This window comes from Bordetella genomosp. 13 (assembly GCF_007679965.1).
Taxonomy (GTDB): Bacteria; Pseudomonadota; Gammaproteobacteria; order Burkholderiales; family Burkholderiaceae_B; genus Bordetella.
In genome coordinates, this window is sequence record NZ_VEHL01000010.1 from 1 (window position 1) to 55,813 (window position 55,813).

The window sequence follows — 55,813 nt, forward strand, 5'->3', positions numbered from 1 at the left end:
TCGCGCGCGCGCAGCATCGCGGGAATCTCCGTCTCCATCGTGGTGTTCGAGCTCGGCACGATCTGGCCGATGCGGTAAGTCTTGGTCATGATGCTCCTCCAGGGATAGCGATCGAAAGAAGAATGGTCAGAGCTTGAAGATGCGCTCGGCGTTGCCGTGGCACACCAGGGCGCGGGTCGCCTCGTCCAGCGGCGCGGTCTCGATGAACTCGGCGGCGATGGCGCTGGATTCATAGGGATAATCCACCGAGAACATCACGGCCTCGGCGCCCATCTCGGCGATGGCCCCGACCAGCGTGGGATGCGAGCACACGCCCGAGGTGGTGATCAGGATGTTGGACCCCAGGTAGGCCGACGGCGCGCGGTCCAGCGTGACGCCATGCGGATACACGGCGAAGCGGCTGTCGAAACGCCAGCGCTGGAACGGCAGCCCTTCCCCCATGTGCCCGAGGATCAATTTCACGCCGGGAAAGCGGTCGAACACGCCGCCGAACAGCAGGCGCAGCGCGTGCGTGCCGGTTTCCACGCCCCAGCCCCAGGTGGCGCGCTCGATGACGGGATGGCCCGCGTAGGCGTGCGGCATCACGTACGCGTCGGCGGGATGCAGGTAGATCGGCACGTCCAGCGCCTGCACGCGCTCCCAGAAGGCGTCGTACTCGCGGCCGTCGTAGTACGTGCCGTTGGTGTGGCCGTTGATCAGCGCGCCCTTGAAGCCGTAGTCGCGCACGGTGCGCTCCAGCTCGTCCGCGGCAACCTTCGGATCGTGCATGGGCACCACGGCGAAGCCGCCGTAGCGCCTGCTGTTGCGGGCCACCCGCTCGGCCAGGAAGTCGTTGTTCTCGCGCGCGCGGCGCAGTGCCACCGCCGGGTCCGGCTCGGCCTGCACGCCTGGGCCCGTCTGCGACAGGATGACGTAGTCGATGCCGTTCTCGTCCATGTCCTGCAGGCGCAGCTGGTCGAAGTCGCTCAGCCGGCGGCCCAGCTCGGCCAGCGATTCGGCGTCGATGTACTGGGCGAAGACCTTGGAGTAGTCCTGGAAGCCCGGTGCGGTGTAGTGCTCCTCGAAAGCGATCTTGCGCATGGTGTTTCTACCTCTTGTATCGTTAATAGTCAGTGTACTGACTAATTGAATCGGACGGACCCCTCGATGCCCCGCCAGGTCCGCCGGTGTGTCCCGGGTTGCCGGCCGCCCTTCCCCGCGGGGAAGAACGGCCCGCGTTCACTTGAAGGGGTTGCTCATGTCCCCGCCGCCGTAGCTGCTGTCGAAGCCCCCTCCCTGCATCTCGATCTTCACGTCCTTGGTGTCGATCTGCTGGACGTCATCCTTGTAGTGCGTCACCAGCCCGGGGAAGAGAAGCACGATCAGCACCAGCAGCAGCTGGATTCCGATGAAAGGGATGGAACCCCAGTAGATCTGTCCGGTGGTCACCTTCGGGATCACGCTGCCCGTGACGCGGTCGCGGTAATCCTCGCGCGGCGCCACGGAACGCAGGTAGAACAGCGCCAGGCCGAACGGCGGATGCATGAACGAGGTCTGCATGTTCAGCGCCAGCAGCACGCCGAACCAGATCAGGTCGATGCCCAGCTTGTCGGCCACCGGCGCCAGCAGCGGCACCACGATGAAGGCCAGCTCGAAGAAGTCCAGGAAGAAGGCCGCGATGAAGACGAAGACCATCACGAACACCAGGAAGCCCGTCTCGCCGCCCGGCACGGAGACCAGCAGGTGCTCCACCCACAGGTCGCCGTTGACCGCGCGGAACGTCAGGCCGAACACGGTCGAGCCGATCAGAATGAACAGCGCGAAGCAGGTCAGGCGCGTGCTGGAATCCATGGCCTGCTTCAGCAGCGGCAGCGTCAGGCGGCGCTTGGCGATCGCCATGATCAGCGCGCCGACCGCGCCCATCGCCCCGCCCTCGGTGGGCGTGGCCAGGCCGATGAAGATGGTGCCCAGCACCAGGAAGATCAGCGCCAGCGGCGGGATCAGCGCGAACGTGACGCGCTCGGCGATCTTCGACAGCAGCCCCAGGCGCAGCACGCGATTGATCGACGCCGCCGCGAAGGCCACCGCGCCCCAGCAGATGATGGACACGACCACGGTTTCGTCCACGGGCGCGCCCGGGTCCAGCACTTCCACCGTCAGGAAATAGGCGATCACGCAGGACAACAGCATCAGCACGATCAGCGAGCGCGTGCCGGACGCCCCGTTGGCCTCCTTGAATTCGCGCGCGCTGGCCGGCATGGCCGGGCCCAGGGCGGGCCGCGCCCAGGTCAGGAACAGCACGTAGACCAGGTACATGACGATCATCAGCAGGCCGGGCAGGATGGCGCCGCGGTAGATGTCGCCCACCGAGCGGCCCAGCTGGTCGGCCAGGATGATCAGCGTCAGCGACGGCGGGATGATCTGCGACAGCGTGCCCGAGGCCGCGATGACGCCGGTGGCCAGCTTCCGGTCGTAGCCGTAGCGCAGCATGATGGGCAGCGAGATCAGGCCCATCGAGATGATGGAGGCCGACACCACGCCCGTGGTGGCCGACAGCACGGCGCCCACGGCCACCACCGCCACGGCCAGGCCGCCGCGCACCGACCCGAACAGCTGGCCCACCGTCTCCAGCAGTTCCTCGGCCATGCCCGAGCGTTCCAGGATCAGCCCCATGAAGGTGAAGAACGGCAGGGCCAGCAGGGTGTCGTTGGAGACCACGCCGAACACGCGCTGCGGCAGTGCCTGGAACAGCGCGGGCGACAAGAGGCCCAGTTCCATGCCGACCAGGCCGAACAGGATGCCGTTGGCCATGAGCGCGAAGGCCACCGGGAATCCCGACAGCAGCAGCACGATCAGGGTGGCGAACATGATCGGCGCCATGTTGTTGATGAAGAATTCCATGTTCAATCCGCCTTCCTGGCCTGTTTGCCGGCAGCCGGCGCCGGGGCGGCCGCGTCCGTGGTTTCGGCGGGTACGCCGCTTTCCTGCAAGCGCGCAGCGATCTCCTCGGCCAGCGCTTTCTCATCCGCGGTGGCCTCGCGCTGCCGCGGGTCGCCGCAGGCGCCGCGCAAGAAGCCGATGCACTTGATCAAATGGGACAGCGCCGCGGCGATCAGCAACGTGAAGCCCACGGGCACCAGCAGCTTGGCCGGCCAGCGGATCAGGCCGCCCGAGTTGGACGACATCTCGCCGCTGGCGTACGACTCCCAGAACATGGGCCAGGCCAGCCACATGATCAGCGTGCAGCCGGGCAGGAGGAAGAACAGGATGCCGAAGATCTCCAGGCGCACCTGCCCGCGCGGCGAGAGCTTCTGGGCGATGATGTCCACGCGCACGTGGTCGTTGCGCACCAGGCAGTAGCCCGAGGCCAGCAGGAACAGCGCGCCGAACATGTACCACTGGATCTCCAGCCAGGCGTTGGAGCCGAAATGGAAGAACTTGCGCCCAAAGGCGTTCGCCGTGCTGATCAGCACCATGGCCAGGATCAACCAGGCCACCACACGTCCCACCAGGACGTTCAGTGCATCGATCATGCGAGATAACCGGAGCAGGGATTGCATTGCAGTCTCAGATCGTAGAAAGGGATGAGGGAAATCTGTGCTTGGCCATGGCGGGTCAATGGTCCGCGCGCCAGGGCATGGAACGGCGCTCGATCCACACCAGCGCCCCGTACAGCAGCAGGCCCAGCGCCGCCAGCACGAACAACGCGGCGAACACCCGCACGGTGTCGAAGGTGCCCTGCGCGCTCATGATCACGTAGCCCAGGCCGCGTTGCGACGAGACGAACTCGCCCACGATGGCGCCGACCAGCGCCAGCGAGATCGCGACCTTCATTCCGGCCACCAGCGACGGCAGCGCGGCGGGCAGCCGGACCTTCAGGAAGAATTGCAGCCACGAGCCGCGCAGCACGCGCCCCAGGTCCTGCACGTCCTGCGGAACCGAGCGCAGGCCATGGACGGCGTCGACGATGATGGCGAACACGGCGATCAGGAAGGCGATGGCGATCTTGGGTTCGGCGCCCGTGCCCATCCAGATCACGAACAGCGGCGCCACCGCGACCTTGGGCACGCTGTTCAGCGCCACGATCAGCGGATAGCCGAAGCGCGCGAAGCCGCGCGAACCGACCATCAGCAGCGCGATGGCCACGCCGCCCACTACCGACAGCACGAAGCCGCACAGCGTGGTGAACAGGGTGTACACGGCGTGGTCCAGGTACCAGTGCCAGTCCTTCGCCAGGTCGGCCAGCACGGCCGAGGGCAGCGGCAGCATGATGGGCCTCAGGTGCAACAGGCGCCCGGCCGCCTCCCACAGCAGCAGCGCCGCCACGATGGACACGGCGCCCGCGCCGATGGCGCCGCCGGACGCCTTGCGGCGGACCGGCCGGTTGGTCACGGCATTCATCGCGCCACCTCCGGCTCCTGGAACAGGCCCATGTCCTGGAACAGCCCGCGCAAGCGCGCCACGTAGGCGCCGAAGGCCGGCGTCTCGCGGATCGACAGCGGCCGCGGGCGAGGCAGGTCGATCTCGATCACTTCCCTGACCGTGCCGGGCCGCGGCGAGAACACCATCACCACGTCGCCCAGGAACACCGCCTCGGCGATGCCGTGCGTGACGAACAGCACGGTATTGCGCGTGCGCAGCCAGATGCGCTGCAGCTCGGCGTTCATCTGGTCGCGCGTCATGGCGTCCAGCGCGCCGAAGGGCTCGTCCATCAGCAACAGGCGCGGGTCGTCCACCAATGCGCGGCAGATCGCGGCGCGCTGCCGCATGCCGCCCGACAGCTCGCGCGGGTAGCTGTCGGCGAAGGCGGACAGGCCCGTCATCTCCAGCAAGGCGTCCGTCTTGGCCAGGTAGTTCTGGCGCCGCTTGCCGGCGAACTCGATGGGCAGCAGGATGTTGTCGCGGATCGAGCGCCATTCCAGCAGCGCGTCGCGCTGGAACACGAAGCCGATGCCCTCGGGCGCGCCGTCCACCGGCTTGCCATAGACGGACAGTTCGCCCTCGCTGATGGGCTCCAGCCCGGCCACGCAGCGCAGGAAGGTGCTCTTGCCGCAGCCGCTGGGCCCCAGCAGGCTGACGAAGCGGCCCGCGGGCACCTGCACATCCACGCCGGCCAGCGCCTGCACTTCGCGTTCGCCGTCGTAGCGCTTGCCCACGCCGCGCGCGGCGATGGTGATGCCCCCCATCGGATGGCCGCCGGTGCTCGATGGAATGCCCCGGTCCGCCTGGCCGCTCATGGGTTGGCCGTTCATTTGCCGGCCCCGTACGGCGCATGCAGCACGATGCGGCCTTCGGCGTAGTAATCGGCGGCGGGCCGCTGCGCCGACACCAGGCCGACAGACGACAGCGTCTGCACGGCCTGCGTCCAGTCCTGGGCCACCGGCGGCCCGACCCGCGTGCCTTCCAGCGGGCCGAAGTAGTCGCGCAGCGCATCGATCTGGCCGCGCAGCACCTTCGCGTCCAGCCGCGCCTGCGGACGCGCAGCCAGGATTGCGGCCACGGCCTCGTCCTGGTGGCCGGCATAGATGTATTCCCACGCGGCGGCGACCACGCCGGCGAAGCGGCCCAGCACTTCGCCGCGCGCGGCCAGCTTGCTCTCGCTGGCGAACAGGCCGAAGCCGGGCATGTGCAGGCCGTAGTCGGCGAAGCGCACGGCGCGCGAGGCGCGCGTCTGCGATACCACCGGCAGGAAGAACGGGATGGTCGAGAACGCCGCGTCGGCGCGGCCCACCGCGTAGGTGCTGGCCTTGCCCGCCGCGTCCACGTTGATCAGCTCCAGCGCGTCGCGCCGCAGATTGCCGTGCGCCAGGAACGCATCGATGAACGGCGCCTCCAGCGACCCGGCGGTATAGGCCACCTTCTTGCCCTTCAGGCCGGCCGGCCCGTCGATGCCCGAATCCGCCGGCACCAGCACGCCGACGTCGCCCTGCCGCGCGAACACCGCCAGCGCCTTGACGGGCAGGCCCTTGTCGCGCGCCACCATCATCGAGGCCAGCGCGGCGTGACCCACGTCGAAGCTGTCGCCGTTGCCGACGATCTGCACCGTGGTCACGGAGCCGTTGCCATCCTCGAGCTGGACGTCCAGCCCGGCCCGCTTGAACCAGCCCTTCTGGGCGGCCAGGTGGAACGGCGCGTGCACGCCCCAGGGCGTCCAGTCCAGGCGCACGCGCACGGTGTCGGCGGCCTGGCCGGCGCCGGCCACGAGCATGCCGGCCAGGGCGGCCAACAGGAGAAACGGCTTGCGTATAAGCGACATGATGCCTCCCAACGAAAACGGGATACCTGAAAAAGCGATAGGAAGAAGCGGTACTGCGGGGGCCGGACTACTGCCTGCGGCGCTGGAACAGTCGCATGATGCGATCCTTCAGCACCCCGAGGAACAGGGCGACGGGGTTGATGGCGGCCACCGGCGCGTCATGGGCCGCGTCGGGGTTCTGCATGCGCCGGGCCACATTGCGGCCGAACTCCGCGATCATGCGGCGCACGAAGTCCTGCACCAGGCCGGACCGCGAGAACTGGGCCAGCGGCCCCTGCAGCGAATAGTCCATGTCGATGAGCACGCGGGTGCCCTGCCCGTCCGCTTCCAGCCGATAGCCGATGTCGCCCTGCGCGCGCGACTGGCTGACCGTGTCCTTGCCGGCGCCGCGCAGGATCGCGGCCTGGGCCGCGTCGTCGCGCTCGAGCTTGGCCGTGCCCTCGAAGGCCGCCTGCATCGGGCCGAACTTGATGCCGATGCGGCCCTGCACTTCCTCGCCCTGCTGCGCGGTGATCTGCGCGCCGGGCAGGCAGCCCGCCACGCGGGGCAGGTCCACCATGAACGCCCAGACCTGGTCCGGCGGAAACGGCACGCCGAACTCGCCGGCGATGTGCTGCCCCTTGCCCTTGCCTTCCTTGGCGACCGTGGCCGGCCGGGCCTGCGGAGCCGGCGCGGCCGCCTCGTCCTCGTCCTGGCGGGGCTCGAAGGCCCGCAACGGCTGGGGTTGCCGGGTGGCGCCGTCAGCGGCGCCCGCCTGCGGGGCGTCCTGCCGCGATCCGGCCAGCGCCAGTCCATCGAGCGGCGCCGCCGCCGGCAACGCGCGCCGCAACGCCTCGACGGCAGGATCGGGCTGCGCCTGCAGCTCGGCCAGTACCGAACGCACGGCGGCCACGATGCCCATGTATCCCGTGCAGCGGCACAGGTTGCCGGACAGCTCGATGCGCACGCGCTTCTCGTCGGCGTCCGGCAGGCGCAGCACGATGTCGCGCGCCGTGGCCAGCATGCCCGGCGTACAGAAGCCGCACTGCAGCGCGTGATGCGCCGTGAAGGCGACGCGCAGGCGGCGCATCACGGGATCCTCGTCGTAGCCTTCCACCGTGACCACCTCGCGCGACTCGCACGCCACGGCGAAGGTGATGCACGAGCGCACCGGCTGCCCGTCGACCAGCACGGTGCAGGCACCGCACACGCCGTGCTCGCAGCCCAGGTGGGTGCCCGTCAGCCGCGCCTGGTCGCGCAGGTAATCGCCCAGGTGCATGCGCGCGGGCACTTCATGGCACACCGCTTCGCCGTTGACCTTCATCGATACCAGACTCATTGCATTGCCTCGTGCGCCGCGCGCGGCGGCATGTGTTCCATCAGGGTGGCGGGCGTGCCCAGCGCCTGGGCCAGGCAGCGCGCCACCGCGGTTTCGTACAGGCGGCGCTCGACCGCATCCTTCTCGGGCAGGGCCTCTTCCACCGCCGCGCGGATCGCCGCCGGAGTCACGGCGGCCGCGCCCTGCGCGGCACAGGCATGCGCCAGCGCCGTCAACGAGCGCGGCGTGGCGTCGACCGCGCCCAGCACGATGCGCGCGGTGCGGCTGGCCGGATCGAACCAGGCCACGCAACTGGCCTCGGCGAACTCGCCCGTCTTGCGGCAGAACTTGTAGTAGCCGAAACGGCTGTCGGCATTGGCCGCCGGCACGTCCACGGCCACGATCAGTTCGCCCTCCTGGATTGAGGTGGTATAGGCGCCGGCCATGAAGCGCTGCACGGTCTCGTGCCGTACCGCGCCCTGCGGGCCCGCGATCTCCAGCCGGGCGCCCAGGCCCGCGCACACCACGACCCAGTCGGCCGCGGGGTCGGCATGGGCCAGGCTGCCGCCCAGCGTGCCGCGGTTGCGCACCGCGCGATAGGCGATGCGGCCGGCCACGCCCTGCATGGGATGGCCGCGCAGCAATGCGTGCACGCCGTCCTCGATCTCGGCATGCGTGACCGCCGCGCCCACGCGCAGGCGCTCGCCGCGGCGCTCGACCTGGCGCAGTTCCTTCACGCCGGACACGTCCACCACGGCGCCCGGCCGCGCCAGGCGCAGGTTCAGCATCGGCCCCAGGGACTGGCTGCCGGCCATGGGCTTGGCCGCGTTGTCGCCGGCCAGCAGCCCCTTCAGGGCGTCGGCCAGGCTGGCGGGACAGGAATAGTCGAAACGGGCGGCCTTCACTGACCCACCTCCATCAGTTCAGCGGCGCGCGCGGCCTGCGGATCGGCGGCGCTGCCCGCCTCGGCCAGAGCATGCATCAGGCGCTTCGGCGTCAAGGGCGTGCGCTGCACCAGCGGCGCGCGCAGGCGGCGCAGCACGTCGTTGACCGCGTTGTAGACGACGGCCGGCGGCGCGATGGCCCCGCCCTCGCCCATGCCCTTGGCGCCGAACTCGGTGTGCGGCGACGGGGTCTCGAAGTGGTCGATGCGGATGCTGGGCACCTCGGTGGCGCCCGGCATGACGTAGTCGGCGAAGGTCGAGGCCAGCGGCTGGCCGTTCTCGTCGTAGGGCGTCTCTTCGTACAGCGCCGTGCCCAGGCCCTGGGCGATGCCGCCGAAGGTCTGGCCCTCGACCACCATGGGGTTGATCATGGTGCCGCAGTCCTCGACCACGACGTAGTCCAGGATCTCGACGGCGCCCGTGCCCGGGTCCACCGCCACCACGGCGGCGTGGCTGGCATAGGTGAACGAACCGGTATCCACCTTGGGCTTGTAGCCCACGGTGGTCTCCAGCCCGCCGATGTCCGCGTCCTTGGGCAGCTTGTGCGGATTGATGTACCAGGCGTTGGCGATCTCGCGCACGCTGACCGAGCGCTCGCCCACCCACACCGCGCCGTCGCGCAGTTCGGCCTGGCCGGCCTGCGCGCCCAGCATGTGCGAGCCGATGTGCAACAGCCGCGGCGCCAGGCGCTTGCACGCCTGCGACACCGCGCCGCCCGACATCACCATGGCGCGCGAGGCGTAGGTGCCGGTGGAGAACGGCGTCTGCCCGGTATCGCCGTGCAGCACCTTGACGCGCGAGATGTCGGTGCCGAGGATCTCGTTGGCGACCTGGGCGAAGGTGGTTTCCATGCCCTGGCCGTGCGAGTGCACGCCCACGCGCACCTCCACGCCGCCATCGGGCGTGATCTTCACGGCGGCCTGGTCATAGCCCGGAATGACCGGCGTACCCCAGGCCGCGAACACCGAGGTGCCGTGCGCCGATTGTTCGGTATAGGTGGCCACGCCCAGTCCGATCAGGCGGCCGTCGGCCTCGGCCTGCGCCTGGCGCCGCCGCACCGCGGGCGCGTCGATCATCTCCAGCGCGCGCCGCAGGCTGGCCGGGTAGTCGCCGCTGTCGAAGTGCTTGTTGGCCACGTTCACGTAGGGCATCTGCTCGGGCTTGACCAGGTTCAGCAGGCGCACCTCCCAGGGCTCCTTGCCGACCTGGTAGGCGATGCTGTCCATCAGCAGTTCGATGGCGAAGCACACGCCCGTGCGCGCCACGCCGCGGTACGGCACGAAGCCGGGCTTGTTGGTGGCCACGCACTGGGTCAGGCAGCGGTAGCGTTGGAAATCGTAGGGACCGGGCAGGTTGCCCGTGGCCTGGCCAGGTTCCAGGCCGATGGTGAACGGCCACACCGAATAGGCGCCGCCGTCGATGACGATGTGCGCGTCCAGCGCCAGCAGCCGCCCTTCGCGGTCGGCATAGGCCGTCAGCTCGTAGTTGTGCTCGCGCGTGTTGGCGCCGGCGATCAGGTGCTCGCGGCGGTCCTCCAGGTAGCGGAACGGCTTCTTGTAGGTCATGGCCAGCCACGCCACGCAAAGCTCTTCCTGCTGCAGCACGCACTTGTAGCCGAAGGCGCCGCCCACGTCCGGGGAGATGACGCGCACCTTGGACTGATCCAGCTCCAGGCACTGCGCCAGCCCGGTGCGGATCATGTGCGGCACCTGGGTCGCGCTGACCACCACCAGTTGGTCCTCGCGATGATCCCAGTAGGCCAACACCGCCTTGCCTTCCATCGGCACCATGCACTGCCGCGCCAGTTCCACGCGGCGCCGCACCACCACGGGCGCGTCCAGCGCCTCGGGCGCGAAATCCTTCTCGGCCTTCAGCGTGACGAACAGGTTGTCCTTCCACTCGTCGTGCACCAGGTTGTCCCGGGCCGCCAGCGCCGCCTCGGCGCTGGCGTAGACCGGCAGCTCGTCGTAGTCGACACCCACCTCTTCGACCAGGTCCTCGGCCTCGGCCCGCGTGGGCGCGATGGCCATGACCACCGGCTCGCCCACGAAGCGCACCTTGCCTCGCGCCAGCGGCGGCTGGGCCGACCGCTGGTACGTGGGCAGGGTCGAGTCGGCGACGATGTCCAGCGCCTGCATGTGCTCGCGCGTGAACACCTTGCCGGCCAGCGCATCCGGGATGCGGATGCCGGCAAGGCGGGCGTGCGCCAGCGGGCTGCGCAGGAACGCGACCTCGCGCAGGCCAGGCATGGACATATCGCCCACGAACTGGCCCTTGCCCATCAGGTGGCGCATGTCCTCCTTGCGGGGAACGCGCGCGCCTACGCCCTGGGGCTTGGCGCCTTGAGCGGCGTGCGGCTTGTCTTGCATGGAATACCTCTAAGGTGAACGGACGGCTGGCGGGCCGTGGCTCAACGACGCGTGACGGCCTGGAACGTGTAATTGTCCAACGCGCTCTCGGCCACGCGGAACCAGCTGGCCTGGTCGCGCTGGAACTCCGACCATTGCGGAAACAGTGCCGCGAAATCCGGGTTGGCGGCGATCTGCTCCTTCCACAGGTCCTGCGAGGCCTTGTAGGCCGCATCCATCACGTCGCGGGGGAAGAACGACAGCTTGGCGCCGCCGGCCAGCAGTGATTTCATGGCGGCGGGATTGCTGGCATCGTACTTGGCCAGCATCTTCATGGTCTGCTCGGAGGCGGCGCATTCGAACGCTGCCTTGAAGCCCTGCGGCAACGCGTTCCAAGCGGCGGCATTCACCATGGTGGTGATGGAGGCGCTGCCCTCGAACCAGCCCGGCGAGTAGTAGTACGGCGCCACCTTGTTCAGGCCCAGCTTCAGGTCGTCGTGCGGACCGATCCATTCGGCCGCGTCGATGGTGCCCTTCTCCAGCGAGGGATAGATGTCGCCCGGCGGGATCTGCTGCGGGATCGCGCCCAGCTTGGACAGCACCATGCCGCCGATGCCGCCGATGCGCATCTTCAGGCCCTTCAGGTCATCGACCGACTTGATCTCGCGGCGGAACCAGCCGCCCATCTGCACGCCGACGTTGCCACAGACGTGGTTGACGATGTTGTACTTCTTGTAGAGCGCGCGCAGCTTCTCCAGCCCGCCGCCGTAGTGGATCCACGCGTTGTGCTGGCGCGCGCTCAGGCCGAACGACAGCCCCGTGTCGAACGCCAGCGCCGTGTTCTTGCCCAGGTGGAAGGTGCTCAGCACGTGGTTGCATTCCACCGTGCCGTTGCTGACGGCGTCCATGTTCTGCGCCGGGGGCACGATCTCGCCCGCGGGGAAGACGCGGATCTCGAACTTGCCGCCCGTCAGTTCCGACACGCGTTTGGCCAGCTCTTCGGCCGAACCGTACATGGCGTCCAGGCTCTTGGGCCAGCTGGTGGACATGCGCCAGCGCACGGTGGCGCCTTCTTGGGCGATTGCGGGCACGGCCGCGATGGCGGCCCCCATACCTGCCGCCTGGGTCAGGAAACGACGACGTTGCATAACTCAATTCCCCTTGTTCGAGTGGCCGACCGGCCCTTGGCTGTCGGTGGTCATCGGTTCCTCATGCAAGGATCGTGCCACCTGGACTGAAACTCAGTGCACCGACTTTTTTTGTCGCGCTTTTATTCAGTATGCTGATTAGTTTGCGCGTTCGTCAATAGGTTAAATCCTCAGCATACGGACAAATTTCGGATCGTTGCGATGCACCACGATCGCACACGCCCGCCCCAGGAGAATGCATGCCTGCACCAGTGTTGTGAGCGGGCCTTCGACCCCGTGTTTTCCCGTAGATCATCGGCGCCACAAATGCTGGAAGATTCGTCGCATCGCTGCTAGACTTTGCTCAGTGTACTGATCAATTAGCGGAATGAAACCATGAACTGGATACGCATCGCCTCCACGGACCAGGTCGACGACGACAGCGCCATCGCGGTCACCGTCGGACAGGCGCAACTGGCGCTGTACAAGTGCGACGGCGAATACTTCCTGTCGGACGGCGTCTGTACCCACGGCCACGCCATGCTGGCGGAGGGCTACGTGGAAGACGGCTGCGTCGAATGCCCCCTGCACCAGGCCCGTTTCAACCTGCGCACCGGCGAGCCGGAATGCGCGCCGGCCACCGTGCCCATCCGCGTGTATCCGGTCCGCGTCGAGGACGGCGCCGTCTTCGCGCAGCTGGAAGGCTGAGCGATGACGGCACCCGGCTCCATCGTGATCGTCGGCGCGGGGCAGACCGGCGCCGTGGCCGCGCGCACGCTGCGCGAACTCGGCTATGCCGGCGCCCTGACGCTGGTGGGCGACGAGACGCACCTGCCCTACGAGCGCCCGCCCCTGTCCAAGGAAGCGCTGGGCGCGGGCGTGGACGGCGGCGTGGGCCGCATGCATTCCCTGCAGTACTACGCGGATCAGGGCATCGAACTGATCGCGGGCGCCACCGCCCGCGCGCTGGACCGCGAGCGGCGGCAGGTCGTGCTGTCCGACGGCCGGTGCCTGGACTACGACGCCTGCCTGCTGGCCACGGGCGGCCGCGCGCGCCGCCTGCCGCTGCTGCCCGAGAGCCTGCCCAACGTGCACGTGCTGCGCACGCTGGACGACGCCATGGCCCTGGGCGCGGCGCTGGCCCCGGGCGTACGCCTGGCCGTCATCGGCGGCGGGTTCCTGGGACTGGAGGCCGCCTGGACCGCCATGCAGCGCGGCGTCGCCGTCACCGTGGTCGAGGGCGCGCCCGCCCTCTTGGGTCGCGTGCTGCCGCCCGAACTGAGCGACTGGCTGCTGCAACGGGCCCGCGGGCTGGGCCTGGACGTGCGCCTGGGCGTTTCCACGACGGGCGCCGTGCCGGCCGCCACCGCGGCCGCGGGCACCACGCTGGCGCTGTCAGCCGGCGGCCAGGTCGAGGCCGACCAGATTCTGGTGGCCATCGGCCTGGTACCGAATACCGAACTGGCCGTGTCGGCAGGCCTGCCCCTGTGCGAGGCCACCGCGGGCGTGCTGGTGGACGCGGACTGCCGCACGGCGGATCCATACGTGTGGGCGGCCGGCGATTGCGCCAGCCAGTGCCGCGCGCCCGACGGCCAGCCGGTGCGCATGGAGTCCTGGCAGAACGCCAACACGCACGGCGCGCTGGCCGCGGCATCCATGCTGCAGGCGGCGCGTCCGGCGGCGCCCTACCCCTGGTTCTGGACCGATCAGCTGGGCTGCAACATCCAGATCCTGGGCGCGCCGCAGCCCGGCCTGGACTACGTCGTGCGCGGCGCGGCGCGGCCCGGCGACGACGCGCCGAAGCTGCTGTGCCTGGGGTTGCGCGACGGCGTGCCGGTGCACGGCGTCGCCATCAACGCTGGCGGCGACCTGCGCGCGCTGCGCGCGCTGTTCGAGCAGGCGGCCGCCATCGACCCCGCGGCGTTCGCCGATCCGGCCACCGCCCTGAAGCCTTTCGTCAAATCCTGCCTGCAGCGTTCCGCCTGAACGCGCGGCTCATCGGAGCTCTTTCATGTATCAATCGCAAACCGTGATCGGCATCACCCCCGCCCGCAAGGACCCGCCGCTGCAGGACTGCGTCTGGCCCGAGGACGCCCTGCACTTCGTGCCCGACTGGGTCTACACCAGCCAGGCCGTCTACGAACAGGAACAGGACCGCATCTTCCGCGGCAAGACCTGGAACTACGTGGCGCTGGAGTGCGAGCTGCCCGAGCCCGGCAGCTACAAGCGCTCGTACGTGGGCGCCGTGCCGGTGGTGGTCTCACGGGCCGAGGACGGCAGCCTGCACGTGTTCGAGAACCGGTGTGCGCACCGCGGCGCCGAGTTCTGCCGCCACGGCCAGGGCAAGGCCAAGGAATTCGTGTGCCCGTACCACCAGTGGTCCTATGACCTGAAAGGCAACCTGCAGGGCGTGCCGTTCAAGCGCGGCGTGAACAAGGCGGGCGGCATGCCGCGCGACTTCCGCAACGAAGAGCACGGCCTGCGCAAGCTGAACGTGACCACGCGCCACGGCGTGATCTTCGCGTCGTATTCCGACGAGGTCGAACCCATCGAGGAATACCTGACGCCCGAGATGCTGGAGGACTTCGACGCGGTGTTCCCGGGACGTCCGCTGAAACTGCTGGGCTACTACCGCAACGAGCTGCCCTGCAACTGGAAGATGTACCACGAGAACCTGAAGGATCCGTACCACGCGACCCTGCTGCACTCGTTCCTGGTGGTGTTCGGCCTGCTGGTGGCCGGCAACAAGTCGGCGATGACGGTGGACACCGTGCACGGCCGCCACGGCACCATGGCCTCGGCCAAGAGCGAAGAGAAATACGCCACCGTCAGCGAAGAGAACAAGAAGGAGATGCGCTCGTTCCACGACGGCCTGCGCCTGCGCGACGACCGCTTCCTGGAATACGTGAAGGAGTTCGACTCGCCCTGGTCGGTCACCATGCAGACCATCTGGCCGAACCTGATCGTGCAGCGCGAGATGAACACGCTGGGCGTGCGGCACATCATCCCGAACGGCCCCAACAGCATGATCATGCAGTGGACCATGTTCGGCTACGAGGACGACACGGAAGAGATGCAGCGTCACCGCCTGCGCCAGGGCAACCTGATGGGCCCGGCCGGCTTCCTGGGGCTGGAGGACAACGAGGCCATGAAGTTCGTGCAGGAAGGCGTGCGGCGCTCCAGCACCGACCTGAACGTGCTGAAGCTGGAAAGCGGCAAGCTCGGCACCTCGGACACGCTGATCTCCGAGGCCGCCATCCGTTCGATGTACCAGTACTACCGCCAGGTCATGGGCTTTTGAAGGAATCCGCCGAGATGAACCAGAGCAATACCTACGTGCCCAGCCGCCTGCCGCTGGACCAGGCCGTGGCCCTGAAGGCCGAGATCGAGCTGTTCCATGCCGAGTACTGCGCCGCGCTGGACGGCGGCGACGTCGAGCGCTGGCCCGACTTCTTCGTCGCGGACGCGGTGTACCGCGTGACCGCGCGCGAGAACGCCGAACTGGACCTGCCGGTCGGCCTGGTCTACGCCGAAGGCCGCGACATGATGCACGACCGCGCGGTGGCGATCTCGCGCACGCAGATGTTCGCGCCGCGCTACCTCCTGCACATCGTCAGCGGCGTGCGCGTGATCGACGCGGACGGCGCCGGCCGGATCACCTCGCACGCCAGCTTCCTGCTGATGCAGACCCTGGTCGAGGGCCCCACCACCGTGCACCTGGCGGGGGTCTACCAGGACGTATTCACGCGCGAGGACGGCACGCTGCGGCTGAAGCGACGCGACGTGATCTACGATACGAACATCCTGGCCAACGATCTGGTCTACCCTGTCTGATTTTATTCAGTACACTGTCCTTTTATCCTCACGGGAAGTCTGCATGGCGTCTCCAAAGAAAACAGCCTCGGTAGCGCGCAAGTCGGCAGTTCCCCAGGCCCGCCTGCCCGTGGATGAAGACGGAGATCCCGCCCGCGAGGTGCTGTGGGAACGCCCGGGTTTCCTGGTGCGGCGCCTGAACCAGATCCACTACGCCATGTTCTTCGAGGAATGCCATTCGCAGAACATCACGCCGGTGCAGTACGGCGTGCTGACCGCGCTGTCGCTGGTGCCGTGGATGGACCAGACCGAGATCGGCATGGACGTGGGCCTGGACCGCACCACCACCGCCGACGTGATCAAGCGGCTGCAGGAGCGCGGCCTGATCGAGCGGCGCATCAATCCCGCGGACAAGCGCTCGCGCCAGGCCAAGCTGACCAAGTCCGGCGGCAAGATCGTGGAAGAGCTGCACGAGGGCATGGCGCGCGCCCAGGCGCGCCTGCTCGAGCCCCTGAACGCCCGCAATCGCGAGGTGTTCATGCGCCTGCTGGGCATATTGGTCGAGTCCAACAACCACTACGGGCGGTCGCTGCTGCGGGCGTTCTGAGAAACCTGGCGGGCGTTGCGCCGCCAGGCAGCAGCCCGCGGGGAGGATGCGGGCGCCGTGCAACGGGCGCCGTGCATACGGGCGCCGTGCAACGAGCGCCGTGCAACGGTCGTTGTAAAAACGGGCGCCGCACGAGCCGGCGCAAGGACAGGGGCCCCGCCCCGCTCATTGCGCCAGCGTGCCCAGCTCCCGCTGCGTCTTGGCTTCCGTGATGTCCATTTCCGGCGCCAGCGCCACGCCGTTCTTCGTGGCCAGCACCTCGGCCATGATGCTGACGGCGATCTCGGCCGGCGTCTTGCTGCCGATGTAAAGCCCGATGGGCCCGCGCAGCCGGGCCAGCGAGGCCTCGGTGGCGTCGAAGTGTTCCATGAAGCGCGCGCGGCGCGCCGCGCTGTTGCGGCGCGATCCGATGGCGCCCACGTAGAAGGCCGGGCTTTCCAGGGCCTCGAGCAGCGCCAGGTCGTCCAGCTTGGGATCGTGGGTCAGCGCCAGGATGCAGGTGCGCGTATCGGGCCGGAAGTCCGTCACCACGTCGTCGGGCATCTCGGTCAGCAGCGGCACGTCGGGCATGGACCAGGTGGCGCGGTGCTCGACGCGCGGATCGCACACCGTCACCCTGAACCCGTTGAAGATCGCCATGGTGGCCAGGTATTGCGCCAGCGCGCCCGCGCCGATCAGCAGCATGCGGTAGCCCGGCCCCAGCGTGTTGGCCAGGCGGGAGCCGTCGAACTGCAGTTCACAGGGCGCATCGGTGGCCAGCAATTGCACGGCGCCGTCGGCGCAGCCGACTTCCCTGCGCACCAGCTCGCCGCCATCCAGGCGCGCCACCAGCGTGTCCAGCGACCGCGCATCGGGATCGAACTCCAGCAGCAGTTCCAGCGTGCCGCCGCACGGCAGCCCGAAACGGTGCGCCTCGTCGGCGCTGACGCCGTAGCGGATCAGCTCGGGCGGGCCCGCCGGGATGGCGCCGCGGCCATAGGCCTGCGTGTAGCGCTCGATCAGGTCGTCCTCGATACAGCCGCCCGACACCGAGCCCACCACGCCCCCGTCCTCGCACAGGGCCATCATCGCGCCCACGGGCCGCGGCGACGAGCCCCAGGTGCGCACCACCGTGGCCAGCACGGCCCGCCGCCCGGCCATGCGCCAGTCCCTCAAGGTGCGCAGCACCAATGTGTCTATCGTGTCCATGTCTTCTTCCCCAGCCAGGCCGCAGCGTCCGGATGGACGCGCACGGCGAAGGCCAGGCCTTTCGTTGCCGGTCTACGGCAATGGTACGCCCGCCGGACCCTTGCGCAATACGCAAGGGTGGACCAGGCATCGCCATATTGTGCCAAATCGTCAGCTCGCTGACGATCTTCACGCGCTGCGAACGGAAAAATACCTCGCGCCTGGGGGTCGGCGCGGGGCTCGGACAAAGCGCTTGCCGCCCGTCCGCCGCGACAGGGTATTCTTGCGCCCTTGCGGGGCGACCGCTCCGCAGGCAACCCCACTGGGCACCGGATTTTTTCATATGGGCATCGACAAGGGCCGCAAGGCGGACGCATTCGGCTGGCTGATCCTCGTTCTGCCGCCCCTGTTCTGGGCCGGCAACTTCATCGTGGGGCGGGCCGTGCGCGCGGACGTGCCGCCGATGATGCTGGCATTCGCCCGGCACGTGATCGCCTTCGCCTGCCTGCTGCCCTTCGGCTGGGCCGCCATCCGGCAGGACTGGCGGCAGTATTGGAGCTTGCGCTGGCTGCTGGTGCGCACCGGGCTGTCCGGCCTGGCAGCGTTCAACGTGCTGGTGTATCTGGGCCTGCACTACACCACGGCGGCCAACGGGCAACTGCTGAATTCGACCATTCCGGTGCTGGTCCTGGCGCTGGCGGCGCTGTTCTTCGGCCAGAAACTCGCGGCGCGGCAGGTCTGCGGGCTGGCGTTGAGCTGCGTCGGCGTGCTGACCATCATCACCCACGGCGACCTGCGCGGCCTGCTGACGCTGTCGTTCTCGCAAGGCGACCTGATCGTGTTCGCGGCCATGGTGTCGTTCGCGCTGTACTCGCTGTGGCTGCGCGCCCTGCCGCCCAGCCTGAGCAGGATCGGCGTGCTGAGCGTGCAGCTGGGCATCGCCGCCGTCGCGCTGCTGCCGATTGCCGCCGCCGAATACCTGGCCGGCGCCCGCGCCACCTGGAACGTGATGACCGTGTCGGCGGTGCTGTACGTCGGCGTGGTGGCCTCGCTGCTGGCCAACCTGCTCTACACGATCGGCGTGGCGCGCGTCGGCCCGGCCAAGGCCTCGCTGTTCATCCACCTGCTGCCGGTGTACGGCTCATTGATGGCGGTGGGATTCCTGGGCGAGTCGCTGCACGCTTACCATGGGATCGGCATCGCGGTGATCATCGCCGGGTTGGCGCTGTCGCGCACCGCGAATGCCGGCGACAAGGCGGCAGCCGGCACGCGCAACCCATAGGTTCGGGCCGCTGCTACAAGCGCCGCCGTCGTTCGAAGGGCGCCGCGTGCAACGCCGCCGCGGCCGGCGCGGCGGGGACAAGCTGCCGCCACGTCCTTCAGTGCCTATTTCTTGTCTTCGCCGTCCATGCGCAGCAGATGCCCGGTGCGGTCGATCTTCGCCCGCAGATAGGCCAGGTTGTGCTGGTTGGCGTGCACGCCCGTCAGGCGGCACTTGGCCACCTCGATGCCCAGCCGTTCCAGCTGCTGCTTCTTGTCGGGGTTGTTGGTGACCAGCTCGATGCGGGTGACCCCCAAGGCCTTGAGCATCTGCGCGGCCGAGGTGTAGTCGCGGTCGTCCAGGCCGTGGCCCAATTCCAGGTTGGCCGCATAGGTGTCTCGCCCCTGTTCCTGCAGGCGGTACGCATCCAGCTTGGAATACAGGCCGATGCCGCGGCCTTCCTGGCGCAGGTAAAGCAGATAACCGCCCTCCTGCTTCAGCACCTTCAGCGCCTCCTGCAACTGCGGGCCGCAGTCGCAGCGCAGCGAGCCGAAGACGTCGCCCGTCAGGCACTCGGAATGCAGCCGCACCACGGGCACCGCGGTCGGCTCGCCGAACCGCAGCGCGAAGTGGTCCTTGCCGTCGCTCAGGCCGTTGAAGCTGTATGCCAGGGCGAGGGCCTCGGAACCATCCGCCAGGCGGATGGGCAATTGAACCGTCGCGCGCAGCGACGCGGCGGGCTGGGAGGCTGTGGAAGAAGGAGATACGGCGTTCAAAACGGAAAACCAACTTGAAAGAATGTCAGGCACCTGGGATGCGGAACGTCCTGCGGGCTCCAGCATAGTGGAATGCCGGCGGCGCTGCCCGATACACCCTGCCCGCGCCAGGGATGGAAATCGATTCCATGGGCCATTTTCGCAGAAGAAAGGGATGGGGATGCCCGCGGGCCGGACAGCCGTCACTGAACGGTGCTCTGGCCACACTGGCCTGGAATCGCCAGACCAGAACCGCGTGGCCCATTGGGCAAGCATCCGCATGGCAAGCGCCGCACCTTCCTGCCCCCCACCGCCGACCTGGCCGCGCCCGGCCTAAACTTGCTGGCGGCCACGCGATTGCCTATGCTGCCGACGGTGCTTATCGGCGTGGCGGCGGCGGGACTGCCGCGGCATTACATGGGATGAGAAGGCGATGTCCACGATCCAGACCAACGACTACAGAATCCAGACCGACCAGGGTGGGCTTTTCGTGCGGCGCTGGAGCCCCGGCGCCGACGGCTTCGGCGCCGAGCCGCCCATCGTCCTGCTGCACGACTCGCTGGGCTGCGTGGAGCTGTGGCGCGACTTCCCCGCCCATCTGGCAGCGGCCACCGGCCGCGACGTGATCGCCTACGACCGCCTGGGTTTCGGCCGTTCGGATCCGCATCCCGGCACGCTGCCGCCGCTGCATTTCATCCGGAACGAGGCGGACGAGGGCTTTCGCAGCGTGCGCGAGGCCCTGGCGCTGGAGCGCTTCGTCCTGTTCGGACACAGCGTGGGCGGCGGCATGGCGGTGGCGTGCGCGGCGCGCTATCCGTCGGCCTGCGCGGGTCTGATCTCGGAGTCGGCCCAGATGTATGCCGAAGACCGCACCTTGAACGGCATCCGCGAGGCGAAGCAGGCGTTTTCCGACCCCGTCCAGGTGCAGCGCCTGGCGAAATACCATGGCGACAAGGCCGAATGGGTGCTGCACGCCTGGATCGATTCGTGGCTGGCGCCGGAGTTCGCCAGCTGGAGCCTGGACGAGGAATTGGGACAGGTGCGCAGTCCGGTCCTGTCGCTGCACGGGGACACCGACGAATACGGATCCGTCGATCACCCGGCACGCATTGCCAGCCTGGCCCCCGGCGACGTGACGGTGCACATCCTGCCGGCGTGCGGGCACGTGCCGCATCGCGAACAGGAGGACGTCGTGCTCGAACACATACTGGCGTGGCCCGTGATCGGCAGGACGGCCATCGCCCGGTAATCGTCCGGCAGGGCATGGCGCTGCCTGCCCGGCGGGCGCATCGATAAACCTTCGTGCTGCGCACTCCGGTATTCGCCCTTGGGGCGGCCCGGCGGGCTCATCGATAAACCTTCGTGCCGCGCACTCCGGTATTCGCCCTTGGGGCGGCCCGGCGGGCTCATCGATAAACCTTCGTGCTGCGCACTCCGGTATTCGCCCTTGGGGCGGCCCGGCGGGCTCATCGGTAAACCTTCGTGCTGCGCACTCCGGTATTCGCCCTTGGGGCGGCCCGGCGGGCTCATGACGCTGCCTGCCCTGCCGGCCGGATGCGTTCGTCCGGCAGCCAGTACACGACGCCGCCCTCTTCTTCCTGGCGCTCCTCGACCGACACCGCGCTCAGGTTTCCCTTCATGTTGAGCCCGCCCATGCAGGCGCCCGTGTCCGGCGCGAAGGTGGCGCCATGCCGCGCGCACATCAGCAGGTCGCCCTCGCGCGTGAAGAAGCTGCCTTCCCAGTCGATGGCCACGCCCATGTGCAGGCAGCGGTTCAGGTAGCCATACACCCGGCCCTGGTAGCGCACGAAGAACACGGTCGTGGGGCCACGGCGATCCTGGGCCGGCACCTTGATGCCCAGACCGCCGTCCACCAGTTGGTCGCTGCGGCACACGCGCACCGCGGTTGGTTCGGTCATGCGATATTCCTTTGCATTGCGCGGCCGCCGCAGCGGGGATTTCCGCCGCGGGACGGTGCCGGACGGCACGCCGCTGTCGATGCCGGTGATCGTACCGCCTTTGCCGCCATGCCTCATCGTGCGGGCCGTGGCGGGACGTCCAATCTCGCCAGCCGCCGCGCCAGGTCGCGCAATTCGGCGTTCCTGATCTTGATCCCGTTGACGCCCGAAGTGGTCGGCATGGCGTCCAGCACGTGCACGCTGCGCGGCACCTTGTATCGGGCCAGCCGGTCGGCGCACCAGGCCGCCAAGGCGTCGGGCCGTACCGACGCCCCTTGCCTCAGCGTGACGAAGGCCACGGCCTCGGTCTGCCCGTCGGCCAGCTGGATGCCGACGACCTTGGCCACGTCCACGGCGTCGTGCGCCGCCAGGCGCTGCTCGATCTCCGCGGGCTCGACCAGGAATCCCTTCAGGCGCAGCACGTCGCCCGCGCGGCAGACGTATTCGAACGCGCCGTCGGCATGGACCACGCCCAGGTCGCCGGTACGGAACCAGCCTTCATCATCCCATTGCAGGACGCGCAGATCCGGGGCGCCGAGATAGGCGTCCACGACGTTGTAGCCGCGAAAACGCAACTCGCCGCAGGCGCCGGCCTCCATGACCTGACCGGTATCGGGATCCACGCATCGCACGTCGATGCCCGGCGACACCGGCATGCCGCCGCCGCCCCATCGCCGCGGGGCCGCGACGGATTCGGACCAGAACGCAGCCAGCGCGAACACTTCGGACGAGCCGTATACGCCACAGGCCACCACGCCGAAGGTGTGCTCCGCCCATTGCGCCAGGGTCTGCGACGCGCCGTTGAAGTCCGCGATGAACAGTCGGCGCCACCGCGGCAGGCCCGGCCTGCGCGCCTGCCAGGCCTGCGCCAGCCGACCCACGATGTCGTCCGCGCCTACCACGTGGGTGACGCCGAAGCGCGCCATGTCCTGGACAATGGCGTCGGGATCGAAGGTCGGCTGCAACAGGCAGGCGCCGCCCGTCGCCAGGGCCGTGACGGCCGGCACGAACGAGAACACGCCCGTAAGCGGCAAGGCGCACAGCGTCACATCGCCGGGCCGCCAATCACCCCGCTCGGCCACGGCGCGGGCGTGCTGGACCACCGCGCGCGCCGTATGGGCCGCCAGCTTGGGACGGCCAGTGGAGCCGGAAGTGGTGAAAGCGACCACCAGCGCGTCGGGATGGTGCATGGCCGCGGGCGCGTCTGGTCGGCCTTCCTCCGCGCCCAGCGCAGTTGCAGGCGCGCACGCGTCGCGCAGGGCAGTTCCGGGCGGTCGCGTCGCGACAAGTCCCGGCTCGACCGGCGCGTCGGCAATCCAGGCGCCGCCACCCACGTCGTAATCGTGCAGCACCTCGGCGTGCGGACGGACGCCGTGCGGCCCAGCCACCACGGCGACGGATGGGGCGGGCGCGGTGGACAGCGCCGTCGCGCGGCGCAGCCGTTCGTCCAGATCCAGCCGCGCGAAGCCATGCGCGATGGCCAGCACCCTGGGGCGGGCATGGTTCAGCACGTGGACCACTTCCTCCACGTTGTAGCGCGTATTGATGCCGATCACGTGGGCCCCGAGCGAGGCCGCGGCGAATTGCCACACCAGGCTGTCCGACCAGTTGGGCAGCCATACGCCGACGCAATCGCCCTGGCCCAGCCCGCGCTCGGCCAGCGCATGCCGCAGGTTCAGCACGCGGCGCCACAGCTGGCCGTACGAGACACGGATGCCTTCGATCTCGCCCATGCCCGCGTCGATGGCGGCGGTGGCATCCGGGTCGCGCCGCATCGCGGTTTCAAGCAGGCACGGCAATGACAGATCCGGCGTGGCCATGCCGATCATCGTGATGCTCCTTCCAGTTGCTTGAGCCAGCCATCGATGTGCCCGGCTGCGTCATCGAGCTCTTCCATCGGATAGTGGCCGATGCCGTCCAGCAGCGTAAACCTCGCGCCGGGAATGGCCTGGGCGGCGCCGCGAGCGCGCTCGGCATCCATCCACAGGTCGTCGCTGCCCACCACCATGTGGACCGGGCAGGCGATCCCGCCCAGCGCCGCGATGCGGTCGAAGCGCGCCCAGCCGATCAGGTCGGACGTCGACACCTCGGGATCTTCGCGACGATGCATCCGCGCGATGGCGGCCGCCCGCGACTCCGGCACCTTGCGGCCCACCACGGCCAACGTGCCCAGATAGGTGCGGTCCGACCGGCTGGGCGCGGCCGCGTCCACCAGTTCCCGCTCCAGCCCACGCGCCATGGACTCGCCTGCCTGGCGCGGCAGCCCTGCGTCCGCCGCCATGGCCACCACGCCGGCCAGGCGCTGGCCGCGCCGCAAGGCCAGGTCCAGCGCGATCTTGCCGCCGATGGAGCAGCCCACGACGTAGGGATCGCGAAGACCCAGCCGATCGATCAGGCTCTCGCACCAGGCCGCGTAGAGACCCAGATCGCGCACGGGCCCGGCCAATGCGGGATCGGAGCGCCCATGCCCCGGCAGGTCTGGCACGATGACCTGATAGCCCCGTTGCGCCAGCCCGCCGGCCGCCCGCTTCCACTGCCAGCCGCCCTGCCCGGCCGTGTGCAGGCACAGCACGGGCCGGCCCTCGCCCCAGTGCTCGACGTAGGCGTCGGCGCCGTCGATCTCGATGTATCGGGCGCCTATCATGTCCAACTCCTTTCCTGGAATTCCGCACGCGCTGCCGCCGCCAGCAAGGCCATCGTGCGCGTATGCCGCACGTATTCGTAGGCCTCGCCGCGCACCGAGAACGCGCCCTGCATGGCCAGCCGCATGAAGTCGTCCGACGCGCTGCTGACCAGCCACGCCCAGGCCAGGTCGCTGGCCTTCACAGTGAAGGTCGGTCCGTTCGGCATCCGCGGGCCCGCCTCGATGATCCTTCCGCGATAGATGCGCAGGGCCGTCTCGGCGCCATCGCCCTCCAGCCCGATGGCGCCGTCCCAGGTCGAGGTCGCGGCCTGGAAGGCGGGATCGGCTTCGAGCCGCAGCGCCAGCCGCTGAGCCCACGCGCGCGTCAGCAGCTCCTGCCCGACGCAGCGCCGGCTGCCGCGCGCCCGCACCATGACCGCGCTGGTGCCTTCCTGCACGAGGGCGCCGTGCTGGTTCAGCACGCGCACGTGCCGGCCGACGATGCCGCGCCCACCCGACGAGGCGCGGCGGCAGGCGGTGATGGTCACGTCGTAGCGCACCCTGTCGCCTGCATACACGGGCGCCAGGTAGCGCCAGTGGGTGTCCAGCAGCGCGATGGTGGCGTCGCGCGCCATGCCGCTGCGAAATACCCAGCCGAAGAATCCCGCCAACCCCAGCGGGCCATGCGCAAGCGGCGCCGGATGTCCCTGGCCAGCCGCGCAGCCGGCGTCGACGTGCAGCGGATGGCGGTCTCCCGACACGGCCGCGAAGTCCAGCAGGTCCTGCGCGCTGATCTCGCGGCCCTCGTCGGTGAAACGCTGCCCCAGGCTGAAGTCCTCGAAATCGCGCAGGGATGCCGGATCGGGATGCGATGCGCGGGCGGCGTCATCCATGGTTCAACCCGGACCATACGGAGAAATCCACCAGCTCGACCCATTCCTTGAACGGCATCGACATCGATTCGAAGCTGTTGCAGTCGCCGGTCTCGCGGAACATCTTCGCCGCGGTCGCCAGCGCCTGCATCATCACGGTCTGGAACGTGGCGCCCACCGTCAGCAGGCTGTAGCCCAACGCGTGATAGTCGGCGGCGCTGCGGGATTTCTCCTTCTTGCCCTCCGCCCCCGTGCGCCCCTGCGCGCGGTCGCCGGCGATGGACTGCGACAGCGGGCCCGAGAAGGCCGCGCGGGCCCGCGCCAAGTGGTCGTCGTGGAATACCCGCGGCCAGACGATGTCCGCGCCGGCCTCTTTCCACAACTGGAAACGACGCAGGCTTTCGTCGAAGGCTTCCTCCTTGTCCTGGAACGCCACGGACGACGTGGCGCCCGAGCGCACCATGATCAGGAAGTCGTCGCTGTCGCGCCGGTCGCAGATCGCTTTGATCTTGTCGGCGATGGACTCGGCGGACATCAGCACCGGCAGGTACGGCGGCAGCCAGGGACACTTGTCGTCGCCATAGTCGTCGATGTGGATGCAGGCCGCGCCGGCGCGTTCGAACTCGCGCGCCCAGTGCGCCGCGCTGGCGATGTCGCGCTCGCTGCCGTAGCCCGACTCGAAATCCACGATGAGCGGGATGTCGATGTGGCCGGCGATGTTGAAGATGCGGTCGCGGGTTTCCGCGGCGGACAGCAGCCCGATGTCGGGCAGGCCGACGGAGGCCGCCAGCTGCGATGAGCCCAGCTTGACCGCGTCCAGCCCGGCGCGTTCTTCGATGATGGCGGACAGCGCGTCCCATACCCCGCCACACAGCACCATGTCGCCTTTTCCAAGCTTGTCGGCCAGGTCCGATTTCGCCATGTCGTGTCTTCCTTTTCCGTTGGAGTCAGATCGGCCCGCACCCCGGTCCGCGCGCGGCGCCGCGCCGCGCCGCGAAGCGAGCCCGGAACAGGCCCACTCAGGTAGTCTAGGTAGCGCGACCCCGAGGCGTTATGGCGATTCGGCACGCGTGCTGTGCCGGATCGCGAAGACCGCCGTACCGGCATGCGCGCAATGTCGCGCGCCGCCCGCGCCCGCGCCGTACAATCGCCAGCATGTCCGGATGGAAACCCGACCTGCTGTCGCTGCGGCTGTACGTCGCCGCGTGCGACGAAGAAAGCATCACCCGCGCCGCCGAGCGCGAGGCCATGGTGCCGTCCGCCGTCAGCAAGCGCATCGCCGAGATCGAGTCGGCCACAGGCGTGGCCCTGCTGGTGCGCACCGCCCGCGGCGTTCATCCCACGCCGGCAGGCCTGGCCCTCCTCGGCCAGGCCCGCCAGCTCGTGCTGGGCGCGGAAAAGCTTCAGGTCGAAATAGCCGAATATGCGCAAGGCATACGCGGACACGTGCGGCTGTACGCCAACATCTCGTCCATCATCGAGTTCCTGCCGCGCGACATCAGCCGTTTTCTGGAACTGCATCCCGCCATCCGGGTCGACCTGCAGGAGCGCACCAGCACCTCCATCATCGAGGCCGTGCGCAACGGCAGCGCCGACGTGGGCATCTGCCTGGCCATCGGCGACCTGACCGACCTGGACACCTACCCCTACGCCACCGACCGCCTGGCCGTGGTGACCCACGCGGCACATCCGCTGGCGAGCCGCGCGTCCCTGCGCTTCGAGGACACGCTGGACTACGACTTCGTCGCGCTCAATCCGGACAGCCGCACCACCCGCCAGCTCTCCGGCATTGCTGCGCGCCTGGGGCGGCCATTGAACTACCGGGTCTACGTGGGCGCCTTCGAGGCGGCCTGCCACATCATCGGCGAGCGCATCGCCATCGGCATCCTGGCGGCCGACGCGATCAAGCGGCACGCCGCGTCGCTGAACCTGCGGGTGATCCCTCTGGAAGAGGATTGGGCGCGGCGCGAGATCGCGCTGTGCGCCAAGCCGCACGCGGGCCTCGCGCCCGCCGCCCGCGCGCTGCACGACTTCCTGCGCGAGCGCGCCGCCGAACGCGGTGTTCTCCAAACGGAACAGCAGCGCTGACGAAGCATCACAGCGCGGCGCGCCGGTTTTCCTATTCTTGATCTGCCAGGGCAGAAATCCGATGCGGCGGCCGACGCGGCGCCGGGCCTGCCCGGGGCACATAACGATAGAAACAGGAGACTCGATGTCGCGACGATCTTTCCTCGCCGGCTCGCTGGGCGTCATGCTTGCAGGCGCCGGGGCGCGGGCGCGCGCGCAGGGCTGGCCCGCCAATCCCATCAAGCTGATCGTGGGCTATCCGCCAGGCGGCCCGGTGGACAACATCGCCCGCCTGACCATGCCGTTCGTCGGCAAGATACTCGGCCAATCCATCGTCATCGAGAACAAGCCCGGCGCCGCGGGTGGGATGGGCGTGGCCAGCACGCTGCGCGCCGATCCCGACGGCTACACCTTCGGCATCGGCGTACTGGGGCTGTTCGCCATCTCGCCACACATCGCCGAGCCGATGTTCAAGCTGGAGGACGTCAACTACGTGACCATGCTGACCCGGAGCCCGCATGTGTTCGTGGTCAACCCCGAGCGCGGCATTGCCGACCTGCCGGCCTTCGTAGCGGCCGCGCGCAAGACTCCCGGCAAGCTCAACTACGGCTCGCCGGGCTATGGCAGCACCACGCACCTGGACGTGGAACTGCTGCTGCAGGCCGCGAAGATAGATGTGCTGCACGTGCCGTACAAGGGCGGCTCGGCCGCGATGAACGCGCTGCTGGGCGACGAAGTGCAGATGCTGTCCGTGGAGATCTCGGCCGCACTGCCGCTACAGCAGAAGGTGCGCATCGCCGCCATCATGGCGGACAAGCGGTCGCCCCTGCTGCCCGACGTGCCCACCACCGTGGAACTGGGCTATCCCAGCGTGATCGCCAGTTCGATGTACGGCGTTATCGCGCCGCCGAAGACGCCCGATGCCATCATGGCGAAATTCCGCGCCGCCGTGCACCAGGCGCTGGCCATGCCGGAGGTGCGCGACCAGCTGTTGCGCCAGGGCCAGGCGCCGTCGCCCTCCACCGCCGAGGAATACCGCAAGCTGATGGCGGACGAGTCCGCCCGCTGGGCTGGGATCATCAAGACGCGCGGCATCAAGGTGAGCTGATCGTAAGGACAGGCTGCGCCAGGCCCAGGCGCTGACCCGCGTGGCGCCCTCGGCGAGAACAGGCGCTTCCCGCCGTCATGGATCATCGGCGACAATCCGCCCGTTCCATGACGCGGCGGGCCCAGCATGACCGACCTCCAGACGCAACATTCCGGCGCCGTCCGGCCCGATCGCCCGGGCTCGGCGCTGGAGGTGCTGGGCGCCTTCCTGAAGCTGGGCCTGACCTCCTTCGGCGGTCCCGTTGCGCACCTCGGCTACTTCCGCACCGAGTTCGTCGAGCGCCGCCGGTGGCTGGACGACCAGGCTTATTCCGACCTGGTCGCCGTGTGCCAGTTCCTGCCCGGCCCGGCCAGCAGCCAGGTCGGCATCGCGCTGGGCCTGGGCCGCGCGGGCTGGCTCGGCGCGCTGGCCGCATGGACGGGCTTCACGCTGCCATCGGCCGTGCTGCTGGTGCTGTTCGCGTTCGGGGTCGAACGCTGGGCGGGGCTGGCGACGTCGGGCTTCATCCACGGTTTGAAGGTCGCCGCCGTCGCGGTGGTGGCCCAGGCCGTGTGGGGCATGGCGAAGTCGCTGTGCCCGGACCGCTTGCGCGCGGGCCTGGCCATCGGCGCGGCCTTGCTGGTGCTGGCCGTGCCCGGTGCATGGGGCCAGGTGGGCGCCATCGTCGCGGGCGGATTGATCGGACGCTGGGCGCTGCGCCTGGACAGCCTGCCGCCCCGGCGGCATCGGGACTACGGCATCTCGCGCCGCACCGGCGCGCTGCTGCTGGCATTGTTCGGCGCGCTGCTGGTCGTGTTGCCGCTGCTGGCCGCCGGCAGCGGCACGCTGCTGCTGCCGGCCATCGCCACCGTCTACCGATCGGGCGCCCTGGTGTTCGGCGGCGGCCACGTGGTGCTGCCGCTGCTGCAGGCCGGCGTGGTTCAGACGGGCTGGGTCGGCAACGACGTCTTCCTGGCGGGCTATGGCGCCGCCCAGGCCGTCCCCGGTCCCCTGTTCACGTTCGCGGCCTATCTGGGCGCGGTCATGCCCGCGCCGCTGGGCGGCTGGACGGGCGCGGCGGTGCTGCTGCTGGCGATGTTCGCGCCGGCATTCCTGCTGGTGGCCGGCGCGCTGCCTTTCTGGGAGGCCCTGCGCCAGCGGGCCGGCGTGCAGCGCGCGCTGGCGGGCATCAATGCCGCCGTGGTCGGCCTGCTGGCCGCGGCGCTCTACGATCCGGTCTGGACCAGCGCCATCCACGGCCGGGCGGACTTCGGATTGGCCCTGGCCGCCTTCGGCCTGCTGGTATACGGCCGGCTGTCGCCCGTCATCGTGGTCGCGCTGGCGGCGGCGGCCGGCGGATGGCTGGCATGAGCCCGCCGGGCCGCCCCAAGGGCGAATACCGGAGTGCGAAGCACGGAGGTTCGTTCATCCGCCCGCCGGGCCGCCCCAAGGGCGAATACCGGAGTGCGCAGCACGGAGGTTCGTTCACCACCTCGGCCACCACGCGCAGGCGCACAATGGCGGTATCCCTTACGACTGAAGACCTCCCGTGCTGAACCGTATCATTGCCCTCGTGGGCGCCATGCTGCTTTGCCTTGCCTCGGGCGCCCACGGCGCCCAGGCGCCCGCCGACCCGCCCGCCGACCCACCCAAGGCCGAGATCGACGCGCTCAAGCAGGGCTATGCCGCGCTGCAGGCGCAGCAACCGGACGCTGCCGTGCAGGCGTTCCGCGGCCTGTCCACGTCCGCCAATCCGGACATGGCGGCGCTGGCCCTCGAAGGCCTGGGGCATGCCTACCGGCAGAAGCGGGACTATTCGAAGACGGTCGTGGCGTTCGAGAAATCGCTGGCCCTGCCCACCACGATGCCGCGCGACCTGCCCGCGATCCACCAGCAGATCGGCATGGCGGCCGTGCTGGCCGGGCACTACGGCACGGCCGTCACGCACCTGGAGTCCTGGAAGGCGTCGTGGACCGCCCGCGAACCCAGCAAGTCCTACGACCATGCGCCCGGCATCCTGGTCTACCTGGCCGCCGCGCAGGCCGAGCAACGCGATTACCCGCAGGCCCGTCAGGCCATCAGGCAATCGCTCGAGCTGAAGCCGTCGGATGGCGCCAAGGCAATCCAGGCCGCCATCGAGCGCGCCGCGAAGGCCGGCAAGGCCAGCCCCGGCGCCGTCGCCGGGCTGCTCCATCCCGGTTCCTAGGCGCCGCGCGCCACCCAGCCGCGGAACGTCAGGGCCGCGTAGAACAGGGCGATGTCGGTGAAACCGGCCTCGCGCAGCAGCATCTCCTCGTCGGCCGGCGACAGCAGCGGCAGGTGCTGCGCCATGGCCCGCGCGGACGCCGCCGCCTGCCCCAGGTCGAACGCGTCGCCCTCCGCCGCAAAGGCCACGGACCGCGCCAGCCAGGGCAAGGCGCCGCCCGGCTGCGGCGCGGTGTGGTGCGCGACGACCAGCGCGGCGCCCGGCGCCAGGCGCCGGCGCAGTTCGCGCAGCGCATGCAGACGTTCCGGCCTGGGCAGGAAATGCAGCGTCAGCAGGCAGACGGCGCCATGGAACGGCCCCTCGGGCGCATCGTCCACATAGCCATGCACCAGCGAGGCCTGGGACGCCATAGGGCCCAGCGTCTGCCGGGCCAGCTCGAGCATGGCATCGGAGGGATCGACGCCGACCAGGCGCCATTGCGGCCGGGCGCCGGCGAACGCCTTCAATTCCAGCCCGCCGCCCGCACCGAGCACCAGGATCCGCGCGTCGGCCGGCGCCGTCTCGGACAGCAGCAGCAAGGCCATGCGATGCAGGTCGGCCAGGCCCGGCACCTTGCGCGGCGTGTCCGCGGCATAGCGGGCGACTGCCGCGGGGTCGTTGAATCTCTGCATGCAGGCCTCTGGAAAGGATCGACGGACATCGGCGCGGAGCGGCGCCGGATGGCGTCGCGCCACTCATGTAACTTATGATGATTCATGAGTGGCGGCCTGTCAATCCACGGACGTATCGCGCGAGCTTCAGCCGTGCGCGTCCGGCTGCGATTGCGACGGCGCCTGCGCCTGCCGGTTCGCCTGGGTCAGCCGCAGATACTCGGCATACTTCGCGCGGTACGCGGTGCTGTAGACGTCGGGCGTGTCGTCGGATTGCCATTCCTGCTCCAGGCCCGCCTGCTGCCATGCGCGCAGGTCGCGCACCACGTCGGCGCGCGACAGCGTGCTCTGGCTCGGCGGCACGACGGTGGCTTCCTGGGCTTGCGCGGCGCCTGCGGCCAGCAGCGACAGCAGCATGGCGGGAACGATCTTCTTCAGGATTCGGGCTTTCATCATGGTGTACCTCTACAAAGTGTGAAAAAGGACGCCCGGGGTGGCCGGATTCAGGCGCTGAGCGTCCATGCATCCACTTTAGGCACCCACGGCTGACCCTTTCTGGACGCGTACGGGTCATTTCTGTCAGGCAGCGCCGGCAACGCGTCGTCGAACGCACCGGCCAGCGGCAGGCGCGCCGACAGGGTCGCCAGGCGCTCCACCAGGAAGTCCACGAAGACACGCGCGCGCGCCGGGGGCGTGCGGCTGCCGAACAGCGCGTAGACGCCGACCGGGTCCAGCCGCCAATGCGGCAGGATGGGCACGAGCCGCGTATCCTGCGGTCCCGCGGCGGGCAAGGCGGCGATGCCGGTGCCCGACACCGCGAAGCGCCGCACGATCTCCAGGTCGTTGGCGCGCAGCCGCGCACGCGGCGATACGCCGATGCGCTCGTCGCCCTGCACCAGCGTCCAGGCCGACAGTTCCGGGCATACGTCGCAGCGCAGGCACTCGTGGGCGTGCAGATCGGCTGGCGTCTCGGGCCAACCATGGCGGCCCAGATAGGCGCGCGACGCATACAGGCGGAACGGCACGAAGCCCAGGCACCGCGCCACCAGGTCCGAATCCGGCTGCACGCCCCAGCGCACGGCCACGTCGAACTCGCGGCTGGCCTCCCAGCCTCGTCCTCCCGTGTAATCGCAATGGAAATCCAGCGTGGGCCAGTCCTGCGCGAAGTCCTGCAGCAGCGACGCGAACCGCAGGGCGTCCAACGGATCGGGCAGCAGCACCTTCAGCGTGCCGCTGGGCTTGATGCCCTGCTGCAGCAGCACGTCCTGGGCGTCCGAGGCCTGCTCGACCAGCTGGCGGCAGCGGTCGTAGTAGAGCTTGCCGGCTTCGGTCAGCACGATCTTGCGGGTGCTGCGGGCCAGCAGCTGCACGCCCAGGTGCTGCTCCAGGGCCTGCAGGCGGCGCGACAGCGTGGAGGCCGGCACGTCGATCGACTCGGCCGTGCGCGACAGGCTCTGCCGCTTGGCCACCTCCACGAAGTACACGATGTCGTTGAAATTGAAGCCGCTGGCGGACTGTCTCATGATTCGTCCCAGGGGCCGGTTGGCAGGCGGCGACTCGGGCGGCCGCGGAACGCGGCCTGGACATCCCGCATGACGCCGCACGCAACAGGCAGGGGCGAACTTTAGGATTCCGCGCCTGTCAACGCCTTGACCCGTTCCTGACAGAATCGGGACAAGGCCGTCAGCCGTGCGTCCCTGTTTCCGCGTTCCTGACAAAGCTGTCAGCAAGCGGACAGTCCCGCGACCTCCGCCAGCCACTACACTCTCATCCGACTGGGCCGGTGCGCCCGCGACGTGTCCACCAGAAAGGCAAGAACCCCCGTGCGTGTCCTGATCATCGAGGACGAGGAAAAGACCTCTTCCTACATCCTTCGCGGCCTGGTCGAACAGGGCTATACGGTCGACACCGCCGCCAACGGCATCGACGGCCTGCATTACGCGCTGGAGTTCGACTACGACGCCATCGTGCTGGACCTGATGCTGCCAGGCATGAATGGCCATGCCGTGCTGGACAACCTGCGGCGCCGCAAGGCCACGCCGGTCATCATGCTGTCGGCGCGCGGCACCGTGAACGACCGCGTCGACGGCCTGCGCAAGGGCGCCGACGACTACCTGGCCAAGCCGTTCTCGTTCATCGAGCTGGTGGCCCGCCTGCAGGCGCTGACCCGCCGCCGCAGCGATACGCTGGAGGCCACGGTGCTGAACATCGACGACCTCTCCATCGACCTGCTGGCGCGCCGCGCGGTCCGGGCCGGCCAGCGCCTGGAGCTGACCGCCAAGGAGTTCTCGCTGCTGACCCTGCTGGCGCGCCGCCAGGGCGAGGTGCTGTCCAAGCTGATGATCGCCGAGCAGGTCTGGGACATGAACTTCGACAGCGACATCAACGTCGTGGAAGTGGCCGTCAAGCGGCTGCGCGCCAAGGTCGACGCGCCGTATGGCAACAAGCTGCTGCACACCGTGCGCGGCATGGGCTACGTGCTGGAGGCGCGCGCGGCGGGGCTGCCCGCCGCCCTGCCCGCATGATCCACCGCATCTCCATCGCCGGCCGCCTGGCGGCCATGATCGCCATCACCGGCGCGGTGGTGTTCGGCAGCGTCGCCATGCTGCTGTATCACGTGCTGGACGAGGCGGTGCGCAACCAGATCCGTGGCGAGCTCACGCTGCAGCACACCTTGCTGGATCCCCTGCTGTCGTCCCGCGACAGCCTGGACGACTGGGGCGTGGTGCATACCAAGCTCAACGGCATGCAGGAGAACGGCCGCATCCGCTACTGGATCCTGTCCGACGACTCGCGCTGGCGGCACGGCGCGACGCCCAGGCTGCAGCAGGACGAGGCCCTGCGCGACGAGGTGGTGCAGACCATGCACGATTCGTCAGACCGCATCTGGTGCATGCTGTCGCGCACCATCGAGGCCCGCGGCCAGCGCCCGGACGTGCGCTTCGTGGTCGCGCTCGATTCCACCTCGTACCTGCACACCCGGGACCGCTTCATGTACATGATGCGGGTTGCCTGCGGAACGGGCATCCTGATGGTGGCCATCCTCGGCTACTGGATCACCAGGCTGGGCCTGTCTCCCGTGCGGCGCCTGAGCCGCCAGGCCAACGCGCTGCCGCCGCACGATCCCACGCAGCGGCTGGCCGTGGGCAACGCGCCCGCCGAAATCCGCGAGCTGGGCGTGTCGATCAACCATTCGCTCGAACGGCGCGAGGCGGCGTGGCGGCAGCTGGAAGGCTTCAACGCCGACGTGGCCCACGAACTGCGCACACCGCTGACCAACCTGATCGGCCAGACCCAGGTGGCCCTGAGCCAACCGCGCCAGGCCGACGAACTCCAGGACCTGCTGGCGTCCAACCTGGAAGAGCTGGAACGCATGAGCGGCATCGTCAACGACATGCTGTTCCTGTCCAGCGCCGAGAACGGCACCCGCGCGGCGGAGCTGAGCGACATCTCGCTGCGCGAGGAAGCGGAGAAGACGGTGGAATACCTGGAGGATTCGTTCAGCGAGCGCCGGATGCAGGTGGTGCTGCGCGGCGATGCGCAGGTCTGCGCGGACCGCCGGCTGTTCCATCGCGCGCTGGCGAACCTGCTGTCCAACAGCGCGCGCTATGCGGATGCGCCGTCCACCGTCACCGTGGCCATCGCGCGGGACGGCGACCATGCCACGGTGCAGGTGTCGGACCACGGCGACGCCATCCCGGCGGAGCAGCAGGCCCGGCTGTTCGAGCGCTTCTACCGCGCCGATGCCGCGCGCACCCGCAGCGGGGCGCATCACGGCCTGGGCCTGTCCATCGTGCGCGCCATCGCGCGCATGCACGGCGGCGACGTGTTCGTCAGCAGCGAGAACGGCGTCAATACGTTCGGGTTCCGGATGCTGCTGAAACCGTAGGCGGGCGGGACGCCGCCGTATGCCGTGCGCGCCTCGCCCTGGCGCGGTGCCTCGGCGCGCGGTCGCGCCGGCGTCCAGGCCGTAATGGCCGCGATGTGGATCCGCGGCTGGCCGGCAAGCCCTACGCCCCGTGCAGCGACCGGTACGTCAGGCACTCCTCGACGCCGAAGCGCCCGTTCTCGCGGCCCAGGCCGGAGTCGCGCCGTCCACCGAACGGCGTGGCCAGGTTCTGCGGGGCGCCGTTGATGATCACCTGCCCCGTCACCATCCGGCGCGCGAACGCCGTGGCGCGCTCGGCATCGGCGGACCACACGGCGCCGGACAGGCCATAGCGCGTCGAATTCGCCAGCGCCAGCGCCTGCTCGGGCGTGTCGTACGGCATCAGGGCCAACACCGGGCCGAACGCCTCGTCCTGCGCGATCTCCAGGGCCGGCGACACGTCGGACAGCAGCGTCACGGGGCAATACCAGCCGCGCTCGAAGCCCGTCGCCCTGCCCGGCCCGCCCGCGACTAGCCGCGCGCCCTGCTGCAGGGCCTGCTCGACCATGTCGCCGATGCGCAGGAATTGGCGCTGGTTGGCCACCGGGCCCAGGCGCGTGGCCGGGTCCATCGGGTCGCCCAGCGGCCAGTCCGCGAGCAGGCCCAGCAGCCGTTCCTCGACCTCGGCCAGCTTCGCGCGCGGCACGATCAGGCGCGACTGGCTGACGCAGGCCTGGCCCGAGTTGGCCAGGGCCATGCGCAGCGACACGCCCACCGCCGCGTCCAGGTCGGCATCGGGCAGCAGCACCGACGCCGACTTGCCGCCCAGTTCCAGCGTGACGCGCTTGAGATGCTGCCCGGCCTCGGCCATGACCGAACGCCCCACCGCCGTGCTGCCGGTGAAGCTGACCTGGTCGATGCCCGGATGGGCGACCAGCGCGCGGCCCAGCGGCGCCCCGCCCCACACCAGGTTCACGACGCCGGCGGGCAGCTGCGCTTCATGGCAGGCTTCGATGAACAGCCAGGCCGCGCCGGGCGCGAACTCGCTGGGCTTGAGCACGGTGGCGCAGCCCGCCGCGATGGCCGCCGCCACCTTGGCCACGATCTGGTGCAACGGAAAATTCCAGGGCGTGATGGCGGCGATCACGCCGACCGGCACGCGCTCGACCAGGCCATTGCCGATGCGCTCCTGCCACACGATCTCGTCCAGCGCGGCACGGGCGAACGCCAGGCCCTTCAGGGCCATGGGCACCTGCATGGCCTCGCCCAGCCACACGGGGCAGCCCATCTCGCGCGCCAGGCTGTCGACGATCCGCCCGGAACGCTTCTGCAAGGCCTCGCCCAGCCGGTCCAGCGCGGCGCGCCGCTCGTCCAGCGTGGAAACGCCCCACGACGACCGCCCGCGCACGGCGCTCTGCACCGCGCGCTCCAGGTTGGCGGCCGAGCACTCGCGCACCTGCGCCTGTACCGCTTCGGTGGCGGGATTCCGCACCGCCAGGAACTGCTCGCCCTCGCAGGGCAGCATGGCGCCGTCGGCGTAATAGGCGTCGTAGCGCATCAGAGGACTCCGTCCAATGGGTTCGCCGGCGCGGCCGGTCCCGTCATGCCCGGCATGGGCTGCAGCCGCAGCAGATGCCAGGGGCTGGGCACCACGCCGATCTTCACTTCGATCATCACCGGACCGCCCGCTTCCATCGACTGCCGCACCGCCGCGCCCAGGGCCTCCGGCGTCTCGACCCGTTCGAACGGCACGCCGAATGCCTGCGCCAGCAGGCGGAAATCGGGATTGCTCAGCTCCACCGCGACCTCGGCGCCGAACGCGCGGCGCTGGATGGCGCGCACGTTGCCGTAGTGGCCGTCATTGAAGACGACCAGCGTCACCGGCAGGTCGTAGCGCCGGGCGGTTGCCAGTTCCTGCAGGTTCCAGCCGAAGCCGCCGTCGCCCGTGATGGAGACCACGCGCCGGCCGCCGCCGCCCACCGCGGCGCCCAGCGCCACCGGGAAGCCATAGCCCAGCGTGCCCTGGTAGCCGGGGCCGATGTAGGTATGGGGCGCGTAGACGGGAAAGGCGATGCGGGCCAGGTAGCCGACCTGCGTCAACTCGTTCACGAAGATCGCATCGTCGGGCATGGCCTCGCGCAGCGCCTTCACGTACTGCGATTGCGGCGCGATCGCATCGATCTGGTCCTGCGCCCAGCGCTTGACGGCCAGGGCGTCTGCTTCCTTCAGCACGGTGCGGGACCTGAGCCGCTCGGCCAGGCGCGGCAGTTCCCGCGCGGCGTCGCCGATGAGTGCGACGTCGGGCATGCGCGGCGGCGTGACGTCGGCGGGATCGATGTTCAGGTACACGTAGCGCAGGCCCGGTGCCGTGGGCCATGAGGCGGTGGGCGTCATGGCGTCGATGAAGCGGCTGCCCACCACCAGGATCAGGTCGGCATGCTGGAACACGGCGCGGCCCGCCAGCGAGTTCATCGACAGCGGATGGCGGTCGCCCAGCGCGCCGCGGCCGTTGTCGCTGGCCACGACCGGCGCGCCGATCTTCTCGGCCAGCGCGCGCAGGCCCGCCGCACCCGCGGGATTGTTCACGCCGCCGCCGGCATAGATCACCGGGAACGCGGCCGCGTCGATCAGCGCGGCCGCGGCATGCAGCAGCGCGTCGTCCACGGCGGGCACGGCCTGCGGCGCGGCCTGGCCGCCGGCGCCCGCCTGCTGCTCGATGCTTGCCTGAAGGAAGTCGTGCGGAACCTCCACCCCCACCGGGCGCGGCCGGCCATGGTCCAGCTGCGCGAAGGCCAGGTCCATGGTGGCAGCGATGCGCTCGGCGCACGGCACGACGGCGTTCCACTTGGTCAACCCGGCCACGAAGCCGGTCTGGTCCTTGATCTCGTGCAGCAGCCCGTAGCCCTTGCCGACGCCCTGGGAGTGGATCTGCGGCGTGACGAACAGCACCTTCGAGTTCGACGCATACGCGGTCGCCAGGCCGGCGCCCGTGTTCAGGGCGCCCGGGCCCGGCACCACCATGGCCGCGCCCACGCGGCCCGAGGCGCGGTAGTAGCCATCGGCCATGTAGGTGGTGGCCTGCTCGTGGCGCGGCACGTACAGCCGGATCTCGCCGGCGCGCTGGCGCAGGGCATCGACCGCCCAGTCCAGCTGGATGCCGGGGATCAGGAACAGGTCCTCGATGCCATGGCCGATGAGATTCGCCGCCAGGGCCTGTCCGCCCGTCGTTGTCGTCATTGTCTACTCCTGGTTCTTCCGAAACCGATGTTCATCCGCGCAGATCGAAGATCCGGCCGGGATTGAGAATGTTCCTGGGATCGAGCGCCTGCTTGATCGCCTTCATGGCGGCCACGTCGGCCGGCGCGCGCGCGCGGCCCAGCATGGCCTTCTTCTTGCGTCCCACGCCGTGTTCGGCCGTGACCGTGGTGGTGTAGTCGGGCAGCACGTCGTACAGCGCCGCCTCGACCTGCCGGCGCACCTCGTCGGTGGGACAGGGCCCGATGCACGCATGCATGTTGCCGTCGCCGGCATGGCCGAAGAAATAGGCCCGAACCGGCAGGCCGGCAGCGGCCAGATTGGCGCGGGCGGCCGCCACGAAGGCGTCGTAGTGTTCGGCCGGCATGCCCAGGTCGAAGCCGGCGTACGGCCGGATGCCGGCCTGGATCTCGCCCACGGATTCGCGGATGGCCCACAGCGACCGCGCGTCGCGGCCCGAGCTGGCCAGCACCACGTCGTGCACCAGTCCGTCCTCGCACGCCCGCGACAGCACGCGCTCCAGCAGGCCGGCCAGCGCAGCCTCGTCGTTGCCCTCGACCTCGACCAGTACCGCGCGCCGGTCCGCGAACCCGGCGGGCAGCGCGCGGGCCGAGGCGTTCACCGCCATGGCGGCGGCCACGTACTCGGGCCACATGACCTCGAACGCGGACAGTGTCTCGGCCAGGCCGACGCGGCAGTGACGCAGCAGGTCGCCGATGGGCACCTGAGCGGGCAGCGCCAGCAAGGCGGCCAGCCGCACGGCGGGCGTGGGCGTCAGGCGCAGCGCCAGCGTGGTGATCACGCCCAGCGTGCCCTCGCTGCCCACCAGCAGCTGCGTCAGGGAATAGCCCGCGTTGTTCTTGGCGAGTTGATTGGGCGGACCGATGACCGAACCGTCGGCCAGCACGGCCTCCAGCCCCAGCACCAGGTTGCGCGTGTTGCCGTATTTGATGACCCGGCAGCCGCCCGCATTGGTGGCGGCATTGCCGCCCAGCTGGCACGAGCCGCGCGAGCCCAGGTCCAGCGGAAACGACCAGCCCTCCGCCTCGACCAGCGCCTGCAGCTCGGCCAGCACCATGCCGGCTTCCACCACGATGACGCCGGCCCGGCGATCGAAGCTGACCACCTGGCGCAGGTCTTCCAGGGACAGCACGTGCTCGCCGTCCGCGGGCGCCGCGCCGCCCGACACGCCCGTGCGCCCGCCCTGCACCGCGATGGGCGTGCCCGTGGCCTGGTGCGCCTTCACCCATTCGGCCAGCGCCTGGACCGTTCCGGGCCGGTACACGGCGGCCGGGGTGCCGTAGCGCGTGCCGGTCCAGTCGTGCAGGTAGCGGGGTTCTATCGTCATGCCGTCTCCTCGGTCAGCGTGCGCGGCGTTCAGGCCGGCGCGGGCGCCTTCAGTTCCGCCCGCATCGCGTCCAGCAACCGTGCATTGTTCTGCGCGGATCCCACGGACACGCGCAGCCACGCCGGCAATCCGTAGCCGCCCACCGGCCGCACGATCAGGCCGTGCTGCTCCAGCCGCCCGGCCAGCGCGGCACCGTCGCCCACCCGGACCAGCACGAAGTTGGCGTACGAGCGCAGGTAGCGCAGCCCCAGCGCGTCGAACCCGGCATACAGCTGCTCGCGGCCCTGCGCATTGACGCGCACTGTCTGCTGCAGGAACTGGCGGTCGGCCAGCGCCGCGATGGCGGCAGCCTGCGCCACCGACGTGACCGAGAACGGCGCGCGAAGGCGCCGCAGCATGGCCGCGACCTCGGCCTGGGCCACGCCGTAGCCCACCCGCAGGCAGGCCAGGCCGTACGCCTTGGAGAACGTGCGCGTGACGATGACGTTCGGGTGCTGGCGCACGAACTCCAGCGAATCGGGCCCTTCCTGGTCGGGCAGGTATTCGAAGTACGCCTCGTCCAGCACCACCACGACGTGGCTCGGCACCCGGCCCAGGAAGCCGGCAAGCTGGGCCTGCGGCACGCGCGTGCCGGTGGGATTGCCGGGATTGGCCAGGTAGACCACGGCCGTGTCGGGCCGGATGGCCGCCAGCAGCGCCTGCGTGTCCACCGTGTAGTCCGGCGACGGCACCTCGATGCCCTCGGCGCCCACGCGCTGCACGGCATTGACGAAGGCCTGGAACGAGTACTGGGTGTATACCGCCGAGCGGCCCGGGGCCAGGAAAGCCGCGGCCACCATGGCCAGCAGGCTTTCCGAGCCCGCGCCGACCACGACCTGCTGGGGCGGCACGCGCAAGGTCGAGGCCAGCGACTGCACCAGCGCGGTCGCGTCGTTGTCGGGATACAGCGACAGGTCGATGGCCGCGCTGCGCGCCGCCGCCGTGGCCAGCGGACTGGCGCCCAACGGGTTTTCGTTGGACGCCAGCTTGGCGATGCGATCCACCGGCATGGCCAGGCGGCGGGCCAGGTCTTCGATGGGCAGGCCCGGCACATAAGCCTTCAGGCCGGCGATGTGGCCAGGAACATTCGGGGAGTAAGTCATCGTTTGCCTGCCGTTATTCAGGGGTGAAGCCGGATTCCTTGATGATCGGGGACCACATGGCCAGCTCGTCGTCCAGCGTCTTGCGCAGGTCGTCGCGCGACAGGTAGGCGGTCCGCAGCACCAGGTCGTTCAGGCGCTTGGCGACGTCGGGGCTGGCGAGCACCTTGCGGAAGGCCTCGTCGTAGCGCGCCACCAGCTCGGGCGGCGTATGCACCGGCGCATAGGCGGCGAACCAGCCCGACACGTCCAGGCCCGGGACGCCCTGCTCCTGCAGCGTGGGGATGTCGGGAGTCAGCGGATAGCGCTGCGGGCTGAAGATGCCGATGATGTGCAGCTTGCCGGTGCGCGACTGCTCGTAGTGGTCCACCAGCGTGTCGACGCCGGCGATCACGTGACCGCCCAGCAGGTTGGTGACCAGCGGCGCGCCGCCCGCGAACGGCACGTGCGTCCAGCTGATGCCGGCATTCCTGGCATACAGCAGGCCCGAGAAATGGGCCATGCCGCCCGCGCCCGGCGAACCGTAGTTGGCCTGGCCGGGATGCTGCTTGAGCCATTGCGCCAGGTCGGCCGGCGTCTTGATGCCGGCATTGGCCGCCACCGACAGCGCGAAGGGATAGGACACCAGCCGCGCGACCGGCGCGAAGTCGCGGCGCATGTCGTAGTTCAGCTTGCCCTCGTACACCAGCGTGGCCAGCGTGGTGACCGCGTTGGGCACGATCATCAGGTAGCTGCCGTCCGCGCGGGCGGACTTGGCGTAGGCCGCCGCGATGCGCCCGCCCGCGCCGGCGCGGTTTTCCACGACGACGTTGGCGCCCAGTTCCTTGGCCAGCGGCTGCGCCAGCAGGCGCGCCACGATGTCGACGCTGCCGCCGGGCGGGTAGCCCACGATCAGGTTGATGGTCTGGGGCACGTCGGCGGCCGTGGCACCGGCCAGCGGCACCGCGGCGGCCAGGCTGGCGCAGGCCGCCAGGAACCAGGCGCGGCACAGCCGCGCGAAAATGGAATTCTGCATGTCGGTTTTTCCCTTGGGCGTTTCTTCGTTGGACGACTTGGATGGGCAAGTTCGGCGGCTATCTTCCCGATCCGGCCCGATACCGGTCAACGCATCCGGACGCATCGCGATCACCTGCGGCAATCGCATGGGCCGCGGCGTCGGGCTTCGCGACGCTGGAACCTAGCGATTTCCCTAGTGCCGCGCCGAGCCCTGCGGCAAGGCGCCGCCGTATCATTGCCAGGCGGCGTCCACGCCGATTCCGGGCCGCGCATCCGGCCGGCCTCACGGCGAGGGTTCTTCACTTTGGGCATGACACTGCAGCAGCTACGCGACTTCCTCGCGGTCATCGAGCACGGCGGCTTCCGCGCGGCGGCGCGCGCGCTCGACGTGTCGCAAGGCGGCCTGACCAAGAGCGTGGCGAGGCTGGAGGACGACAACGCCGCCATCCTGGTGCGGCGCGACGCCAAGGGCCTGCAGCTGACGCCCGAGGGCGAGGCGTTCGCGCCGCTGGCGCGCGCCGTGGTGCAAGAGGCGGACCGGGCCGCGGCCTGGCTGCTGCACACCAGCCGGCAGCAGCGGCCCACCGTCAGCGTGGGCGTGTCCATCGATCCCGCGCTGCGCCTGGCGCCCACCGTGTTCAGCGACTTCCGGCGCGGCAACCCCAAGGTGGCGCTGCACATCACGCACTCCATCACCAGCGACCTGCTGATGCAGCTGCGCGACAACCGCATCGAACTGGCGCTGGTGCGCGTGCCGACCTCGGCCGACGCGATGTTTTCCGACGACCTGAAGGTCGAGCCCCTGTACGAAGCCGAACCCGTCATCCTGGCGCGCATGGGTCATCCCCTGAATGAAGCCGCCAGCGTGGCGGTCCTGAATACGTATGACTGGATCGTCGTGGGCGGCGCGCCGGAACAGAAGACCGGCGACGCCAGCCTGGTCGAGATCTTCGACCAGGCCCACGTGAACCGCCCGCGCGTCGCGGCGTATTCCTCGTCGCTGTTCGATGCCGTGTCGCTGCTGATGCATTCCGACTACCTGGCCCGCCTGCCCGCCGTGGTGCTGCAGCACCCGCTGGTGCGCGGCAAGCTCAAGGCGATCAGCATGGGCGAACGCGCGCGCCCCTACACCATCGCCCTGGTCCACAAGTCGGGCCGCAAGCCGAGCCGCGAGGCCCATCTGCTGTGCGCGATGATCACGTCGTTCGTGCGCGTCGACAGTGCGCGCACGGCGGCGGCCGGGACGGCGGCCAGCGCGGCGGCCAGCGCGGCGGCCAGCGCGGCGTCCGATCGCCTGGCTCCTTGACCGCTTGGCCAGCAGCCAAGGCGGCCTCGTCGAGCCCCTGGCGGGCGCCGCACCGGCCTAGCGCTGCATCGTGCCCACTTCCTTCACCACCCTGCCCCACTTGGCGGTCTCGCTGTCGATGTAGGTGCCGAACGCCGCGGTGTCCAGGTAGGCGGGCTCGACGGCCAGGGTGGCGAACTCGCCATCGACCTTGGGATCGGCCACGATGGCCTTCACGCGCTCGGCCACCTTGGCCACGATCTCGGGTGGCGTGCCGGCCGGCGCGAACAGGCCCAGCCAGCCGCTGGCCGAGTAGCCCGGATAGCCCGACTCGGCCACCGTGGGCACGTCCGGCGCGCCTTGCGCGCGCTTCGGGCTGGTCACCGCCAGGGCGTTGACCTTGCCTCCCTTGATGGCGCCGATGGCCGAGGTCAGGTCGACCACGCCCAGCGGAATCTGCCCGGCCATCACGTCGGTCAGCGCAGGCGCGCTGCCGCGGTACGGCACCGCCACCAGGTTGGCGCGGGACATCGACGCGAACAGCGCCCCGGCCAGGTGATGCGAGGTGAACTGGCCCGACGTGCCGTAGCTGATGCCGCCGCCCTTGTCCGACGCAGGCACCACGTCGGCCAGCTTCTTCAGTCCGGACTTCTCGCCCGCCACGAACACCAGCGGGATGTCGACCACCTTGGCCACGGGCGCGAGCTGCTTGTCGGGGTTCAGCGGCGCGGCGTCGGGCAGGTGGCGGTTGACCGAGATGGCACCCGTGGCGCCTATGGCCAGCGTGTAGCCGTCGGGCGCGGCGTGCGCCAGCGCGATCAGGCCGGTGGTGCCTCCCGCGCCCGCGCGGTTCTCGACCACCACCGGCTTGCCGAAGGCCTGCGACAGCTCGCGGGCCACGACGCGCGCCACGCCGTCGGCCGAGGCGCCGGGCGCGAACGGCGCGATGAGGGTGATGGGCTTGTCGGGATAGTTCTGCGCGGCCGCGCCGCCGCCGATCGAGGCCAGCGCGATGCCGATGGCCAGTGCTGCGTAATGTCCGTGCTTCATGGTCTAGTCTCCTGGTTCTCTTTATGGGACGCGCGGCACGAAGGCGATGCGCCGCGCGGCGGGGCTCGACGCGGGCGCATGTCCCGCGTCGTTGTCTCGATACGGCCGCGGTCAGTCCGCCTGGATCATCGATGCGTCCAGTTCGTCCACGCTGCGCGCGCCCAGCAGCGTCAAGGTCCGGCGCATCTCGTCCTCGATGATCTCCAGCACGTGCGCGGCGCCGCGCGGTCCGGCCGCCGACATGCCGTACAGCGTGGCGCGGCCGAGCCAGACGCAGCGCGCGCCGGCGGCCAGCGCCTTGACGACGTCGCTGCCGCGCCGGAAGCCGCTGTCGGCCATCACCGTCAGCTGCGCGCCTACCGCGCGTGCGATCGCGGGCAGCACCTGCATCGGCCCCGGCGCGCCATCCAGCTGCCGCCCGCCGTGGTTGGACACCACGATGCCGTCCACGCCGTGCTGCGCGGCAAGCTGGGCGTCCTGCACCGACTGGACGCCCTTGAGGACCAGCGGCCGGTCCCAGGCCTGGCGCAGCCACCGCACGTCATCCCAGCCGATCTGGCGCTTCAGGTGGGCCTCCATCACGAAGGGTTCGGTGCGCGAATACGGGAAATTGGCCAGGTGCGGCTGGCCATGGCGCAGCATCTGCAGGCTCCAGGCCGGATGGCGCGCGAAGTCCAGCAGCTTCTGCGCATCCAGCCGCAGCGGCAGGCGCGAGCCGTGGCGGATGCTGGCTTCGCGCTTGCCGGCGCAGGGTGTGTCGACCGTCAGCACCAGCGCCTGGTAGCCGGCCTCGCGGGCGCGCCGCACCATGGCGGCCGTGGCATCGCGGTCGGCCAGCAGGTACAGCTGGAACCAGCGCGCCGCCCCGGCCTGGCCCTGCCGCGCCACGTCCTCGATGGAGGTGGTGGACGCGGTGGACAGCACGAAGGGAATGCCGGCGCCGGCCGCGCCCTGCGCCAGGCCGCAGTCTGCCTGCGGCCAGAACAGCCCGGCGAACCCGGTGGGACCGACCGCCAGCGGCAGGCGCGCCGCGGCGCCGAACAGCCGTGTCGACAGGTCGACCTCGCCCGGCGTGGCGCCGCGCAGCACGCGCGGCTGGAAGCGGATGTCCTGCAGCGTCCGGCGGTTCAGTTGGCACGTCAGGCCGTCCTCCGCGCCGGGCTCCAGGTAGTCGAACGCGATACGCGGCAGTCGGTGCCGGGCCGCCTGCCGGTAGTCCTCGACGTTGACGAATTTTTTCATGCGGGGTCGCCTTCACGTGCAGGGTTGGACATCGGGACGCGGCGATGCCGCCGCGCCCCGCTTCAATACACCGACGGCGACGCGGGGGACGGCGCACTGGCCGGCGCCGCGCCCTTGAAGCGCGCCGCCAGCTCGCGGGCCGACCGCACCAGCAGCGTCGTGTCCACGCCCACCGCCACGAACAGCGCGCCGGCCTCGATGTAGCCGCGCGCAAGCGCCAGGTCCGCCGTGAGGATGCCGGGCGCGCGGCCGGCCGCGCGCACGCGCCGGATGCCGTCCAGGATGGCCTGCTGCACCTCCGGGTGCCCGGGCTGCCCCAGGTAGCCCAGCGAGGCGGACAGGTCGGCCGGCCCGAAGAACACGCCGTCCACGCCCGGCACCGCCGCGATCTCGTCCAGCGCGTCCAGCCCCGCGCGGGTCTCGACCTGCACCAGCACGCACATCTGCTCGTCGGCCTTGTGCAGATAGTCGGGGATCTGGTTCCAGCGCGAAGACCGCGCCAGCGCGCTGCCCACGCCGCGGATGCCCACGGGCGGATAGCGCGTGGCCGCCACCATCTGGGCGGCCTGCGCGGCGGACTCGACCACGGGCACCAGCAGCGTCTGCGCGCCGATGTCCAGGATCTGCTTGATCAGCGGCACGTCGCCGATGACGGGCCGCACCACGGCATGCACCGGATACGGCGCGACCGCCTGCAGCTGGGCCAGCAACTGGCGCACGTCGTTGGGCGCGTGTTCGCCGTCCAGCAGCAGCCAGTCGAACCCGGCCCCCGCCACGGCCTCGGCGGCATACGGATCGGCCAGGCCGACCCACAGGCCGATCTGCACCCTGCCCTGCCGGATGGCTTCCTTGAAGGTATTGCGAGCGATGTCCATGGCGGCCCTAGATGAAGCGGAAGTTCAGTTTGCCCAGCCGGCCGTAATCGGCCTCGAACACGTCGCCGCGACGCGCCGCGACCGGCCGCGTGAACGACCCCGCGAGCACGAGTTGTCCCGCCTGCAGGCTTTCGCCCCAGGGCGCCAGCTTGTTCGCCAGCCAGGCCACCCCGACCGCCGGATGCCCCTGCACGCCGGCGGCCAGGCCGGTTTCCTCCACCACGCCGTTCTGGCGCAGCACGGCGCCCGCCCACGGCAGGTCGATGGCGTCGGGGGCCACGCGCTCGCCGCCCACGATCACGCCGGCATTGGCCGCGTTGTCGCTGATGGTGTCGAACACCTTGCGCATGGTCTTGGTATGGCGGTCGAGCTGCTCGATGCGCGCATCGATGATCTCGATGGCGGGGGTCACGTACTCGGTGCAGTCCAGCACCTGCTCGACCGTGACGTCGGGCCCGGCCAGCGGGCGCTTGAGCACGAAGGCCAGCTCCACTTCCACGCGCGGCGCGATAAAGCGGTCGGTGGGCATGTCCAGCACGCGGCCGGGCTCGCAGGTGTAGAACATGCTGTCCAGCAGCGTGCCGTAGTCCGGCTCGTCGATCTGGCTGGACAGCTGCATCGCGCGCGAGGTCAGGCCGATCTTGTGGCCGATGACCTGGCGGCCTTCGGCAAGCTGCAGCGCCACCCAGGCGCGGCTGATGCGGTAGCCGTCTTCCAGCGTGATGTCGGGATGGCGGCGCGAAAAGTGCTCGATCTGCACGCGGCTTTTCTCGGACTGGTGCAGCTCCGCGGCCAGAGTCTGGATCAGGGTGTCGCTGAGCATTACTTCCCTCCTTGGAACAGCGCGTGCAGGTTGCCGAACCTGGCGTCGTACACCTGCGGCCCGACGTCGATCTGGAACGTCATGCCCACGCGGCGCTTCTGCAGCAGCGGCGCCAGCCCCGCCTTGGCGGCTGTGGTGATGGCGTCGCCCGCCGCCTCGATCGCGGCCTGGCTGCGGCCGGCGCCCATGCGCAGGTTGAGATAGACGAAGCCGTAGTCGCCCGGCTCGCCCGCGGCGCGGCCCGCCGCGCCATTGTCGGCCACCGCGCCGTGCGGCGCGGGATAGGCGAACACGCGGATGCCGCCCGTCGGGAACACGGCCTTGCCGGACTCGTCGCGCGCGCCGCGCATCGCGTCGGCCAGGTCCTGGCAGACGGCGTCCATGTCCACGTCGCGGTCCAGGCCGCCCGAATAGAGAATCACCAGATGCGGCATGTCAGGCTCCCAATGGCGTGACGGGGAAGACGGCGTTGATCTGGCCGGTGCCCGAGCTGCCGAAGTACGGCGTGACCACCTCGGCCGGCGCGGTGTAGTCGGTCCAGCCCAGCGCGCCCAGCAGCATGGCGGTGTCGTGCATGCCGCCCTCGCCCCAGCACTTTTCGTTGTAAAGGGGCAGCATCGGGCAGAAGGTCTTCCAGTCGCCGCGCTGCCACAGGTCCACCACGTGGCGGTCGACCTGCTCCAGGAAGGGATCCCACACCTTGTGCATGAACTGCGGCGCGGTGCCGTTCTCGGCGAAATGGTGGCTGAGCGAGCCGCTGGCCAGGATGGCGACCGTACCGTCGTAGCGTTCCTCGATGGCGCGGCGCACCGCCTGGCCGAAGCGCACGCTGGCCGGCAGGTCGTGCCACATGCACCAGCCCGACACGCTGACCACCTTGAAATGCCGGTCTTCGTTCATGTAGCGCATGGGCACCAGCGTGCCGTACTCCAGCTCCAGCGTGGTGTCGCTGTGGGCGCGCGTGGCCACGCCCATCTCGTTGGCCACGTCGGCGATCAGGTGTCCCAGTTCCGGATTGCCCGGATACTCGTACGGCAGGTTCTTGATGAAGTGCGGCAACTCGTTGCTGGTGTAGCAGCCGCTGAAGCCCGGACCGCAATTGATGTGGTATTCGCTGTTCACCAGCCAGTGCACGTCGAACACCACGATGGTGTCCACGCCGAGCTCGCGGCAGCGCCGCCCGATCTCGCGATGGCCGTCGATGGCCGCCTGGCGGCAGCCCTTGTTGGGGCCGTCCAGTTCGCTCAGATACATGGACGGCACGTGGGTGATCTTCGCGGCGAGCGCCAGTTTGCCCATGGTCAGACTCCCCAGTGCGGAATGTGATGGCCGCCCAGCGACACGGCCACGTTCTTGGGCTCGCAGAACACCTCATAGCTCCAGGTGCCGCCTTCGCGGCCCGTGCCCGAGGCCTTGGTGCCGCCGAAGGGCTGGCGCAGGTCGCGCACGTTCTGGCTGTTGACGAAGCACATGCCGGCCTCGACGGCGGCGGCCACGCGGTGCGCGCGGCCGAGGTTCTCGGTCCACACATAGCTGGACAGGCCGTACTGGATATCGTTGGACAGCTCGATGGCGTGGGCCTCGTCGCGGAACGGGATGAGGCAGGCCACCGGTCCGAATATTTCGTCCTGGGCGATCTTCATGCGGTTGTCCACGTCGGCGAACACCGTGGGCCAGACGAAGTTGCCGTTGCGTACGCGCTCCGGCAGCTCCGGCGCATAGGACGGACGGTCCAGCCCGCCGCACAGCAGCGTGGCGCCCTCCTTCGGGCCCAGCTCGATGTAGCCGCGCACCTTGGCCAGGTGGGCCTTGCTGATCAGCGGGCCCACGATGGTCTTCTCGTCCAGCGGATCGCCCACCGGGATGCGGCGGGCGCGCGCCGTGAATTTCTCGACGAAGTCGGCGTAGACGCTCTGCTGCACCAGGATGCGGCTGCCCGCCGTGCAGCGCTGGCCGTTGTTCGAGAAGATCATGAAGATGGCGGCGTCCAGCGCGCGGTCCATGTCGGCGTCGTCGAAGATCACGAAGGGGCTCTTGCCGCCCAGCTCCATGCTGAACTTCTTCAGGCCAGCGGCCTGCACGATGCGGTTGCCCGTGGCGGTGGAGCCGGTGAACGACACCGCGCGCACGTCGGGATGGGCCACCAGCGGCTCGCCCGCGTCGCGGCCATAGCCGTGCACGAGGTTGAGCACGCCGGGCGGGATGCCCGCTTCCAGCGCCAGCTCGCCCAGGCGGGCCGCGGTCAGGGGCGACAGTTCGCTCATCTTCAGCACCGCCGTATTGCCGAAGGCCAGGCACGGCGCGGTCTTCCAGGTGGCCGTCATGAACGGCACGTTCCAGGGGCTGATCAGCGCGCACACGCCCACCGGGTGGAACAGCGTGTAGTTCAGATGGGTGGGCGTGGGATAGGTGTGGCCGTCCACCCGCGTGCACATCTCGGCGAAATAGCTGAAGTTGTCCGCCGCGCGCGGCACCAGCTGCTTGCCGGTCTGCGCGATGGTCTGGCCGCAGTCGTTGGTCTCGGTGCGCGACAGCTCGGGCACATTGGCGGTGATCAGCTCGCCCAGCCTGCGCACCAGGCGGGCGCGCTCGGTGGCCGGCGTGGCGGCCCATTTCGGAAACGCCGCGCGGGCCGCGGCCACCGCCGCGTGCACTTCGGCTTGGCCGCCGGCCGCCACTTCCGCCAGCACTTCCTGCGTGGCGGGGTTGATGGTCTCGAAGTACTGCTGGCTTTCGACGGCCTGGCCGTCGATCAGGTGTTGAATACGCATGGATCTTTCCTTATCGTCCGAATACCGCGTCGCCGACGATGGTGTTGGCCAGGGCGCCGATGCCCTCGATCTCGCACACCACGTGGTCGCCCTCGTTCACGTTCACCACGCCATCGGGCGTGCCGGTCAGGATCACGTCGCCGGGCGCCAGCGTCATGAAGCCGCTCAGGTACTCGATCAGCGCGGGAATGTCGTTGACCATGTCGGCGGTGGAACCCTGCTGCGTGACCTCGCCGTTGACGCGCGTGCGCAGCGCCAGCGCGTGCGGATCGGGCACGTCGGCGGCGTCCACGAACCACGGGCCCAGCACCGTGCAGGTGTCGCGGTTCTTCACGCGCAGGTTGGGCCGGTACCAGTTCTCCAGGTAGTCGCGGATGGCGTAGTCGTTGGCCACGGTGTAGCCGGCGACGTGGGCCATGGCGTCGGCCGCCTTCACGTTTCTGGCGGGCTTGCCGATCACCACGGCCAGCTCGCACTCGTAGTGCATGAAGGTGGCGTCGGCCGGCCGGCGCGTCTGGGCGCGGTGGCCCACGATGGCGCCGGGGCCCTTGAAGAAGACCAGCGGCTCGTCTTTGGTGGTCACCGTCAGTTCCTTCGACAGCTCCTTGACGTGGTCGGCGTAGTTCAGGCCCAGCACGATGACCGTGCCCACGTCGAACGGCGCGAGCCAGACCACGGCGTCCTCGGCCACCACCCGGCCGTCGGCCAGCTTCAGGCCCTGCTCGTGCGGCGTGGCCGTGTGGATGGCGCCGCCATAGGCAACACGTGCGGTTCTCATCGGACTTGTCCCTCCAGTCGTCCCAGTGCGCCGGCCTGCAGCGCGAAATGCTGGCCCGCGCGGATCCGCGGACCGTCGATGCGCGCGCCCAGCAGCAGCACGTCGCCCGCCGACAGCGTCATGAAATCGGTCACGTCGGCCAGCAGCGTGGCGGCGGGCCGCACCAGGCCGGCCATCGAGACCGCCTGCACGGGCGCGCCGTCGATGGACACCTCGATCTCGATGCCCTCGGGATCGGCCGCCGCAGCGATGCGCTCGCCCAGGAAGCAGGACCCGTCGCGCGCGACGAAGCGCGCGGAGGGGCGGTAATAGGTGTCGTGCGGCACGGTCAGGTCGGCCACCAGCAGCAGGCCGGCGACGTGGTCGAGCGCGTTGCCCGCCGACAGGCGGCAGGCGGTGCGCCCCATGACCAGGCCCACCGTGGCGCCGACGCGCAGGCTGTCCGCGTCGGCGGGCAGCGCCACGTCCTGCCCATGGCCGGACAGCGTGTTGCGCGGCTTCATGTACAGGATCGGACCCTTGGGCGGCGCCTTGTGGGGCGGCTCGTGCGCGGCGTCGCCGATCTGCTCCAGCGCGGAAGGCTGGTTCAGCAAGGCGCCGTAGACCACGCCGGACAACCGGTATGGCGCTTCGTCATAGAACAGGAATCGCGGCATCGATGGCTCCGTGATCGGGTTGAGAAAACCAGGCGCGGCGGCCTAGTCGATGGTGGCGCCGGAGGCCTTCACCACCTTCGCCCAACGTTCGCTTTCGGTTTCGGAGAAGCGCGCCAGCTCTTGCGGCGTGCTGGTGCGCACGGACATGCCGTCGGACTGGAAGCGCTCCTTCACGGCGGGGTCGGCCAGCACCTTGGACAGCGCGGCGTTGTAGGTGGCCGTGATCGATTCGGGCGTGCCGGGCGCGGCCACCAGGCTTTGCCAGGCGACGGCCTCGTAGTCGGCCGTGCCGGGGACGCGGGTCTCGCGCACCGTGGGCACGTCGGGCAGCGTCGGCAGGCGCCGCGCCGACGTGACCGCAAGCGCGCGCACCTTGCCCGCCTTGATCTGCGGCAGCACCGGCGCCAGGTCGGCGAACATCATGGCGACCTGACCGCTGAGCACGTCGTTCAGCGCGGCGGCCGAGCCTTTGTAGGGCACGTGCGTCAGCGACACGCCGGCCGAGGTCTTGAACAGTTCGCCCGCCAGGTGCTGCGGACTGCCGTTGCCCGCCGACCCGAAGCTGAGCGCGCCCGGCTCGGCCTTGGCCAGCGCCACCAGTTCGGCCAGCGAATTGGCCTTGACCGAGGGCGCCACCACGATCACCAGCGGCACCTCGGCCACCAGGCCGACCGGCGCGAAGTCGCCGGGCTTGTAGGGCAGCGTCTTGTACAGACTGCGGTTGATGGCCAGCGTGGTGCTGGTGGCCATCAGCAGCATGGTGCCGTCGGGAGCGGCACGGGCCACCGCCTGGGCGCCGATGAGCGTGCCCGCGCCGGCGCGGTTCTCCACGACGAAGGAGCGGTCCAGCTCCTGCGACATGCGCTGCGCGATGATGCGCGCCAGGATGTCGGTGGCGCCGCCCGGCGCGTACGGCACGACGAGGGTGACCGGCGCCTGCTGGGCGGCGGCGGCCGTGCCCGCCGCCAGGGCGAGCGCCGCGGCGCACACGGCCCGGATGATGCTTGCGTAGGGGTTCATGGGTTGTCTCCTTGATTCTGGTTGTTGTGAGGAAGGCCTCGCGGTCAGGCCGCGCGGGCCGCATCGGCGCTGGCGCCCCGCAGCCGGTCGACCAGCGCCAGGCTATCGGCCGGCGGCGCATCGCCGCGCCACGCCACGTGCTGGTCGGGGCGCGAGATCAGCAGCGCATGGCGGTAGGCCTGCGGCGCCGTGTTGCGGGACACGTCCAGCAAGCGCATCGGCAGGCCCCTCCGGGCGGCGGCGTCCAGCAGCGGCCGCACGTCCACGTCCGGATCCAGGCGGATCACGCAGTAGTCGGGGCCCGTGGCGTCGTACAGCGAGCGGCCGTCGGGCAGCGTGAAGTGCGGCGTGCGGCAGCCCGGCACCGTCGAGGGCGTGAAGCTGCCCATGGCGTAGCCCGGCTGCGCTTCGCCGTCATAGGCGATCAGCGGCGACTGGTCGTAGAAGTAGCCGAAGTTCAGCCCCGCGCAGCAGTACTGCTGCACGTTCAGGTCGTAGGCACGCCGGCCTACTTCCTGCCGCACCGCCCTGCCCGCCTCGTCCTGGGCCTCGATGTTGTCCGGCACGATGCGCCGTTCGGTGGCCATGGCATGGGCGTGGTCCATCACGAAGTGCGAGACCTGCGAAGTGATGGGATGGCGTTCGCCGACGTAGGCCTGCAGGATCTCCGGGTCGCCCCAGCCGTTGACCACGGCCGCCAGCTGCCACGCCAGGTTGGCCGCGTCGGCGATACCCGCGTTCATGCCATAGCCGGCGTACGGCACCCACAGGTGCGCCGCGTCTCCGCAGATGAAGATGCGTCGGTCGCGGAAACGGTCTGCCACCAGGCGGCGGCCGAACCAGTCTTCCTTGCTGATCACCTCGTACGGGAACTGGTCGTCCACGCCCAGTATCTGGCGGATGCTGCGGTCGCGGTCCACCGATTCGAAATCGGGCTCGTCGTCCTTCAGGTAGTTGTGGACCAGCCACAGTGCCTGCCCGTCGATGGCGTAGACGTTGCCGCAGCGCACCGGATTGAGCGTGAACGTGGCCCACGCCGGCGGATGCTTGAACAGCCCCAGCAGCCCGGGCGCGCGGATGTAGGTGGACTGCACGCGCTGGATCACGGCATCGCCCACCAGCCTGGCGCCGATGGCGCCGCGCACGTGCGAGCGTCCGCCGTCGCAGCCCACCAGGTAGTCGGCCTCGAAGGACAGGGTCTCGCCGGTGTCCAGGTCGCGCGCCCGCACCTGCACGCCCGACTCGGTCTGGCCGACCGTCTCGACCTCGACGCGGTTGCGGATGGCCAGGCCAGGCATGGACTCGGCGTGCGCGAACAGGATGGGTTCGAGATAGATCTGGTTGATGCGGTGCGGCGGCTCCGCGGTCGGCCAGTCGGTGTCCGGGCCCGGATCGTTGCGCAGCCGGCCGGCGCGGCTGGGGATCGGGATGCGGGTCAGCTCGATGCCGGTGGCGCTGGTGCGGTAGGCCACGTCGTGCGGGTAGTCCGGCGGCAGGCCCGCCTCGCGCACGGCGCGCGCCACGCCCAGGCGGCGGAAGATCTCCATCGACCGCGCCGAGACGTGGTTGCATTTCACGCTGGGCGGCTCGCCGCGCTGGCGCTTCTCCAGCACCAGGACGCGCACGCCCCGGCTGGCCAGATCCATGGAGACCGTCAATCCGACCGGACCGGCGCCCACCACGATCACACTGTGCTTTTCCTTGCCACCCATGATGTTTCTTTCCGTCTGTGTTTCAGAGATGCGCAGTGTATGGACGGCCCGAAAAGCCGGACAAACGATACTTTTTTATCCGTTTATAAAATTCTTGTATGAATCGCACGGCGCCGTGCGAGCCCTTGCCCGCGCAGCCCCGTGGCAAGGGCCTCCCGGGCTAGTCGCCCGTGCCCCGGGCCAGCCCCGAGACTTCCTCGCAGTGCACCAATTCGCCCGCCTCGTCACCGCCATCGAAGCGCACCTGCACCCAGATTCCGTCGCCGATGTTCTCGACGATCTCGGCCGTGCGGCCGTCCTTCAGGGCCAGCCACTGGCCCGCCTGCAACTGCATCAGGTTCAGCATGTCGTTCCTGCCTATGGGATCGGATGTCAGAAGAACATCGTCAGGTTCTTGGCCAGCAGCACGTTCTGCGGCAGGTGGATCTCGCGACGCGCCAGTTGCCACCCATCGCCCACGCGGCGCAGGCGGTCGTAGCGCCGGCCGGCGAAGAAATACTCTTCGTACTCGCAGCGGTTCTGGTACATGAGGAAGCGGCTGCGCACGTCCACCTCCAGGCCGCTCGCGGCCGATTCGTCGATGGCGGTGATCTGCACGTTGCTGACCAGGCGCGACAGCCTGGACAGCGGCTCTTCCGCCCAGTGCACCCCGGTCATGATCTGCTCGGCGCGCTTGGCCAGGGTCCATTTGCCCTCGTTGAACCAGCTCATGTCCTTTTCCATGCGCGTGTGCTCGGCGCTGCCGTGCCTGCCGAACTTCACGTTGAAGTTCATGGGCATGAAGTACACGAGATCGTCGGCCAGGGTTTCCAGCCAGAGGTCGAAGCGGCGCGTGTCCAGCAGCTCGCATTCGTCGTACAGGTGCTCTTCCACGTCGCGCTTCAGGTCGTAGTAGCGCGCATCGCGCACGAGGGCGGGCACGCCGGGCGCGGCCACGTCGGTAACGGTGTCGTTCATCTCGATTTCCTTACTGGGGCTGGGGCCGGATCGGCACCGGGCCCCCTTGATGGGCGAAGCAGCCGACGTCGATCACGGTGCCCGACACGGCGCACGCCTCGTCGGACAACAGGAAGGCCACGGCATTGGCCAGGTCGTCGCCGCTGGCCGGACGGCCGGCGGCCGTGCCGGCAGCGGGCCGGTTGCGGAACACGGCCTCGTCGCCGCCAAAGCGGCCGACGCTCATGCCCGACACGATGCCGCCGCCGCCCGGGATGGCGACGTTGACGCGGATGCGGTCGTGGAAGTGGTCATAGGCCATGGCGGACGACAGCGCCAGCACGGCGCCCTTGCTGGCGGCATAGAGCGCCATGTTGGGCTTGCCGTAGCCGGCGCCCGAGCCGATGTTGACGATGGCCCCCCCGCCCTGCCCCCGCATGGCCGGGATGACCGCGCGGCAGGCCAGGTAGATGCCGCGCACGTTGACGGCCAGGATGCGGTCGGCCGTGTCGGGCGGCGTGTCCAGCACCGTGCCCAGCGGCCCGATGGCGGCGTTGTTGACCAGCCCGTCGATGCGGCCATGCAGATCCAGCGCGCGTTGCGCCACGCGGGCCACGTCGGCTTCGTTCGACACGTCGGCCTCCATGACCTCGACCGCGTCGGCCAGGCCGGCCTCGGCCAGCGCGCGATGCAGTCCGTCGAAGCCGGACGCCGTGCTGGACACCTGCGCCTGGCCCAGCCCGAACGCCAGCACGCGATGGCCGCGGCGCGCCAGCGACAGCGTGATGGACTGTCCCAGCCCGAAGGTGCCGCCGGTGACGATGGTGACGGGGCGGTTCATTGCGCGAAGCTCGCCGGGCCGTTGTCGTGCCTGCCCAGCAGCACGTCCCAGTCGGCGCCGTTCATGTAGTCGCGCCAGCGGCGGTAGTACTGCCGCGGGTTCTCCTCGCTGACCTGCAGGCTGACGTTGCCCGGCACCGGCCCCTCGTTGCTGACCTTGCCCAGCGACTGCTGGTAGTTGTAGGGATAGCGCTTGGCGACG

54 protein-coding genes and 2 pseudogenes (1 of these 56 cut by a window edge) are annotated in these 55,813 nt (G+C 69.7%); 15 read left to right on the top strand and 41 right to left on the bottom strand.

Annotated elements, in window-relative coordinates; translation table 11 throughout:
- From FS845_RS21555 to FS845_RS21605, 11 genes and pseudogenes are all read right to left on the bottom strand, one after another.
- A pseudogene (locus tag FS845_RS21555) lies at positions 1–89 on the bottom strand (Asp/Glu racemase); the annotation flags it as partial.
- 37 nt (positions 90–126) lie between these two features.
- On the bottom strand, positions 127–1,080 hold the full coding sequence (locus FS845_RS21560) for an amidohydrolase family protein (protein ID WP_144639204.1): 954 nt from the start codon (positions 1,078–1,080) through the stop codon (positions 127–129).
- Between the two features lie 138 nt (positions 1,081–1,218).
- Positions 1,219–2,880 (bottom strand): TRAP transporter large permease subunit, encoded by a 1,662-nt coding sequence (locus FS845_RS21565; protein WP_144639206.1) that lies wholly within the window; start codon positions 2,878–2,880, stop codon positions 1,219–1,221.
- 2 nt (positions 2,881–2,882) lie between these two features.
- On the bottom strand, positions 2,883–3,539 hold the full coding sequence (locus FS845_RS21570) for a TRAP transporter small permease subunit (RefSeq protein ID WP_144639208.1): 657 nt from the start codon (positions 3,537–3,539) through the stop codon (positions 2,883–2,885).
- Between the two features lie 55 nt (positions 3,540–3,594).
- The gene (locus FS845_RS21575) at positions 3,595–4,380 is read right to left on the bottom strand and encodes an ABC transporter permease (RefSeq protein ID WP_144639210.1); all 786 of its coding nucleotides are present in this window, start codon (positions 4,378–4,380) and stop codon (positions 3,595–3,597) included.
- Positions 4,377–5,165: an ABC transporter ATP-binding protein gene (locus tag FS845_RS21580; RefSeq protein WP_144639689.1), complete on the bottom strand. Its 789-nt coding sequence runs from the start codon at positions 5,163–5,165 to the stop codon at positions 4,377–4,379. Before FS845_RS21580 ends, FS845_RS21575 begins: the two co-directional genes overlap by 4 nt.
- A gap of 62 nt (positions 5,166–5,227) precedes the next feature.
- Positions 5,228–6,235: an ABC transporter substrate-binding protein gene (locus tag FS845_RS21585; protein WP_144639212.1), complete on the bottom strand. Its 1,008-nt coding sequence runs from the start codon at positions 6,233–6,235 to the stop codon at positions 5,228–5,230.
- Between the two features lie 67 nt (positions 6,236–6,302).
- Positions 6,303–7,553 carry a xanthine dehydrogenase family Fe-S subunit gene (locus FS845_RS21590; protein WP_144639213.1) on the bottom strand — a complete coding sequence of 417 codons (1,251 nt, stop codon included), beginning with the start codon at positions 7,551–7,553 and terminating at the stop codon, positions 6,303–6,305.
- Positions 7,550–8,437, bottom strand: coding sequence for an FAD binding domain-containing protein (locus FS845_RS21595; protein WP_144639215.1), 888 nt, complete (start codon positions 8,435–8,437; stop codon positions 7,550–7,552). The genes FS845_RS21590 and FS845_RS21595 overlap by 4 nt, the downstream gene beginning before the upstream one ends.
- Positions 8,434–10,845 (bottom strand): xanthine dehydrogenase family protein molybdopterin-binding subunit, encoded by a 2,412-nt coding sequence (locus FS845_RS21600; RefSeq protein WP_144639217.1) that lies wholly within the window; start codon positions 10,843–10,845, stop codon positions 8,434–8,436. Before FS845_RS21600 ends, FS845_RS21595 begins: the two co-directional genes overlap by 4 nt.
- Before the next feature lie 41 nt (positions 10,846–10,886).
- Positions 10,887–11,972, bottom strand: coding sequence for a TRAP transporter substrate-binding protein (locus FS845_RS21605; RefSeq protein WP_144639220.1), 1,086 nt, complete (start codon positions 11,970–11,972; stop codon positions 10,887–10,889).
- Positions 11,973–12,347: 375 nt separating this feature from the next.
- On the opposite strand from FS845_RS21605, the gene FS845_RS21610 reads away from it, so the two are divergent.
- From FS845_RS21610 to FS845_RS21630, 5 genes are all read left to right on the top strand, one after another.
- Positions 12,348–12,659 (top strand): non-heme iron oxygenase ferredoxin subunit, encoded by a 312-nt coding sequence (locus tag FS845_RS21610; protein ID WP_144639222.1) that lies wholly within the window; start codon positions 12,348–12,350, stop codon positions 12,657–12,659.
- A 3-nt stretch (positions 12,660–12,662) separates the two neighbouring features.
- A complete protein-coding gene (locus FS845_RS21615) occupies positions 12,663–13,937 on the top strand; it encodes an NAD(P)/FAD-dependent oxidoreductase (RefSeq protein ID WP_144639223.1) in 1,275 nt (424 codons plus the stop codon).
- A 25-nt stretch (positions 13,938–13,962) separates the two neighbouring features.
- Positions 13,963–15,252, top strand: coding sequence for an aromatic ring-hydroxylating dioxygenase subunit alpha (locus tag FS845_RS21620; protein ID WP_144639225.1), 1,290 nt, complete (start codon positions 13,963–13,965; stop codon positions 15,250–15,252).
- Positions 15,253–15,266: 14 nt separating this feature from the next.
- A complete protein-coding gene (locus FS845_RS21625; protein WP_144639226.1) occupies positions 15,267–15,785 on the top strand; it encodes an aromatic-ring-hydroxylating dioxygenase subunit beta in 519 nt (172 codons plus the stop codon).
- 109 nt (positions 15,786–15,894) lie between these two features.
- Complete coding sequence (locus tag FS845_RS21630) at positions 15,895–16,371, top strand: MarR family winged helix-turn-helix transcriptional regulator (RefSeq protein ID WP_260986392.1); 477 nt, start codon at positions 15,895–15,897, stop codon at positions 16,369–16,371.
- 165 nt (positions 16,372–16,536) lie between these two features.
- Here FS845_RS21630 and FS845_RS21635 read toward each other — a convergent pair whose 3' ends face one another.
- Positions 16,537–17,559 carry an XdhC family protein gene (locus FS845_RS21635; RefSeq protein WP_144639230.1) on the bottom strand — a complete coding sequence of 341 codons (1,023 nt, stop codon included), beginning with the start codon at positions 17,557–17,559 and terminating at the stop codon, positions 16,537–16,539.
- A 322-nt stretch (positions 17,560–17,881) separates the two neighbouring features.
- On the opposite strand from FS845_RS21635, the gene FS845_RS21640 reads away from it, so the two are divergent.
- Positions 17,882–18,820: a DMT family transporter gene (locus tag FS845_RS21640; protein ID WP_144639232.1), complete on the top strand. Its 939-nt coding sequence runs from the start codon at positions 17,882–17,884 to the stop codon at positions 18,818–18,820.
- Between the two features lie 104 nt (positions 18,821–18,924).
- Here FS845_RS21640 and ribA read toward each other — a convergent pair whose 3' ends face one another.
- On the bottom strand, positions 18,925–19,509 hold the full coding sequence (gene ribA / locus FS845_RS21645; protein ID WP_260986413.1) for a GTP cyclohydrolase II: 585 nt from the start codon (positions 19,507–19,509) through the stop codon (positions 18,925–18,927).
- A gap of 357 nt (positions 19,510–19,866) precedes the next feature.
- Between ribA and FS845_RS26965 the strand changes: the two are divergent.
- Both FS845_RS26965 and FS845_RS21655 read left to right on the top strand, forming a co-directional pair.
- A pseudogene (locus tag FS845_RS26965) lies at positions 19,867–19,980 on the top strand (AzlD family protein); the annotation flags it as partial.
- A 7-nt stretch (positions 19,981–19,987) separates the two neighbouring features.
- Positions 19,988–20,803 carry an alpha/beta fold hydrolase gene (locus FS845_RS21655; RefSeq protein WP_144639236.1) on the top strand — a complete coding sequence of 272 codons (816 nt, stop codon included), beginning with the start codon at positions 19,988–19,990 and terminating at the stop codon, positions 20,801–20,803.
- Positions 20,804–21,080: 277 nt separating this feature from the next.
- Here the strand turns inward: FS845_RS21655 and FS845_RS21660 are convergent, their stop codons facing one another.
- The 5 genes from FS845_RS21660 to FS845_RS21680 all read right to left on the bottom strand — a co-directional run bounded on the left by FS845_RS21660 (position 21,081) and on the right by FS845_RS21680 (position 25,929).
- Positions 21,081–21,473 carry a Rieske (2Fe-2S) protein gene (locus tag FS845_RS21660; RefSeq protein WP_144639238.1) on the bottom strand — a complete coding sequence of 131 codons (393 nt, stop codon included), beginning with the start codon at positions 21,471–21,473 and terminating at the stop codon, positions 21,081–21,083.
- A 113-nt stretch (positions 21,474–21,586) separates the two neighbouring features.
- Positions 21,587–23,341, bottom strand: coding sequence for an AMP-binding protein (locus FS845_RS21665; protein ID WP_222130015.1), 1,755 nt, complete (start codon positions 23,339–23,341; stop codon positions 21,587–21,589).
- Positions 23,338–24,156, bottom strand: a complete 819-nt coding sequence (locus tag FS845_RS21670; RefSeq protein ID WP_144639240.1) for an alpha/beta fold hydrolase — start codon at positions 24,154–24,156, stop codon at positions 23,338–23,340. The genes FS845_RS21665 and FS845_RS21670 overlap by 4 nt, the downstream gene beginning before the upstream one ends.
- Positions 24,153–25,028, bottom strand: a complete 876-nt coding sequence (locus tag FS845_RS21675) for a MaoC family dehydratase (protein ID WP_144639242.1) — start codon at positions 25,026–25,028, stop codon at positions 24,153–24,155. The genes FS845_RS21670 and FS845_RS21675 overlap by 4 nt, the downstream gene beginning before the upstream one ends.
- Positions 25,021–25,929 (bottom strand): oxaloacetate decarboxylase, encoded by a 909-nt coding sequence (locus FS845_RS21680; RefSeq protein ID WP_144639243.1) that lies wholly within the window; start codon positions 25,927–25,929, stop codon positions 25,021–25,023. The genes FS845_RS21675 and FS845_RS21680 overlap by 8 nt, the downstream gene beginning before the upstream one ends.
- A gap of 233 nt (positions 25,930–26,162) precedes the next feature.
- Between FS845_RS21680 and FS845_RS21685 the strand changes: the two genes are divergently transcribed.
- The 4 genes from FS845_RS21685 (at position 26,163) to FS845_RS21700 (ending at position 30,367) form a co-directional block, all read left to right on the top strand.
- Positions 26,163–27,095 carry a LysR family transcriptional regulator gene (locus FS845_RS21685; protein WP_186332372.1) on the top strand — a complete coding sequence of 311 codons (933 nt, stop codon included), beginning with the start codon at positions 26,163–26,165 and terminating at the stop codon, positions 27,093–27,095.
- Between the two features lie 124 nt (positions 27,096–27,219).
- On the top strand, positions 27,220–28,182 hold the full coding sequence (locus FS845_RS21690; protein WP_186332373.1) for a Bug family tripartite tricarboxylate transporter substrate binding protein: 963 nt from the start codon (positions 27,220–27,222) through the stop codon (positions 28,180–28,182).
- 126 nt (positions 28,183–28,308) lie between these two features.
- Complete coding sequence (gene chrA / locus FS845_RS21695) at positions 28,309–29,532, top strand: chromate efflux transporter (RefSeq protein WP_144639249.1); 1,224 nt, start codon at positions 28,309–28,311, stop codon at positions 29,530–29,532.
- Between the two features lie 178 nt (positions 29,533–29,710).
- The gene (locus tag FS845_RS21700) at positions 29,711–30,367 is read left to right on the top strand and encodes a hypothetical protein (RefSeq protein WP_144639251.1); all 657 of its coding nucleotides are present in this window, start codon (positions 29,711–29,713) and stop codon (positions 30,365–30,367) included.
- Here FS845_RS21700 and FS845_RS21705 read toward each other — a convergent pair.
- The 3 genes from FS845_RS21705 to FS845_RS21715 form a co-directional block, all read right to left on the bottom strand.
- Positions 30,364–31,038 (bottom strand): class I SAM-dependent methyltransferase, encoded by a 675-nt coding sequence (locus tag FS845_RS21705; protein WP_144639253.1) that lies wholly within the window; start codon positions 31,036–31,038, stop codon positions 30,364–30,366. The two genes, FS845_RS21700 and FS845_RS21705, sit on opposite strands and share 4 nt — an antisense overlap.
- Positions 31,039–31,164: 126 nt before the next feature.
- Positions 31,165–31,473: a DUF4148 domain-containing protein gene (locus FS845_RS21710; protein WP_144639255.1), complete on the bottom strand. Its 309-nt coding sequence runs from the start codon at positions 31,471–31,473 to the stop codon at positions 31,165–31,167.
- 47 nt (positions 31,474–31,520) lie between these two features.
- The gene (locus tag FS845_RS21715; protein ID WP_144639257.1) at positions 31,521–32,540 is read right to left on the bottom strand and encodes a LysR family transcriptional regulator; all 1,020 of its coding nucleotides are present in this window, start codon (positions 32,538–32,540) and stop codon (positions 31,521–31,523) included.
- A 300-nt stretch (positions 32,541–32,840) separates the two neighbouring features.
- On the opposite strand from FS845_RS21715, the gene FS845_RS21720 reads away from it, so the two are divergent.
- Positions 32,841–33,542, top strand: coding sequence for a heavy metal response regulator transcription factor (locus FS845_RS21720; RefSeq protein WP_144639259.1), 702 nt, complete (start codon positions 32,841–32,843; stop codon positions 33,540–33,542).
- Positions 33,539–34,906 carry a heavy metal sensor histidine kinase gene (locus FS845_RS21725; RefSeq protein ID WP_144639261.1) on the top strand — a complete coding sequence of 456 codons (1,368 nt, stop codon included), beginning with the start codon at positions 33,539–33,541 and terminating at the stop codon, positions 34,904–34,906. Before FS845_RS21720 ends, FS845_RS21725 begins: the two co-directional genes overlap by 4 nt.
- A 121-nt stretch (positions 34,907–35,027) precedes the next feature.
- Here FS845_RS21725 and FS845_RS21730 read toward each other — a convergent pair whose 3' ends face one another.
- From FS845_RS21730 to FS845_RS21750, 5 genes are read right to left on the bottom strand one after another with little or no spacing between them, the layout of a single operon-like run.
- Positions 35,028–36,443 carry an aldehyde dehydrogenase family protein gene (locus FS845_RS21730; RefSeq protein WP_260986393.1) on the bottom strand — a complete coding sequence of 472 codons (1,416 nt, stop codon included), beginning with the start codon at positions 36,441–36,443 and terminating at the stop codon, positions 35,028–35,030.
- Positions 36,443–38,122, bottom strand: coding sequence for a thiamine pyrophosphate-dependent enzyme (locus tag FS845_RS21735; RefSeq protein ID WP_144639265.1), 1,680 nt, complete (start codon positions 38,120–38,122; stop codon positions 36,443–36,445). The genes FS845_RS21730 and FS845_RS21735 overlap by 1 nt, the downstream gene beginning before the upstream one ends.
- Positions 38,123–38,153: 31 nt before the next feature.
- A complete protein-coding gene (locus FS845_RS21740; protein WP_144639266.1) occupies positions 38,154–39,488 on the bottom strand; it encodes an FAD-binding oxidoreductase in 1,335 nt (444 codons plus the stop codon).
- 29 nt (positions 39,489–39,517) lie between these two features.
- Positions 39,518–40,630, bottom strand: a complete 1,113-nt coding sequence (gene hisC, locus FS845_RS21745) for a histidinol-phosphate transaminase (RefSeq protein WP_144639268.1) — start codon at positions 40,628–40,630, stop codon at positions 39,518–39,520.
- Between the two features lie 13 nt (positions 40,631–40,643).
- Entirely contained in the window at positions 40,644–41,642 is a 999-nt protein-coding gene (locus FS845_RS21750; protein ID WP_186332374.1) for a Bug family tripartite tricarboxylate transporter substrate binding protein, read from the bottom strand.
- Between the two features lie 291 nt (positions 41,643–41,933).
- Here FS845_RS21750 and FS845_RS21755 point away from each other — a divergent pair, with 291 nt between their 5' ends.
- Positions 41,934–42,929: a LysR family transcriptional regulator gene (locus tag FS845_RS21755; protein WP_144639272.1), complete on the top strand. Its 996-nt coding sequence runs from the start codon at positions 41,934–41,936 to the stop codon at positions 42,927–42,929.
- 57 nt (positions 42,930–42,986) lie between these two features.
- On the opposite strand, the gene FS845_RS21760 is transcribed toward FS845_RS21755, so the two are convergent.
- The 15 genes from FS845_RS21760 to FS845_RS21830 form a co-directional block, all read right to left on the bottom strand.
- Complete coding sequence (locus tag FS845_RS21760) at positions 42,987–43,958, bottom strand: Bug family tripartite tricarboxylate transporter substrate binding protein (RefSeq protein ID WP_144639274.1); 972 nt, start codon at positions 43,956–43,958, stop codon at positions 42,987–42,989.
- Positions 43,959–44,069: 111 nt separating this feature from the next.
- Entirely contained in the window at positions 44,070–45,200 is a 1,131-nt protein-coding gene (locus tag FS845_RS21765; RefSeq protein WP_144639276.1) for an alpha-hydroxy acid oxidase, read from the bottom strand.
- Positions 45,201–45,262: 62 nt separating this feature from the next.
- Positions 45,263–46,075 (bottom strand): 4-hydroxy-2-oxoheptanedioate aldolase, encoded by an 813-nt coding sequence (gene hpaI / locus FS845_RS21770; RefSeq protein ID WP_144639278.1) that lies wholly within the window; start codon positions 46,073–46,075, stop codon positions 45,263–45,265.
- A 7-nt stretch (positions 46,076–46,082) separates the two neighbouring features.
- Positions 46,083–46,898 (bottom strand): 2-oxo-hept-4-ene-1,7-dioate hydratase, encoded by an 816-nt coding sequence (gene hpaH, locus FS845_RS21775; RefSeq protein WP_144639280.1) that lies wholly within the window; start codon positions 46,896–46,898, stop codon positions 46,083–46,085.
- On the bottom strand, positions 46,898–47,332 hold the full coding sequence (locus tag FS845_RS21780; RefSeq protein WP_144639282.1) for a 5-carboxymethyl-2-hydroxymuconate Delta-isomerase: 435 nt from the start codon (positions 47,330–47,332) through the stop codon (positions 46,898–46,900). Before FS845_RS21780 ends, hpaH begins: the two co-directional genes overlap by 1 nt.
- A 1-nt stretch (position 47,333) precedes the next feature.
- Positions 47,334–48,197, bottom strand: coding sequence for a 3,4-dihydroxyphenylacetate 2,3-dioxygenase (hpaD, locus tag FS845_RS21785; RefSeq protein WP_186332375.1), 864 nt, complete (start codon positions 48,195–48,197; stop codon positions 47,334–47,336).
- Between the two features lie 2 nt (positions 48,198–48,199).
- Positions 48,200–49,669, bottom strand: a complete 1,470-nt coding sequence (hpaE, locus tag FS845_RS21790; protein WP_144639286.1) for a 5-carboxymethyl-2-hydroxymuconate semialdehyde dehydrogenase — start codon at positions 49,667–49,669, stop codon at positions 48,200–48,202.
- 10 nt (positions 49,670–49,679) lie between these two features.
- The gene (locus FS845_RS21795) at positions 49,680–50,447 is read right to left on the bottom strand and encodes a fumarylacetoacetate hydrolase family protein (protein ID WP_144639288.1); all 768 of its coding nucleotides are present in this window, start codon (positions 50,445–50,447) and stop codon (positions 49,680–49,682) included.
- Positions 50,444–51,103, bottom strand: a complete 660-nt coding sequence (locus FS845_RS21800) for a fumarylacetoacetate hydrolase family protein (RefSeq protein ID WP_144639290.1) — start codon at positions 51,101–51,103, stop codon at positions 50,444–50,446. The genes FS845_RS21795 and FS845_RS21800 overlap by 4 nt, the downstream gene beginning before the upstream one ends.
- Before the next feature lie 42 nt (positions 51,104–51,145).
- Complete coding sequence (locus tag FS845_RS21805) at positions 51,146–52,123, bottom strand: Bug family tripartite tricarboxylate transporter substrate binding protein (protein ID WP_144639292.1); 978 nt, start codon at positions 52,121–52,123, stop codon at positions 51,146–51,148.
- A gap of 44 nt (positions 52,124–52,167) precedes the next feature.
- Complete coding sequence (locus FS845_RS21810) at positions 52,168–53,835, bottom strand: FAD-dependent oxidoreductase (RefSeq protein WP_144639294.1); 1,668 nt, start codon at positions 53,833–53,835, stop codon at positions 52,168–52,170.
- A gap of 160 nt (positions 53,836–53,995) precedes the next feature.
- The gene (locus tag FS845_RS21815; protein ID WP_144639296.1) at positions 53,996–54,181 is read right to left on the bottom strand and encodes a hypothetical protein; all 186 of its coding nucleotides are present in this window, start codon (positions 54,179–54,181) and stop codon (positions 53,996–53,998) included.
- 26 nt (positions 54,182–54,207) lie between these two features.
- Positions 54,208–54,792: a 3-phenylpropionate/cinnamic acid dioxygenase subunit beta gene (locus FS845_RS21820; RefSeq protein ID WP_144639298.1), complete on the bottom strand. Its 585-nt coding sequence runs from the start codon at positions 54,790–54,792 to the stop codon at positions 54,208–54,210.
- Between the two features lie 10 nt (positions 54,793–54,802).
- Positions 54,803–55,612, bottom strand: a complete 810-nt coding sequence (locus FS845_RS21825) for an SDR family NAD(P)-dependent oxidoreductase (RefSeq protein ID WP_144639300.1) — start codon at positions 55,610–55,612, stop codon at positions 54,803–54,805.
- Positions 55,609–55,813: the end of an aromatic ring-hydroxylating dioxygenase subunit alpha gene (locus tag FS845_RS21830; protein WP_260986394.1), read on the bottom strand. It continues 1,151 nt past the right edge of the window; the window shows 205 of its 1,356 coding nt (coding positions 1,152–1,356); its start codon lies beyond the right edge, outside the window; its stop codon occupies positions 55,609–55,611. Before FS845_RS21830 ends, FS845_RS21825 begins: the two co-directional genes overlap by 4 nt.

Coding starts and splice junctions, on each gene's coding strand:
- FS845_RS21560 (WP_144639204.1), bottom strand. CDS start 1,080: ATGCGCAAGATCGCTTTCGAGGAGCACTACACCGCACCGGGCTTCCAG.
- FS845_RS21565 (WP_144639206.1), bottom strand. CDS start 2,880: ATGGAATTCTTCATCAACAACATGGCGCCGATCATGTTCGCCACCCTG.
- FS845_RS21570 (WP_144639208.1), bottom strand. CDS start 3,539: ATGCAATCCCTGCTCCGGTTATCTCGCATGATCGATGCACTGAACGTC.
- FS845_RS21575 (WP_144639210.1), bottom strand. CDS start 4,380: ATGAATGCCGTGACCAACCGGCCGGTCCGCCGCAAGGCGTCCGGCGGC.
- FS845_RS21580 (WP_144639689.1), bottom strand. CDS start 5,165: ATGGGGGGCATCACCATCGCCGCGCGCGGCGTGGGCAAGCGCTACGAC.
- FS845_RS21585 (WP_144639212.1), bottom strand. CDS start 6,235: ATGTCGCTTATACGCAAGCCGTTTCTCCTGTTGGCCGCCCTGGCCGGC.
- FS845_RS21590 (WP_144639213.1), bottom strand. CDS start 7,553: ATGAGTCTGGTATCGATGAAGGTCAACGGCGAAGCGGTGTGCCATGAA.
- FS845_RS21600 (WP_144639217.1), bottom strand. CDS start 10,845: ATGCAAGACAAGCCGCACGCCGCTCAAGGCGCCAAGCCCCAGGGCGTA.
- FS845_RS21605 (WP_144639220.1), bottom strand. CDS start 11,972: ATGCAACGTCGTCGTTTCCTGACCCAGGCGGCAGGTATGGGGGCCGCC.
- FS845_RS21610 (WP_144639222.1), top strand. CDS start 12,348: ATGAACTGGATACGCATCGCCTCCACGGACCAGGTCGACGACGACAGC.
- FS845_RS21615 (WP_144639223.1), top strand. CDS start 12,663: ATGACGGCACCCGGCTCCATCGTGATCGTCGGCGCGGGGCAGACCGGC.
- FS845_RS21620 (WP_144639225.1), top strand. CDS start 13,963: ATGTATCAATCGCAAACCGTGATCGGCATCACCCCCGCCCGCAAGGAC.
- FS845_RS21625 (WP_144639226.1), top strand. CDS start 15,267: ATGAACCAGAGCAATACCTACGTGCCCAGCCGCCTGCCGCTGGACCAG.
- FS845_RS21635 (WP_144639230.1), bottom strand. CDS start 17,559: ATGGACACGATAGACACATTGGTGCTGCGCACCTTGAGGGACTGGCGC.
- FS845_RS21640 (WP_144639232.1), top strand. CDS start 17,882: ATGGGCATCGACAAGGGCCGCAAGGCGGACGCATTCGGCTGGCTGATC.
- FS845_RS21655 (WP_144639236.1), top strand. CDS start 19,988: ATGTCCACGATCCAGACCAACGACTACAGAATCCAGACCGACCAGGGT.
- FS845_RS21660 (WP_144639238.1), bottom strand. CDS start 21,473: ATGACCGAACCAACCGCGGTGCGCGTGTGCCGCAGCGACCAACTGGTG.
- FS845_RS21665 (WP_222130015.1), bottom strand. CDS start 23,341: ATGATCGGCATGGCCACGCCGGATCTGTCATTGCCGTGCCTGCTTGAA.
- FS845_RS21670 (WP_144639240.1), bottom strand. CDS start 24,156: ATGATAGGCGCCCGATACATCGAGATCGACGGCGCCGACGCCTACGTC.
- FS845_RS21675 (WP_144639242.1), bottom strand. CDS start 25,028: ATGGATGACGCCGCCCGCGCATCGCATCCCGATCCGGCATCCCTGCGC.
- FS845_RS21680 (WP_144639243.1), bottom strand. CDS start 25,929: ATGGCGAAATCGGACCTGGCCGACAAGCTTGGAAAAGGCGACATGGTG.
- FS845_RS21685 (WP_186332372.1), top strand. CDS start 26,163: ATGTCCGGATGGAAACCCGACCTGCTGTCGCTGCGGCTGTACGTCGCC.
- FS845_RS21690 (WP_186332373.1), top strand. CDS start 27,220: ATGTCGCGACGATCTTTCCTCGCCGGCTCGCTGGGCGTCATGCTTGCA.
- chrA (WP_144639249.1), top strand. CDS start 28,309: ATGACCGACCTCCAGACGCAACATTCCGGCGCCGTCCGGCCCGATCGC.
- FS845_RS21705 (WP_144639253.1), bottom strand. CDS start 31,038: ATGCAGAGATTCAACGACCCCGCGGCAGTCGCCCGCTATGCCGCGGAC.
- FS845_RS21710 (WP_144639255.1), bottom strand. CDS start 31,473: ATGATGAAAGCCCGAATCCTGAAGAAGATCGTTCCCGCCATGCTGCTG.
- FS845_RS21715 (WP_144639257.1), bottom strand. CDS start 32,540: ATGAGACAGTCCGCCAGCGGCTTCAATTTCAACGACATCGTGTACTTC.
- FS845_RS21725 (WP_144639261.1), top strand. CDS start 33,539: ATGATCCACCGCATCTCCATCGCCGGCCGCCTGGCGGCCATGATCGCC.
- FS845_RS21730 (WP_260986393.1), bottom strand. CDS start 36,443: ATGCGCTACGACGCCTATTACGCCGACGGCGCCATGCTGCCCTGCGAG.
- FS845_RS21735 (WP_144639265.1), bottom strand. CDS start 38,122: ATGACGACAACGACGGGCGGACAGGCCCTGGCGGCGAATCTCATCGGC.
- FS845_RS21740 (WP_144639266.1), bottom strand. CDS start 39,488: ATGACGATAGAACCCCGCTACCTGCACGACTGGACCGGCACGCGCTAC.
- hisC (WP_144639268.1), bottom strand. CDS start 40,630: ATGACTTACTCCCCGAATGTTCCTGGCCACATCGCCGGCCTGAAGGCT.
- FS845_RS21750 (WP_186332374.1), bottom strand. CDS start 41,642: ATGCAGAATTCCATTTTCGCGCGGCTGTGCCGCGCCTGGTTCCTGGCG.
- FS845_RS21755 (WP_144639272.1), top strand. CDS start 41,934: ATGACACTGCAGCAGCTACGCGACTTCCTCGCGGTCATCGAGCACGGC.
- FS845_RS21760 (WP_144639274.1), bottom strand. CDS start 43,958: ATGAAGCACGGACATTACGCAGCACTGGCCATCGGCATCGCGCTGGCC.
- FS845_RS21765 (WP_144639276.1), bottom strand. CDS start 45,200: ATGAAAAAATTCGTCAACGTCGAGGACTACCGGCAGGCGGCCCGGCAC.
- hpaI (WP_144639278.1), bottom strand. CDS start 46,075: ATGGACATCGCTCGCAATACCTTCAAGGAAGCCATCCGGCAGGGCAGG.
- hpaH (WP_144639280.1), bottom strand. CDS start 46,898: ATGCTCAGCGACACCCTGATCCAGACTCTGGCCGCGGAGCTGCACCAG.
- FS845_RS21780 (WP_144639282.1), bottom strand. CDS start 47,332: ATGCCGCATCTGGTGATTCTCTATTCGGGCGGCCTGGACCGCGACGTG.
- hpaD (WP_186332375.1), bottom strand. CDS start 48,197: ATGGGCAAACTGGCGCTCGCCGCGAAGATCACCCACGTGCCGTCCATG.
- hpaE (WP_144639286.1), bottom strand. CDS start 49,669: ATGCGTATTCAACACCTGATCGACGGCCAGGCCGTCGAAAGCCAGCAG.
- FS845_RS21795 (WP_144639288.1), bottom strand. CDS start 50,447: ATGAGAACCGCACGTGTTGCCTATGGCGGCGCCATCCACACGGCCACG.
- FS845_RS21800 (WP_144639290.1), bottom strand. CDS start 51,103: ATGCCGCGATTCCTGTTCTATGACGAAGCGCCATACCGGTTGTCCGGC.
- FS845_RS21805 (WP_144639292.1), bottom strand. CDS start 52,123: ATGAACCCCTACGCAAGCATCATCCGGGCCGTGTGCGCCGCGGCGCTC.
- FS845_RS21810 (WP_144639294.1), bottom strand. CDS start 53,835: ATGGGTGGCAAGGAAAAGCACAGTGTGATCGTGGTGGGCGCCGGTCCG.
- FS845_RS21815 (WP_144639296.1), bottom strand. CDS start 54,181: ATGCTGAACCTGATGCAGTTGCAGGCGGGCCAGTGGCTGGCCCTGAAG.
- FS845_RS21820 (WP_144639298.1), bottom strand. CDS start 54,792: ATGAACGACACCGTTACCGACGTGGCCGCGCCCGGCGTGCCCGCCCTC.
- FS845_RS21825 (WP_144639300.1), bottom strand. CDS start 55,612: ATGAACCGCCCCGTCACCATCGTCACCGGCGGCACCTTCGGGCTGGGA.